Origin of the sequence: Nocardia sp. NPDC049737 (assembly GCF_040674755.1) — a bacterium.
GTDB lineage: Bacteria > Actinomycetota > Actinomycetes > Mycobacteriales > Mycobacteriaceae > Nocardia.
Window position 1 is genome coordinate 1 of the sequence record NZ_JBFANH010000034.1, and the last position, 56,522, is coordinate 56,522.

At 66.0% G+C, this 56,522-nt stretch carries 59 protein-coding genes and 1 pseudogene (1 of these 60 running past the window's edge); 17 read left to right on the top strand and 43 right to left on the bottom strand.

Annotated features, from left to right (window positions below):
- Positions 1-111: 111 nt before the first annotated feature.
- Together AB0J47_RS34700 and AB0J47_RS34705 are read right to left on the bottom strand one after the other, a co-directional pair.
- Complete coding sequence (locus AB0J47_RS34700) at positions 112-555, bottom strand: hypothetical protein (protein WP_364356128.1); 444 nt, start codon at positions 553-555, stop codon at positions 112-114.
- A gap of 120 nt (positions 556-675) precedes the next feature.
- Entirely contained in the window at positions 676-1,410 is a 735-nt protein-coding gene (locus tag AB0J47_RS34705) for a PaaI family thioesterase (RefSeq protein WP_364356131.1), read from the bottom strand.
- A 125-nt stretch (positions 1,411-1,535) separates the two neighbouring features.
- Here AB0J47_RS34705 and AB0J47_RS34710 point away from each other — a divergent pair, with 125 nt between their 5' ends.
- The 5 genes from AB0J47_RS34710 to AB0J47_RS34730 all read left to right on the top strand — a co-directional run bounded on the left by AB0J47_RS34710 (position 1,536) and on the right by AB0J47_RS34730 (position 6,527).
- Positions 1,536-2,429, top strand: coding sequence for a 1,4-dihydroxy-2-naphthoyl-CoA synthase (locus AB0J47_RS34710; RefSeq protein ID WP_364356134.1), 894 nt, complete (start codon positions 1,536-1,538; stop codon positions 2,427-2,429).
- Positions 2,429-2,821, top strand: coding sequence for a VOC family protein (locus AB0J47_RS34715; protein ID WP_364356137.1), 393 nt, complete (start codon positions 2,429-2,431; stop codon positions 2,819-2,821). Before AB0J47_RS34710 ends, AB0J47_RS34715 begins: the two co-directional genes overlap by 1 nt.
- 435 nt (positions 2,822-3,256) lie before the next feature.
- On the top strand, positions 3,257-4,417 hold the full coding sequence (menE, locus tag AB0J47_RS34720; RefSeq protein ID WP_364356140.1) for an o-succinylbenzoate--CoA ligase: 1,161 nt from the start codon (positions 3,257-3,259) through the stop codon (positions 4,415-4,417).
- A gap of 287 nt (positions 4,418-4,704) precedes the next feature.
- A complete protein-coding gene (locus AB0J47_RS34725) occupies positions 4,705-5,691 on the top strand; it encodes an ATP-binding cassette domain-containing protein (protein WP_364356143.1) in 987 nt (328 codons plus the stop codon).
- Positions 5,688-6,527, top strand: coding sequence for an ABC transporter permease (locus AB0J47_RS34730; RefSeq protein WP_364356146.1), 840 nt, complete (start codon positions 5,688-5,690; stop codon positions 6,525-6,527). Before AB0J47_RS34725 ends, AB0J47_RS34730 begins: the two co-directional genes overlap by 4 nt.
- A gap of 24 nt (positions 6,528-6,551) precedes the next feature.
- On the opposite strand, the gene AB0J47_RS34735 is transcribed toward AB0J47_RS34730, so the two are convergent.
- Entirely contained in the window at positions 6,552-10,109 is a 3,558-nt protein-coding gene (locus AB0J47_RS34735) for a BTAD domain-containing putative transcriptional regulator (RefSeq protein ID WP_364356149.1), read from the bottom strand.
- Between the two features lie 218 nt (positions 10,110-10,327).
- Here AB0J47_RS34735 and AB0J47_RS34740 point away from each other — a divergent pair, with 218 nt between their 5' ends.
- Positions 10,328-10,804 carry an SRPBCC family protein gene (locus AB0J47_RS34740; protein ID WP_364356152.1) on the top strand — a complete coding sequence of 159 codons (477 nt, stop codon included), beginning with the start codon at positions 10,328-10,330 and terminating at the stop codon, positions 10,802-10,804.
- Between the two features lie 45 nt (positions 10,805-10,849).
- A complete protein-coding gene (locus AB0J47_RS34745; protein ID WP_364356155.1) occupies positions 10,850-11,722 on the top strand; it encodes a 1,4-dihydroxy-2-naphthoate polyprenyltransferase in 873 nt (290 codons plus the stop codon).
- Between the two features lie 149 nt (positions 11,723-11,871).
- Here AB0J47_RS34745 and AB0J47_RS34750 read toward each other — a convergent pair whose 3' ends face one another.
- The 5 genes from AB0J47_RS34750 to AB0J47_RS34770 all read right to left on the bottom strand — a co-directional run bounded on the left by AB0J47_RS34750 (position 11,872) and on the right by AB0J47_RS34770 (position 14,673).
- On the bottom strand, positions 11,872-12,258 hold the full coding sequence (locus AB0J47_RS34750; protein ID WP_040696159.1) for a phage holin family protein: 387 nt from the start codon (positions 12,256-12,258) through the stop codon (positions 11,872-11,874).
- Positions 12,259-12,335: 77 nt separating this feature from the next.
- Positions 12,336-12,917, bottom strand: a complete 582-nt coding sequence (locus tag AB0J47_RS34755) for a Clp protease N-terminal domain-containing protein (RefSeq protein WP_364356159.1) — start codon at positions 12,915-12,917, stop codon at positions 12,336-12,338.
- The gene (locus tag AB0J47_RS34760; protein WP_040696163.1) at positions 12,917-13,138 is read right to left on the bottom strand and encodes a hypothetical protein; all 222 of its coding nucleotides are present in this window, start codon (positions 13,136-13,138) and stop codon (positions 12,917-12,919) included. Before AB0J47_RS34760 ends, AB0J47_RS34755 begins: the two co-directional genes overlap by 1 nt.
- A 102-nt stretch (positions 13,139-13,240) precedes the next feature.
- A complete protein-coding gene (locus AB0J47_RS34765; RefSeq protein ID WP_364356163.1) occupies positions 13,241-14,326 on the bottom strand; it encodes a PLP-dependent cysteine synthase family protein in 1,086 nt (361 codons plus the stop codon).
- Positions 14,323-14,673 carry a DUF4229 domain-containing protein gene (locus AB0J47_RS34770; RefSeq protein WP_364356166.1) on the bottom strand — a complete coding sequence of 117 codons (351 nt, stop codon included), beginning with the start codon at positions 14,671-14,673 and terminating at the stop codon, positions 14,323-14,325. The genes AB0J47_RS34765 and AB0J47_RS34770 overlap by 4 nt, the downstream gene beginning before the upstream one ends.
- A 183-nt stretch (positions 14,674-14,856) precedes the next feature.
- Between AB0J47_RS34770 and AB0J47_RS34775 the strand changes: the two genes are divergently transcribed.
- Positions 14,857-15,066, top strand: a complete 210-nt coding sequence (locus tag AB0J47_RS34775) for a BldC family transcriptional regulator (RefSeq protein ID WP_364356169.1) — start codon at positions 14,857-14,859, stop codon at positions 15,064-15,066.
- 127 nt (positions 15,067-15,193) lie between these two features.
- Positions 15,194-15,391, top strand: a complete 198-nt coding sequence (locus AB0J47_RS34780) for a hypothetical protein (protein WP_040696246.1) — start codon at positions 15,194-15,196, stop codon at positions 15,389-15,391.
- A gap of 446 nt (positions 15,392-15,837) precedes the next feature.
- On the opposite strand, the gene AB0J47_RS34785 is transcribed toward AB0J47_RS34780, so the two are convergent.
- Positions 15,838-16,458: a hypothetical protein gene (locus AB0J47_RS34785; protein ID WP_364356173.1), complete on the bottom strand. Its 621-nt coding sequence runs from the start codon at positions 16,456-16,458 to the stop codon at positions 15,838-15,840.
- Between the two features lie 372 nt (positions 16,459-16,830).
- On the opposite strand from AB0J47_RS34785, the gene AB0J47_RS34790 reads away from it, so the two are divergent.
- Positions 16,831-17,412, top strand: coding sequence for a hypothetical protein (locus AB0J47_RS34790; protein ID WP_364356176.1), 582 nt, complete (start codon positions 16,831-16,833; stop codon positions 17,410-17,412).
- 1,135 nt (positions 17,413-18,547) lie between these two features.
- On the opposite strand, the gene ccsB is transcribed toward AB0J47_RS34790, so the two are convergent.
- From ccsB to hemL, 6 genes are all read right to left on the bottom strand, one after another.
- On the bottom strand, positions 18,548-19,516 hold the full coding sequence (ccsB, locus tag AB0J47_RS34795; protein WP_364356179.1) for a c-type cytochrome biogenesis protein CcsB: 969 nt from the start codon (positions 19,514-19,516) through the stop codon (positions 18,548-18,550).
- Between the two features lie 2 nt (positions 19,517-19,518).
- A complete protein-coding gene (locus AB0J47_RS34800; protein WP_364356182.1) occupies positions 19,519-21,156 on the bottom strand; it encodes a cytochrome c biogenesis protein ResB in 1,638 nt (545 codons plus the stop codon).
- A complete protein-coding gene (locus AB0J47_RS34805) occupies positions 21,153-21,989 on the bottom strand; it encodes a cytochrome c biogenesis CcdA family protein (RefSeq protein WP_364356185.1) in 837 nt (278 codons plus the stop codon). The genes AB0J47_RS34800 and AB0J47_RS34805 overlap by 4 nt, the downstream gene beginning before the upstream one ends.
- A 270-nt stretch (positions 21,990-22,259) precedes the next feature.
- Complete coding sequence (locus AB0J47_RS34810; RefSeq protein ID WP_364356391.1) at positions 22,260-22,817, bottom strand: TlpA disulfide reductase family protein; 558 nt, start codon at positions 22,815-22,817, stop codon at positions 22,260-22,262.
- A gap of 62 nt (positions 22,818-22,879) precedes the next feature.
- Positions 22,880-23,497, bottom strand: a complete 618-nt coding sequence (locus tag AB0J47_RS34815) for a histidine phosphatase family protein (protein ID WP_364356394.1) — start codon at positions 23,495-23,497, stop codon at positions 22,880-22,882.
- Between the two features lie 302 nt (positions 23,498-23,799).
- A complete protein-coding gene (gene hemL / locus AB0J47_RS34820; RefSeq protein ID WP_364356188.1) occupies positions 23,800-25,137 on the bottom strand; it encodes a glutamate-1-semialdehyde 2,1-aminomutase in 1,338 nt (445 codons plus the stop codon).
- A 190-nt stretch (positions 25,138-25,327) separates the two neighbouring features.
- Between hemL and AB0J47_RS34825 the strand changes: the two genes are divergently transcribed.
- A complete protein-coding gene (locus AB0J47_RS34825) occupies positions 25,328-25,705 on the top strand; it encodes a hypothetical protein (RefSeq protein WP_364356191.1) in 378 nt (125 codons plus the stop codon).
- Here the strand turns inward: AB0J47_RS34825 and AB0J47_RS34830 are convergent.
- The 6 genes from AB0J47_RS34830 to AB0J47_RS34855 form a co-directional block, all read right to left on the bottom strand.
- Complete coding sequence (locus AB0J47_RS34830) at positions 25,702-25,947, bottom strand: hypothetical protein (RefSeq protein ID WP_364356194.1); 246 nt, start codon at positions 25,945-25,947, stop codon at positions 25,702-25,704. The genes AB0J47_RS34825 and AB0J47_RS34830 overlap by 4 nt on opposite strands.
- Before the next feature lie 351 nt (positions 25,948-26,298).
- Positions 26,299-26,565, bottom strand: coding sequence for a hypothetical protein (locus AB0J47_RS34835; protein WP_364356196.1), 267 nt, complete (start codon positions 26,563-26,565; stop codon positions 26,299-26,301).
- On the bottom strand, positions 26,562-27,095 hold the full coding sequence (locus AB0J47_RS34840) for a hypothetical protein (protein WP_364356199.1): 534 nt from the start codon (positions 27,093-27,095) through the stop codon (positions 26,562-26,564). The genes AB0J47_RS34835 and AB0J47_RS34840 overlap by 4 nt, the downstream gene beginning before the upstream one ends.
- A gap of 331 nt (positions 27,096-27,426) precedes the next feature.
- A complete protein-coding gene (locus AB0J47_RS34845; RefSeq protein ID WP_364356202.1) occupies positions 27,427-27,837 on the bottom strand; it encodes a hypothetical protein in 411 nt (136 codons plus the stop codon).
- Positions 27,838-28,328: 491 nt separating this feature from the next.
- Complete coding sequence (hemB, locus tag AB0J47_RS34850; protein ID WP_364356205.1) at positions 28,329-29,306, bottom strand: porphobilinogen synthase; 978 nt, start codon at positions 29,304-29,306, stop codon at positions 28,329-28,331.
- Positions 29,307-29,364: 58 nt separating this feature from the next.
- On the bottom strand, positions 29,365-30,327 hold the full coding sequence (locus AB0J47_RS34855; protein WP_364356208.1) for an SDR family oxidoreductase: 963 nt from the start codon (positions 30,325-30,327) through the stop codon (positions 29,365-29,367).
- 150 nt (positions 30,328-30,477) lie between these two features.
- On the opposite strand from AB0J47_RS34855, the pseudogene AB0J47_RS34860 reads away from it, so the two are divergent.
- A pseudogene (locus AB0J47_RS34860) lies at positions 30,478-30,630 on the top strand (amidase family protein); the annotation flags it as partial.
- Between the two features lie 226 nt (positions 30,631-30,856).
- Entirely contained in the window at positions 30,857-31,186 is a 330-nt protein-coding gene (locus AB0J47_RS34865) for a hypothetical protein (RefSeq protein ID WP_364356211.1), read from the top strand.
- A gap of 157 nt (positions 31,187-31,343) precedes the next feature.
- Here AB0J47_RS34865 and AB0J47_RS34870 read toward each other — a convergent pair whose 3' ends face one another.
- The 5 genes from AB0J47_RS34870 to AB0J47_RS34890 form a co-directional block, all read right to left on the bottom strand.
- On the bottom strand, positions 31,344-32,906 hold the full coding sequence (locus AB0J47_RS34870; protein WP_364356214.1) for a bifunctional uroporphyrinogen-III C-methyltransferase/uroporphyrinogen-III synthase: 1,563 nt from the start codon (positions 32,904-32,906) through the stop codon (positions 31,344-31,346).
- A 73-nt stretch (positions 32,907-32,979) separates the two neighbouring features.
- On the bottom strand, positions 32,980-34,014 hold the full coding sequence (gene hemC, locus AB0J47_RS34875) for a hydroxymethylbilane synthase (protein ID WP_364356217.1): 1,035 nt from the start codon (positions 34,012-34,014) through the stop codon (positions 32,980-32,982).
- Positions 34,011-35,480, bottom strand: coding sequence for a glutamyl-tRNA reductase (locus AB0J47_RS34880; RefSeq protein WP_364356220.1), 1,470 nt, complete (start codon positions 35,478-35,480; stop codon positions 34,011-34,013). The genes hemC and AB0J47_RS34880 overlap by 4 nt, the downstream gene beginning before the upstream one ends.
- A 73-nt stretch (positions 35,481-35,553) precedes the next feature.
- Positions 35,554-36,375, bottom strand: a complete 822-nt coding sequence (locus AB0J47_RS34885) for a redox-sensing transcriptional repressor Rex (RefSeq protein WP_364356223.1) — start codon at positions 36,373-36,375, stop codon at positions 35,554-35,556.
- 251 nt (positions 36,376-36,626) lie between these two features.
- Positions 36,627-36,887 (bottom strand): glutaredoxin family protein, encoded by a 261-nt coding sequence (locus AB0J47_RS34890; protein ID WP_364356226.1) that lies wholly within the window; start codon positions 36,885-36,887, stop codon positions 36,627-36,629.
- Positions 36,888-37,016: 129 nt separating this feature from the next.
- Between AB0J47_RS34890 and AB0J47_RS34895 the strand changes: the two genes are divergently transcribed.
- Complete coding sequence (locus tag AB0J47_RS34895; protein WP_040696263.1) at positions 37,017-38,027, top strand: HAD-IB family hydrolase; 1,011 nt, start codon at positions 37,017-37,019, stop codon at positions 38,025-38,027.
- Here the strand turns inward: AB0J47_RS34895 and AB0J47_RS34900 are convergent.
- The 9 genes from AB0J47_RS34900 to AB0J47_RS34940 all read right to left on the bottom strand — a co-directional run bounded on the left by AB0J47_RS34900 (position 38,024) and on the right by AB0J47_RS34940 (position 46,747).
- A complete protein-coding gene (locus AB0J47_RS34900; RefSeq protein WP_364356229.1) occupies positions 38,024-39,055 on the bottom strand; it encodes a lysophospholipid acyltransferase family protein in 1,032 nt (343 codons plus the stop codon). The two genes, AB0J47_RS34895 and AB0J47_RS34900, sit on opposite strands and share 4 nt — an antisense overlap.
- Positions 39,052-40,083: an NAD-dependent epimerase/dehydratase family protein gene (locus AB0J47_RS34905; RefSeq protein WP_364356398.1), complete on the bottom strand. Its 1,032-nt coding sequence runs from the start codon at positions 40,081-40,083 to the stop codon at positions 39,052-39,054. The genes AB0J47_RS34900 and AB0J47_RS34905 overlap by 4 nt, the downstream gene beginning before the upstream one ends.
- A gap of 248 nt (positions 40,084-40,331) precedes the next feature.
- A complete protein-coding gene (locus AB0J47_RS34910) occupies positions 40,332-40,433 on the bottom strand; it encodes an AURKAIP1/COX24 domain-containing protein (RefSeq protein WP_003402602.1) in 102 nt (33 codons plus the stop codon).
- 168 nt (positions 40,434-40,601) lie between these two features.
- Positions 40,602-40,892 (bottom strand): helix-turn-helix domain-containing protein, encoded by a 291-nt coding sequence (locus AB0J47_RS34915; protein ID WP_364356232.1) that lies wholly within the window; start codon positions 40,890-40,892, stop codon positions 40,602-40,604.
- Between the two features lie 207 nt (positions 40,893-41,099).
- On the bottom strand, positions 41,100-41,936 hold the full coding sequence (gene proC / locus AB0J47_RS34920) for a pyrroline-5-carboxylate reductase (RefSeq protein WP_364356235.1): 837 nt from the start codon (positions 41,934-41,936) through the stop codon (positions 41,100-41,102).
- Positions 41,937-41,988: 52 nt separating this feature from the next.
- The gene (locus AB0J47_RS34925; RefSeq protein ID WP_364356238.1) at positions 41,989-42,873 is read right to left on the bottom strand and encodes a thioesterase family protein; all 885 of its coding nucleotides are present in this window, start codon (positions 42,871-42,873) and stop codon (positions 41,989-41,991) included.
- 109 nt (positions 42,874-42,982) lie between these two features.
- Entirely contained in the window at positions 42,983-43,846 is an 864-nt protein-coding gene (locus tag AB0J47_RS34930; protein ID WP_364356401.1) for a sugar phosphate isomerase/epimerase family protein, read from the bottom strand.
- 142 nt (positions 43,847-43,988) lie between these two features.
- On the bottom strand, positions 43,989-45,719 hold the full coding sequence (locus AB0J47_RS34935; protein ID WP_364356241.1) for a hypothetical protein: 1,731 nt from the start codon (positions 45,717-45,719) through the stop codon (positions 43,989-43,991).
- The gene (locus tag AB0J47_RS34940; RefSeq protein ID WP_364356244.1) at positions 45,716-46,747 is read right to left on the bottom strand and encodes a Ppx/GppA phosphatase family protein; all 1,032 of its coding nucleotides are present in this window, start codon (positions 46,745-46,747) and stop codon (positions 45,716-45,718) included. Before AB0J47_RS34940 ends, AB0J47_RS34935 begins: the two co-directional genes overlap by 4 nt.
- Positions 46,748-46,866: 119 nt before the next feature.
- Between AB0J47_RS34940 and AB0J47_RS34945 the strand changes: the two genes are divergently transcribed.
- Both AB0J47_RS34945 and AB0J47_RS34950 read left to right on the top strand, forming a co-directional pair.
- Complete coding sequence (locus AB0J47_RS34945) at positions 46,867-47,694, top strand: hypothetical protein (RefSeq protein ID WP_364356404.1); 828 nt, start codon at positions 46,867-46,869, stop codon at positions 47,692-47,694.
- Between the two features lie 93 nt (positions 47,695-47,787).
- Entirely contained in the window at positions 47,788-48,120 is a 333-nt protein-coding gene (locus tag AB0J47_RS34950; protein ID WP_364356247.1) for a hypothetical protein, read from the top strand.
- 69 nt (positions 48,121-48,189) lie between these two features.
- Here AB0J47_RS34950 and AB0J47_RS34955 read toward each other — a convergent pair whose 3' ends face one another.
- The 3 genes from AB0J47_RS34955 to AB0J47_RS34965 form a co-directional block, all read right to left on the bottom strand.
- Entirely contained in the window at positions 48,190-48,879 is a 690-nt protein-coding gene (locus AB0J47_RS34955; RefSeq protein WP_364356250.1) for a response regulator transcription factor, read from the bottom strand.
- Entirely contained in the window at positions 48,876-50,111 is a 1,236-nt protein-coding gene (locus tag AB0J47_RS34960; protein WP_364356253.1) for an ATP-binding protein, read from the bottom strand. The genes AB0J47_RS34955 and AB0J47_RS34960 overlap by 4 nt, the downstream gene beginning before the upstream one ends.
- A 130-nt stretch (positions 50,112-50,241) precedes the next feature.
- On the bottom strand, positions 50,242-50,625 hold the full coding sequence (locus AB0J47_RS34965) for a helix-turn-helix domain-containing protein (RefSeq protein ID WP_364356256.1): 384 nt from the start codon (positions 50,623-50,625) through the stop codon (positions 50,242-50,244).
- Between the two features lie 91 nt (positions 50,626-50,716).
- Between AB0J47_RS34965 and AB0J47_RS34970 the strand changes: the two genes are divergently transcribed.
- Positions 50,717-51,376: an NAD(P)-binding domain-containing protein gene (locus AB0J47_RS34970; protein ID WP_364356259.1), complete on the top strand. Its 660-nt coding sequence runs from the start codon at positions 50,717-50,719 to the stop codon at positions 51,374-51,376.
- Between the two features lie 207 nt (positions 51,377-51,583).
- Here AB0J47_RS34970 and AB0J47_RS34975 read toward each other — a convergent pair whose 3' ends face one another.
- The 5 genes from AB0J47_RS34975 to mshA all read right to left on the bottom strand — a co-directional run.
- A complete protein-coding gene (locus AB0J47_RS34975; RefSeq protein ID WP_364356262.1) occupies positions 51,584-53,635 on the bottom strand; it encodes a CocE/NonD family hydrolase in 2,052 nt (683 codons plus the stop codon).
- 319 nt (positions 53,636-53,954) lie between these two features.
- Positions 53,955-54,692, bottom strand: coding sequence for a phosphoglyceromutase (locus AB0J47_RS34980; protein WP_364356265.1), 738 nt, complete (start codon positions 54,690-54,692; stop codon positions 53,955-53,957).
- Positions 54,693-54,743: 51 nt separating this feature from the next.
- Positions 54,744-55,649, bottom strand: coding sequence for an ROK family protein (locus tag AB0J47_RS34985; protein ID WP_364356268.1), 906 nt, complete (start codon positions 55,647-55,649; stop codon positions 54,744-54,746).
- Positions 55,650-55,844: 195 nt separating this feature from the next.
- Positions 55,845-56,348 carry a YbjN domain-containing protein gene (locus AB0J47_RS34990; RefSeq protein ID WP_364356271.1) on the bottom strand — a complete coding sequence of 168 codons (504 nt, stop codon included), beginning with the start codon at positions 56,346-56,348 and terminating at the stop codon, positions 55,845-55,847.
- A protein-coding gene (mshA, locus tag AB0J47_RS34995; RefSeq protein WP_364356274.1) for a D-inositol-3-phosphate glycosyltransferase crosses the window boundary here: on the bottom strand, positions 56,345-56,522 show its final stretch. Its footprint extends 1,259 nt past the window's final position; 178 of the gene's 1,437 nt are visible here — the last part of the coding sequence; the start codon falls outside the window, past its right edge; it ends in the stop codon at positions 56,345-56,347. Before mshA ends, AB0J47_RS34990 begins: the two co-directional genes overlap by 4 nt.

Consider the following 56,522-nt stretch of genomic DNA (forward strand, 5'->3'; position numbering starts at 1 on the left):
GTCCGAGTCGTCGAAGCGCATGCGCCGCAGGCGCGAGTCTCGACGACTCGGACGCGAGACACCAGGGGGCCGCGAACACGCCGCGCCGAAGGCGCGGCCATCAGACACAGCTCAGGCGTGCCGCTGTACGAGGTCGCCCAGCCGCGGCAGGGCCTCGATGACGTTCTTCTTGGCCGAGGAACGCATGGAGGAGTAGACCTTCTGCAGCGCCGGGCGCGTGGAGGCCGCGGCGCGCGCGTCGGTCACCGAGAGCAGAGCCTCGGCGACCTCATCCGACTTGGCGACCAGCAGGTCGGCGAACTTGCCGGACCCGCTCGCCGTGTATTCCTGCCAGAACGGCTCCAGTTGCGCTACGAGCTTGGGGGCCAAGGACTCCAGCGCGTCCGGCACGATGGACGGGCTGATCTTCTTGACCGCCGCGTAGCCACCCTTGACGGCCAGGCCCGACGCACCACCCTTGTCCGACACCTCGGCATCCAGAACCTCCTTGGCATCGGCAAGGAAGGCCGTGCGCTTTGCGTCGTCGAGCAGGGATTCAGACAGTGCTGCAACCACTTTCAGGTTCCTCCGGGATCAATGTCGATGAACGAGCGCACGTCACTATACGCACTGGTGCGCGGAGTCACACGGTACTCATCCGCTAATGAGGCGCAGCCGGACGAAGTCCGCCCTCGCCTACGGCTGCCACGGCAGCAACTGGACCATCAGTCCTTCACAATCCGCGAGGAAATTGCCCTGCTCATCGACCAATTCGGCGGTGATGAAGGTTTTGCGCCCTTCGATGCGATCGACGCGACCCCGCACGGTCAGCGGCGTCTGCAACGGGGTGATCTTGCGGTAGTTCACGTGCAGATAGGCGGTGCGGCTGATCGGTCGCCCCGCGTAGTGCACGATCATGCCGAGCAGATCGTCGAACAGCAGCGGGAGCACGCCACCGTGTGCGGCGCCGTTGCCGCCGAGATGGAAGCGACGGAATTCACCGGTCATCACGATGCCGTCTGGTCCCGCTTCGACCACTTGCCACGGCAGCAGCAAAAGGCTGCCGCGCCCGGGCAATTCGACCGCGCGGCCCGCCGGGCCCTGGAGTTCGGGTGCGCGATGCGGCTCGAGCAGATCGATGAGTTCGCGGGTGCGGTCGAGCGCCTCGCCGTAGATCTCGTCGGGGGCGTCCACGCAGACGGCCAGATCCTGCAGCGTGCGCAGGGCCTCGACGAGCGGGCCGAAGTTGGCGCCGACTCGCGCGCGGGAGACCTTGGGGAAGCCGCCGTGGCTTTCGTACCGGGATTCGTCCACCGCGCTGTCGTCGATGCGCGGACCGGACCGCCCGCCGGCGCGCTCTGGAACTGCCGGACGCCCTCCCGTCGCCCGACCGCCGCCCCTCATCGAATCGCTCCGCGATGCTGAAGTCATGCTTGCACGGTATCGCGTTGTTATACACCGTCAAGTCGTACCGCCGAGTAATGGAATCGACACCATAGAAGTTCGCATGGAAGTCGCTGGCATCCGAAACATCGGTGGGGGCAATAATCACAGGGGTGACGTTCAATCCGAAGCTGTGGCGGCCCGTTCCGGGATTCGAGAACCTAACCGACATCACCTATCACCGGCATATCGAGCAGGGCACCGTCCGGGTGGCCTTCGATCGGCCGGAGGTTCGCAATGCGTTCCGCCCCCATACGGTCGATGAGCTCTACCGCGCGCTCGATCACGCCAGGATGACCCCGGACGTCGGCGCCGTGCTGATCACCGGCAACGGCCCCAGCCCCAAGGACGGCGGCTGGGCCTTCTGCTCGGGTGGTGACCAGCGCATTCGCGGCCGCAGCGGCTACCAGTACGCCGAGGGCGAGACCGCGGACACCGTCGACCAGGCGCGTGCGGGCCGCCTGCACATCCTCGAGGTGCAGCGGCTGATCCGGTTCATGCCGAAGGTGGTCATCGCGCTGGTCAACGGCTGGGCCGCGGGCGGCGGGCACAGTCTGCACGTGGTCTGCGATCTGACCCTGGCCAGCCGCGAGCACGCCAGGTTCAAGCAGACCGACGCCGATGTCGGCAGCTTCGACGGCGGTTACGGCAGCGCGTATCTGGCGAAAATGGTGGGCCAGAAATTCGCGCGGGAAATCTTCTTCCTCGGTCGTCCCTATACCGCCGAGGAAATGCATCAGATGGGCGCGGTGAACAAGGTCGTCGATCACGCCGAACTGGAAAACGTCGCGCTGGAGTGGAGCGCCGATATCAACGGCAAATCCCCACAGGCCCAGCGCATGTTGAAGTACGCGTTCAATCTGCTCGACGACGGTCTGGTGGGTCAGCAGCTCTTCGCGGGCGAGGCCACCCGGATGGCCTATATGACCGATGAGGCGATCGAGGGTCGCGACGCCTTCCTGGAAAAGCGCGAGCCGGACTGGACCCCCTACCCCTGGTACTTCTGATGGACATCCTCAGCAGCCGGGTCATTCTGCGGCCCGCCGACTACCAGGCGACCCTCGCGTTCTACCGCGACGGACTCGGATTGGCGATCGCACGCGAGTATCCGGGCGGCACGGTTTTCTTCGCTGGACAGTCGCTGATCGAGGTCGCCGCGCACGGCGGATCCGGCAAATCGACCACCTTCGAAGGTGCGCTCTGGCTGCAGGTTCGCGACATTTCGGACGCGGCGGCAGAGCTCGCGCTGAAGGGGATTCGCATCGAGCGGGAGCCGGTGCAGGAGCCGTGGGGACTGATCGAAATGTGGGTGCGCGATCCGGACGGGGTGCCGATCGTTTTGGTCGAAGTTCCCGCCGAGCATCCGATCCGACGTGATTCGCGCTGGTCACCGGACTGATCACGACGGCAACGGTGGCACGGGCGGGGCGGCTCGAGTTGCCAATGCCGACACCGACGAGGACGATAACCCACACATGGCCGCTCGACCGCCGACGTCCGGGCGACCACCGCTGAGTACCGTCCTCCGAGTGAATCGCAGTCTCGATGTCCGGCGTACCTGCCTTCTCCTCCCCTGACGCGGCCGAACCTCCAGCGCGCCGCCCCAGCAAACCGACCCCTGCCGCGTGCGGTCACGTTGACATGACACGATCAGACTCGTGAGGGAGCGCAGCGAGCGAACCATGAACACAGCGCGCCTGCGCACGACGGCGCCGAGCACCAGCGAGGTGCGGTCGCGCATGACGGGGGCGAAATCCATGAGCGAGCCCAGCGAGCGAATCAACAGCGCAGCGCCTTCGGGCATGACCGTGCCGAGCGCTAGCGAGGCGCGGGCATGAGCCGCACCCTGCGGACGCTGCCGATGCCGACCGGATCGGGACTGGGCGATGTCATGCCGCATCTGCGAGAAGTGTTGGAGGGCAACGGCCCCGCGTGGTTGCCGATACCGACCAGCGACCGTCGGGAGGCCCGGCGACTGAGCGACGCACTCACACCCGGCGAACTGATCGATGACGAGGTCGCGCTGGTGGTGACCACCTCCGGCACCACCGGCGTGCCGAAGGGCGCCATGCTCAGTTCAGCCGCGCTGCGGGCCAGCGGGACCGCGACACACGATCGACTCGGTGGTCCCGGCACCTGGCTGCTCGCCCTGCCGACCCATCACATCGCGGGCATTCAGGTACTGCTGCGCAGCATTCTGGCCGGTACCGAACCCAGTGTGCTGGACGTTTCCGGTGGCTTCCTACCCGAGGCGCTGGCCGGCGCGATTTCCGGTATGCGCGGTGAACGCCGCTACACCGCGTTGGTACCGACCCAGCTCATCAAGTCGCTGGAGGCGCCCACCGCCGCGGCGGCACTTGCCCAGTTGGACGGCGTGCTGGTCGGCGGCGCGGCCACCCCTGCACCGGTCTACGAGCGCGCGAAAGCCGCCGGTATCAACGTCGTTCGCACCTACGGCATGAGCGAAACCTGCGGCGGCTGTGTGTACGACGGAGTTCCGCTGGAGGGCACCGAGATTCGCATCGAGGACGGCCGCGTGCTGCTCGGCGGCGCGATGATCGCCAAAGGCTATCGCGGCCATCCGGACCATCCGGCGTTCGCCGAACCCGGCTGGTTCCGCACCGAAGACGCGGGCACTTATGAGAACGGCGTGCTCAGCATCACCGGACGTCTCGACGAGGCGATCATGACCGGTGGACTGCTCGTCGTCCCGCAGGTCGTCGAGGCCGTGCTGATCACCCATCCCGGCATCAGCGAATGCGTGGTGCTCGGCCTACCAGACGATCGGCTCGGCCAGCGGGTCGCGGTCGCGGTGGTTCCCGCCCCCGGCGCCAGCCCGACTCTCGAGGAACTGCGCGATCACGTCGTGCGCGAACTCGATTCCATCGCCGCACCGCGCGAGCTGGCAATCCTCGACGAGCTCCCGCTGCGCGGACCGGGCAAGCCGGACCGAGCCAGGCTCCGTGAGCATCTCCTCGCGGAATCGGCGCACTGAGGCCGGGGCCCGCGGCCGAATCCGTAGCGACCGCTGCTGTCGACGATCGACATCAACGGCTCGAGTCGGGCACCGTACAAGGCTGACGAGCGCGGAAACGCCCAACAGACTCGCAGCCGCGCGACGCACACGGCCAGGATGGCCCGCGTGCGGCCGGTACCTCGTCCGAGCAGGCTCGCGATAGGTCCTCGATGTTGTTGGGGCGCGCGAACATGCAAGCGGGTGCAAGAGTGCGGTGACACCGCGGTGCAAGGACAGTGCAAGACACGGGCCGCAAAGTCTTGGGCATGACTTCTTACACACCCACTTCAGCGCTCGCCGTCGAGGCGGACAGCCTGGTCAAGGTGTTCGGGGAACAGCGCGCCGTCGACGGTGTGAGCCTGGCGGTTCCGCAGGGCTCGGTCTACGGCGTGCTCGGACCGAACGGCGCGGGCAAGACCACGACCATCCGCATGTTGGCCACCCTGCTGCGCCCTGACGGCGGCAGCGCCCGCATCTTCGGCCGTGACGTCGTCGCGGAACCGACGGCCGTCCGGTCCCTGGTCGGCGTCACCGGGCAGTACGCCTCGGTCGACGAGGATCTCAGCGCCACCGAAAATCTGATCATCTTCTCCCGCCTGCTCGGCCTCAGCCGCGTCGATGCCAGGCGCAAGTCGGTCGAACTGCTGGAGGAGTTCGACCTCACCGAGGCGGCGAATAAGCCGCTGAAGAACTTCTCCGGCGGCATGCGACGCCGTCTCGATCTGGCCGCCAGCCTGATCGCGACACCACCGCTGCTGTTCCTGGACGAGCCGACCACCGGACTCGATCCGCGCACCCGCGCCCAGATGTGGGAGACCATCCGCCGCTTGGTCCGGGAGGGCGCGACGGTGTTGCTCACCACGCAATACCTGGACGAGGCCGATCAGCTCGCCGACCGGATCGCCGTCATCGACCACGGCAAGGTGATCGCCGATGGCACCGCCGACGAACTCAAATCCTCGGTCGGCGGCTCTTCACTGCATCTGACGCTGGTCGACCGGGCCCAGCTCGAGGAAGCCCGCCGGGTTGTCGGTGACTTCCTCGGCGTCGACGCCCAGATCACGCCGGAGGCCGGACGGCTCACCGCGCCGCTCGCGGACGCGGGCATGACCGCCGACCTGCTGATCCGCCTGCGCGAGTGGGAGATCGAGATCGACGAGATCACCGTCACCAAACCCAGCCTCGACGAGGTCTTCCTCACCATCACCGGCCACCCGGCCGACGACAACGATTCGGAACGGAGCGCGGCATGACGACCATCACCGCCGAAAGCACCACCGCGCGGCATGCGGCAGCGACCTCGATTCCCGAGGTCAGCAATAAGATCAGCCTGCAACAGACCATGTCGACCTCGCTCACCATGGCCTATCGGGGCATCTTGAAAATCAAGCACAATCCCGAGCAACTGTTCGATGTGACGATTCAGCCGATCCTGTTCACCGCGCTGTTCGCCTACATCTTCGGCGGGGCGATCGGCGGGAGCGTTTCGAACTATCTGCCGGTCCTGATTCCCGGCATTCTGGTGCAGACCGTGATCCTGACCTCGGTCGTCACCGGCACCCAGTTGCGCGAGGATATGGACAAGGGCGTCTTCGACCGGTTCAAATCCCTGCCCATCGCCCGCATTTCGGTGCTGGCGGGTGCGTTGATCGCCGATATGGTGCGCTACGCGCTGGCGACGACGCTGACCATCGTGGTCGGCCTGGCCATCGGCTACCGGCCCGAGGGCGGTGTCGCCGGTGTCGTGGTGGCCGGTCTGGTCATCGTGGTCTGCTCGTTCGCGGTGAGCTGGATCTGGGCGCTGGTCGGTGTCACCGGTAAGAGTGCCGCAGGCGTGCAGGGCATTTCGATGATGGTGATGTTCCCGCTGACCTTCATGTCCGGCGCGTTCGCTCAGGTGAGCACCATGCCGGGATGGATGCAGGGGCTCAATCACGTGAATCCCGTGTACTACATGGTGAACGCGGCCCGAGCGCTGATGAACGGCAATGTCTACGGCAGCGATCTGGCCTGGTCGCTGATCGGCTCGGTGATCGTGATCGCGATCTTCGCACCGCTGAGCATCAAGGCGTACATGCGCCGAGCATGATTCCCGGAAGTCGCGGTGGGTGAGTCACCCACCGCGATTTTCGTTGTCGCACGACAGTTCCTGTAGGAGGTCGAGGATCCTGGCCGCCGCTTGCCGCCGACGCATGCCGGCGGCCCGGGTCAGTGCTTCGTCGAAGCGCCCGTCCCCCACCGTTGTTCGGTGCAGTGCCGCGTGATGTCGCAATTGGGCCGACGGATTGTCCTGTCGCGCCGTCACCTTGGTGGCCAGCGAAAGCAACTCCAAGCCGATCTTCGAATCGCGTCCGACCGCGAGATAAAATGTTCCGACCGCGTTGCCGACCGCACCGATCTGTGGCAGGTCGTAGAACTGCCCGAGTCGGCCCGTCGCGAGGCGAATCAGCGTGCGCGCGATATCGTCGGCCTCCGCCGCCCGCCCGTGCAGCACGTATGCGTCCACGGCGCCGCTCGCGGTCATCAGGATGCCCGGGCCGGGCATCGGTTCGTCATCGGGCCAGCCGTACAGGTCCAGTGCCCGCCGATAATGGCGCAGCCCGGCGTCGGTATCGCCCTCGGCAAGTTCGAGTTCCGCCATTCCGATGACAACCGGCGCCAGGCGGTGGTTGCGTCGGATGTGCGGATCGTCGATCGCGGTACCGTGCGCCGGATCACCATCTGCGGCGCCGAGCGCGAAGCCCAATTCCCGCCGCGCCTCGTCGAGCCGACCCGCGCCGATCAACGACACCGCGAGATAGCTGCGCATCTCCACGGCTTCCTCGTGTGCGCGCAACTCCCGCAACAGTTCCGCGGCCCGGCGGTAGTACACCACCGCATCGGCATAGTGTGCGGTCTGTCCGGCGAGCTGCCCGAGATGCTGGGTGACCATGGCCGTCCCCCAGACATCGCTTCCCTCGATCAGCTGCAGGGCGGCTTTCGCGTCCCGGGTGGAACCGTAGACATGGCCGGAGTTTTCCCGGACATTCGCGCGCATGAACACCGCTGCGGCGCGCACCAGCGGGTCCGGCGACCGGGCGCCGTCCGCGAACAGCCTCGGCGAATCCGAGCCCGAGATATCCCCGCAGGCCATGACGCCGAGAAAACGCGCTCCACTATTGAGATCTATTGCAGTGCTGAGCAATCGACGGATCCGTGCCCGCGTGGTCGCCACCTGACGCAGACCGCTGTTCAGGTACAACATGTGCATACCGATCTGCAAGTGCGCGAGCATCTGCAGATCCGCGACCGTACCGCGCACCGGACCGGGTTCAGGTGCCAGGGGGAGAATCCGGCGCGCCCAACTGCTCAGCTCCATGTGCGCGCCGCGCATTACCCATAGCGTGCCGGCGATCGGGAACACTCGGTACACCGTGCGGGCGTCCCTGCGCTCCAACGCATATCGCAGCACCGTGACAAGGTTGTCGAGCTCCGCACCGGCCGAGAGCACCGTGGCCACCTGCTCGTCGGAGAGATAACGGTGCACCGTGGCGATCGAATAGTCACGGGCCCAGCGCGACATGCGATCCATCACCACCGGACGCTCGTCGACCGCATCCGAAATGCCTGCCGCAGCATCGGACCCGGTCAGTGCGAGCTGTTCCTCACCGAATTCGCGCACCGTTTCCAGCATTCGGTAGCGGGTTCCGATCAGGCCCTCGTCGTCGTCCAGGACGGTGAGCAGCGATTGGCTGACCAGTCCGTCCACGGCCGTGGTCACATCGTCGACATCCGGGCCACCCGCCACCACTTCGGCTGCATCGAGGGTGAATCCGGCCGGAAAGCGGCACAGCCTGCGCAAGGCGATCTGTTGCGGCGCTTCGAGCAGATTCCAGCTCCACGCGATGACGGCGTGCAAGGTGCGGTGCCGTTCCGGCGAGGAGCGATCTCCGCTGCGCAGCAAGGCGAATCGGTGTTCCAGGCGGGTCTCGATTTCCTCGACGCTCATGGTCCGCACACGGGCGGCCGCGAGTTCGATGGCCAGCGGCAGGCCGTCCAGCGTGCCGCACAGCCGGGCCACCACTTCGGGATCCAGGCGCACGGTCGGCCGCACCGCACGCGCTCTGGCCATGAACAGGTCGGTGGCCGGTGATCCGGCCGCGTCGATTGCCAAGGGCGCCAGCGGATAGACCGTTTCCGCGGTGATCGCCAGTGGTGCTCGGCTTGTGGTAAGGACACTGAGCTGGTCGCAGCTGCCGACCAGATCGGCGACCACTTCGGCGACCGCGTCGATCAGATGCTCACAGTTATCCAATATCAACAGCGTCGGACGGGCCGCGAGCGCATCTCGCAATCGCCGACCGGCATCGCTGTAGCCGGTGGAGCGCCGCCATGCCGTCTCCCGGACGATCTCGCCGAGGCCGAGGGTCGTGCTGATCGCGGCTTCGATATCGGCGCGTGGGTCGGCGTCGGCGGCCGTATCGGCCCGTACCGACGCCAGCTCCACCAGCACCACGGATTCGCTGCGCGCGACCCGAGCACCCAATTCGTTGGCCACCCTGGTCTTTCCGGTGCCGCCGGGGCCGAGGACGGTCGTCACTCGGGAGCGGTGCAGCAGTTGCTCGAGTGCGTCCAGATCGGCGGCACGTCCGAGCAGCGCATTGGGGGCCGCGCGCAGTCCGATCGCGGCGAGGGTACTCGGCGGTGCGGCAACGGCCGAATCGGAGACTCGTCCAATCGAATCCAGTGACACCGAGTCCCGCCCGGCGGAATACCGCGCGACCGAATCACCTACCGCGACCGATATCGTCGGATCACCCGATGTGGCCGAATTCGTAGCGGGCGTCGGCTTCGGCACGGCCCCACCATGATCGGCCCGCGATGCGAATCCGGGCACCGGATCACCGCGCAGGATCGCGGTATTGAGTTCCACCAGCACCGGGCCCGGATCCGCGCCGAGTTCTTCGACCAGCCGCCCGCGCATCGATGCGAAGACATCGAGGGCTTCGTTCGGCCGCCCGGCCGCGGCGAGCAGCCGCATCAAGGTGGCGTGCGCGGCCTCGTCGAGTGGCTTTGCGACCGCGGTGCGGCGGGTGATGGCCACCGCGCCGTCGAGATCACCGGTGGCGACCCGGGCGGCGACCTCGATCGCCTCCAGTTCGGACCACCGGCGCGCGGCCGCTGTGCGCAGTTCGTCGGCGAGGTCGCCCGCGGGTAAGTCGGCACCGGGCTCGCCGCGCCAGAGCGATCTGGCCTGGGGCAGCACCTCGAGACATCCGGCGTGGTCACCGTCGGCTTGTTTGACGCGGGCCGCGTGCACCAAGTCGTCCACGAGGGTCAAATCGACCTGATCGGCGGTCAGCCTCAGGCGGTAGCCCGCCGGGCCGATCTCCAGGGCCGCATCCGGTAGCGCCGAGCGCAGCCGCGACACCTGGGTGTGCAGCGCGTTCATCGGCGCGCGCGGCGGCTGCTCACCCCACACCTCATCGATCAGCGCCTGGGCGCTGCGGCTGCGGCCGGGACGCAGGGCCAGCGCGGCGAGCAGCAGTCGCGACCGTGCGCCGGGGAGCGCTGCGAGCGTGCCGTCTCGGCGTAGCGCGATTTCGCCCAGCAGGGCCACTACGACCGATTCGCCTGCGGGCGTCGTCAGGGTTTGACTTCGGCCGTTCGGGCCGCTCTGATCGGGAAACATTCCGTGGTTATCGTATGCGAGCCCCGGCGCGAGCGACGGGCCCGGAGGCGGTAGCGCAACGGCAAGAACAGTCGGCCGCCAGGCCGTCCGTCGAGGGTGGCGGTGGGAGACGGGCGGGCCCATGAAGGGACCCGGGAGTGCCGAAATCGAATACTGTCTGCCAGGCTGACATGGTTTTTCGCCCCTGTTCGGACCGGTAAGGCGCTTACGCTGTGCGCATGGCTGAGTTCGAAATCGTTCGGCAGGCTGTGATCACGGCCGAGCCCGCGCGCATTCATGGGCTGATCGATAACTTCCACGAGTGGACCAAGTGGTCGCCGTGGGAGGACGTCGATCCGCAACTGCAGCGGAAGTACTCCGGGCCGGACGCTGGAGTCGGCGCCCAGTACGCCTGGGACGGCAACCGCAAGGCCGGTCGCGGCAGCATGGAGATCACCTCCAGCGACGACCGGGAAATAGATATCCGGCTGGCCTTCGAGAAGCCGTTCAAGGCCACCAACAAGACGACCTTCGAGCTGAACCCGGTCTCGGCCCTCGAAGGAGGAGAACCCCGCACCGAGGTGGTCTGGCGGATGAGAGGCCAGCACAAGGGCCTGATGGGCGTGATCGGAAAGGTGTTCCCGATCGACAATATGATCGGCAAGGACTTCGAGAAGGGCCTCGACCGACTGAAGACCGCCGCCGAAGCCAACTGAACCGCCCGAGCGGACCGAACCGCGGCCGCGCATTAGGCTGCGAATATGGCTACTGCAGCGCAATGGATCGAGGGCGCACGGCCCCGTACCCTGCCGAACGCGATCGCCCCTGTTCTTGCCGGAACCGGCGCCGCCGCCTCCATCGAAGGCGCGGTGTGGTGGAAAGCCGTTCTCGCGCTGCTGGTTTCGCTGGCCCTGATCATCGGGGTGAATTACGCCAACGACTATTCCGACGGTATCCGCGGAACAGATGACGTGCGGGTCGGTCCGCTGCGGCTGGTCGGGCAGAAGCTCGCCTCGCCCGCCGCGGTCAAGAATGCCGCGATCATCAGCCTGGCCATCGGCGCGATCTTCGGGCTGGTGCTGGTCATCGCGACGGCGTGGTGGTTGCTGCTGGTCGGCGCGGCATGCCTGGCCGGTGCCTGGTTCTACACCGGCGGCAGCAAGCCGTATGGCTACAGCGGGTTCGGTGAGTTGGCGGTCTTCGTCTTCTTCGGTCTGATCGGTGTGCTCGGTACCGAATTCGTCCAGGCCGAGCGGATCGAATGGGCGGGCCTGGTGCTCGCGATCGGCGTCGGGGCATTCTCCAGCGCGGTGCTGGTCGCCAATAATCTGCGTGACATTCCGACCGATACCGAATCCGGGAAAGTCACCCTCGCGGTCAAACTCGGCGATCCGCGGACTCGCACGCTGCACTTGGCGCTGCTCGCGGTGCCGTTCATCGCGACGCTGCTGTTGGTCGTCCGCACGCCGTGGGCACTGGTCGGACTGGTCGCCGTGCCGCTGGCAGTGCGCGCCAACGCACCGGTGCGCTCCGGTAAGGGCGGGCTGGAATTGATTCCGGCGCTGCGCGATTCGGGGTTGGCGCTGTTGGTGTGGTCGGCGGTTAGCGCGTTGGCGCTGGGTATCGTGGGTTAGGGACCGCGAAGCGCGGCACCCGGTTGGCGCCGGCGGAGCCGAGCATGCACTTTCCGGCCGAATTCGGCGATTTCCGCCTAGTTCGCGCAAAGAATGCACGCTCGGACCCATTCCGCCTTCGAGCGAGCCGTGAGCGCGCCAGGAAGCTACTAGTCGTCGCCGTCCGGAACCAGGACGCCGAGGATCCAGTTGACCACCGCGACAATGATGCCGCCCCACACCGCTGCCCAGAAGCCGTCGATACGTAGGCCGTAGTCGGTGGTCTCGGTGATCTTCGCGGTGAGCCACAACATCAGCGCGTTGATCACCAGCAGAAACAGGCCGAGGGTGACGATGACCAGCGGTAGCGATAGAAGTTTCACGATCGGCTTGACCAGGGCATTCACCACGGTGAAGACCACGGCGACGGCCAGGATGACAATGACTTTGCCGCCATTGCCCTTGTCCTCGGGACTCCAAATCTCGATCTTGTCGACCCAGGCTGCCGCCAGCCAGATGGCAACGGCGTTGATAATCAAGCGAATCAGAAGCTGCATGGCTTGATGCTAGGCCCGACCGGCGGGCATGTGCTGCCCCAAAGCGCGAATGGGGTGGCGCGCACATGCCCGACCTCTCACGCCGCACGGTCGAGCAGCGCGTGCACCTTCGGTCGGAGGGCGTCGATCACCTTCGGACCGCCCAGGATGCGGGTTGTGGTCGCATTGGGCGCGCGCAGAATGCCTAGCAGCAGATGCCCGGATTCGATGGACCTGTCCTTGCGGGCCAAGGCTTCGCGCAGTCCCAACTCCAATACCTTCTTGGCGTCCCTGGTAAACGGAATGTGCCCCCAGTTCCGATCGCGGCCGCGGCCGAATCGGGACCGCTCCTCGGGCACTGCCCGTTCCAGCGCATCCTCGCCGAAGGTGGCCTCCAAACTCTCGCGCACCGCATCCAGATCGATGCCGATCGAGCGCAGCGCCTCGGCGTCCTCCGCACCGAGCGGCTGGCCTTTGGCCTGTTGGCCGAGGCTTTCCAGCACGTCTCGGTGGGTGAGCCCGGCCGCCTCCTCGAGCAGTGTCTTCAATTCCGGCTCGCCCTGTGACAACAGACCGAGTAGCACATGCTCCACCTCGATCCTGGGTGCGCGCAGTTCGCGCGCGTCTTCCTGGGCGATAACGATCACCGTCCGCGCCGACCTGCTGAACCGTTCGAACATCAGCGGTTCCCGCCTCTCCGGTTGTATTTCTGGTGGACCGCCTGCTTACTGACCTCGAGCGCCTCCGCGATCGCCTGCCAGGACCAGCCCTGTTCGCGGGCATTGGTCACCTGAATCGCTTCGAGCCGTTCGAGCAGCCGACGCAGTGCGAGCACCGCGCGCAGCCCGACCTTGGGGTCGGGACTGCCTGCGGCGGCCGCCAGTGTGGTCGCTTCAGTCATGTCGTCAATTTTGATTGACGAACTCCGGAGTTGTCAACGAAAATTGACGATGTTCGCCGAAAGAAAACCCCGGCACTGCGGCCGGGGTTGCGGTATCGCTTGCTAGCCGGACCAGATTCCGGTCGCGGCGAACTTGTCCAGGATCGCGGCGGGTTCGGTGAGGTTCATGTCCTGCGCCTGGACCCATGCGTCATCGAAATATGTTCCGGCATAACGATCTCCGCCGTCACAGAGCAGGGTGACCACACTGCCCGAACGACCGGCGGAGATCATTTCGGCGATGAGTGCGAACGCACCCCACAGATTGGTTCCGGTGGAACCGCCTACGCGGCGGCCGATTACCCGACTCGCGAGCCGGGCAGTGGCGACCGATGCGGCATCGGGCACCTCGATCATCCGATCCACCACCTGACCGATGAACGACGGCTCGACCCGCGGGCGGCCGATTCCCTCTATGCGCGAGGGCATTCCGGTCTGATAACCGGCGTCAGCGGTTTCGTAGCCGCCGTAGAACGCGGAGTTCTCCGGGTCGACCACGGCCAGTTTCGACGGGTAGCGGTGATAGCGAATGTAGCGACCGATGGTGGCGCTGGTGCCGCCGGTACCCGCACCGACCACGATCCAGTCCGGCACCGGATGCGCCTCCAATTCCATTTGCTGGAAGATGGATTCGGCGATGTTGTTATTGCCGCGCCAGTCGGTGGCGCGCTCGGCATGGGTGAACTGATCCATGAAGTGGCCACCGCATTCAGCGGCAAGACGCGCGGCCTCGGTGTACATATCCGGTGGTCGCTGTACGAAATGACAACGGCCGCCTTGGGCTTCGATCAACTCGATCTTCTGCGGCGAGGTGCTCGCGGGCATCACCGCGACGAAATCCAGGCCGAGCAATTTGGCGAAATACGCCTCGCTGACCGCGGTCGAACCGGAGGACGCCTCGACCACCGTGGTGCCCTCGGTGACCCAGCCGTTGCAGATCGCGTACAGGAACAGCGACCGCGCCAGCCGGTGCTTGAGGCTGCCGGTGATGTGGGTCGACTCGTCCTTCAGATACAGCTGGACGCGCCATGAGGCGGGCAGCGGGTACCGGATCAGGTGGGTGTCGGCGCTGCGCTGCGTATCGGCCTCGATGAGCCGCACGGCATTGTCGACCCAGGCGCGTGGCGCACTGCGATCGCAGTACTTCACGAGTCCGTCCCGGGCGGGTCGTCGTCACCCCGAAGCCGGGCGCGCAGCTGCGCCTTATCCTGGCGGCGCTTCGCATCGACGACCGCGATGTCCTCGTTGACCCGTGCGCGCAACTTCTTGAACAGCGTCAGCGACAGCGGCATCGCGATGATCAACGCGAACAGGGCGGCGACCACCAGTGGGATCTCCACCGAGACGAGCCTGGCGACGCCGACGATCGCGGCGGTGATGACCACGACCAGACCGAGCCTGGCAAGCGTGTACAGCGCCAGGTTGCGGGCCAGCCGCGCGCTGATGCCAGTGGTTTGCTGTTCGGGTTCACCCTTCGGTGGAGTTGCCTCACTCACGCCGTCCAGCCTATGCGAAGCTATGGCCCACCCTCGGCGCTACCTGCCGTCGAGGCCAGGGCGCGTATCCGTTTTGTCTATTACTTCCCCTTTACCAACTGTAGGTGGTTCGAGTACCTAGGGGTTGCAGTGCAACGATGGCGCCATCTGATGAGGGAACTGTCGAGAACGGAGAGGTTTGCTATGACTGCGATCACCGTCGGCGGCCAGGACACCCTGCTGACACCGGGCCAAGTGGCCGCCATGTTCCACGTCGATCCGAAGACCGTCACCCGCTGGGCGCACGCCGGGCGCCTGGGATCGCTGCGCACACCGGGTGGGCACCGTCGGTTCCGCGAATCCGAAGTACTCCAGCTGCTCGAGTCGCTGACCACCGAGGCCACCGCGCGCTGATCATGGTCCGCGGGCCCGTAGCTGTGAGTTCGATATCCCTGTCTAGGGGCCCGCACCCACCAATTTCGTGTCTGCGGTGTTCGAAGGCTACGCACGCGACTACCCTCGTTAGCAGGAGGTGAGCGACGTGACGTACCTGTTGGCACTCATCGCAGTTGTGGCAGTCGCGGTGTTGTGCTGGAAGGCGTTCGGCCCCGAGAAGACAGCCGGACCGCCCACGCGTTCGCCGCAGCGCAAGCGCATCATGGGGCCCGATGACGACCCCGAATTCCTCTGGCGCATTTCGCGCCAGCATCGTGATGGTGACGGGTCTGCCGAGCGCTGAGTAGGGTACGCCCGGTTCGCCGGGCGTTTCCGGCAGGCAGACGCGAATCCTTCAGTCGCGCAACGCATATTGCCCGCGCGGTTTGTTTTTCTGCGCCAATGCTGAATCGCGCCCATGCGCCGCAAATCGGTTTCTACCGTTTCGCAACCAGCCACCAGCGGGCTGGTATCGCAAATGATCACTCACGACCACCGCGGTCGCGCCAACGCACTTCCTGGCACCTGGACGCGAAGTCGGGTTCGGCCTCGACAGCCCACGCGAATGAGAGATGCCTCCGAGGCTCGGGTGTTTTTTCTCGATCCGCGGCCGACCGACGCGGCCGGCAACCAAGCGAAGTACGACCGGCCGCAGATCCTCCTCGGTCAATAGGCCGCGAGGTCGCCGAAACTCGAGTCAGCGAAGGCCGCCGTCGTATTCCTCAGCGTGCCGTTCGACTGCTCAAACGATCACGGCTCGCCGTTGATGACGGCCATCAGGGCGTCCATGAACGACTGCCCGCCCATGATGTAGCCGCCGGCGATCGCGCCGATTACGGCGCCGATCGGGCCGGTGATGATGCTGAAGAAGAAGACGCCGACGATGGCGCCGATGACGAGGCCGAGGACGCCGCCGAGGACCACGCCGACGATGTTCTTGTTGATTTCGTCGGTCAGGCGGGCCATGGAATTGACCGGCTGCATCTCGCCGATGTTCTTGGCGGTCAATTTCGGCGTGAGAGCGAGGGTTCGGCCGTTATCGGAGATCGCCTGGTCGACCGCGACCTTGGTGCCGGAGAGCTCGTAGGTCAAGGGGACTTCCGTCACCACAGCGCCGGCATCGGACTTCAGCAGGACCTTGGTGCCGTTGTCGGCGAGTTCGAACTTGCCGCTGTCGACCTCGGTGGTGAGGACGCGGTCCCGGTGCCCATCCGAGATTTCGGAAGCCACCGTGTGGTAACCGATTCCCTGCTCGACGCCGGAGGCCGACACCTCTTTGGCAACTTCCGCTGGCTTCGCATTCGCGGTTCCCGCTGCGATTCCCACGGCGGCGATGGACACGAGGGTGACGGCGAACGTGCCGAACTTCATCAAGGTTTCCTTCTGACAAGCACCGGCCCCGGTAGCCGGTTGACGCGTCTAGCGCCACGTAGCTTGTTGCCCCGCACGGCATTTGGGAACCCCTGACAGCCATCGTTATTCGATTGTTACTCCGACATCCGACCTATGATCATTTCACACAAGTATCCTTTTTATCCTCAAAAATGGGTGACTCGACGCGCACGCATCTGATGGTGTAGGCATGACGTGATCTCTCACCATTGCAACTTTCAACTTCGTATCTCGGCGCGCGAGTTCGAACAGCCCTGGAGGACGTCACAGGTGTCGCGTCAACGTGTCCGTGCGGGTCTCACCTTGACGGTCTTCATAGCTGTAACCGCGCTGGCCGCGGCCGTAGTGGCCGTGGCGGCGATGTCGCTGAGCAACGACAAGTCCACCGCGAGCAGCCCGTCGCCCGCAGCTCAGAACGACCTCGCGCCGACCACCTCGCCGGAACCGTTCCCCGAGCTACCGCTGACCACTCCCGAGGCCCCGCCGACCACCTCCGCCATCCGCAGCACCTTCGACAAGATCGCGGGCGGCCTGAAGATCGACGTCGGTGACTGCATCGAGATCGGCGGCAGCGGCGACAACCCGACGCTCGGCAAGTCCGCCTGCGGCAGCGCGACCTCCAACTACAAGGTCATCGACAAGGCGGCCGAAAACGCCGCTTGCCCCACCGACGCCGACCGCGCCCTCAACGACACCCTGCGCGGCGTCAACCGCGCCGCCCTCTGCCTGGACATCGACTGGGTAATCGGCGGCTGCATGGACCCGAACAAAGACAACCCGAAGCGCCTCGAGTGCAACACCAAAGGCGTCCCCAACGCCGTCCGCGTCATGGACATCAAACAAAACACCACAAACGTGAACGTCTGCTCCTCCAGCGACCGCGGAATCGTGTACCAACAACGCCAATTCGTAGTCTGCGTCCACCGCTTGTAGCTATCGCCGGGCGCACGACAACACCGGAAGCCCCTGCACCCCACGGATTCCCGATTTCTTGCCGCTCCCGGCGGTTACCTCCCGACCGCGAGCCGGGGATGCTCGAGTAACGCGCGCGCCAAGCCCCTTACACTCGACCACCACGAAGCCATCGTCTACATCGCCATGATCGCCGTCATGTCACGCCGGCCCGCCCACACCTGACACAGTTCTCAGACGCTGACTCAAACAGAAAAGTTAGCTTCTAAATGTTCTCGTGCGGCCGAATCGTCTGGTAGCCAGCGGTAAGCTGTTGTTGACGCGTTCCGCGGTACCGAATGACGTCTCGGGTTCGGTCGATGCTGTAGCTGCCAGCCTGACGTCCCTATCGGGAATGCATCATGTACGTCACCAAGTAGCGAATCGCGTGTCGCAAAGTCGATTCGGCACGTATCGCACTCGCAGCCCCAGTCCGGGTAGCTCGGCAGCGCGGCCCACTACGCGGACATCATAAAGCTCGTTGTAAGGAAGCAAAATGTCTAGCAAAATCGTCAAAACCCTAGCCGCGACTGTTATGGCCGCGCCCCTGCTCGTCCTCGCGGCGCCCGCAGCCACTGCCGATTCGACCGCGGCGCCTCCATCGTCCACCATAGCTCCGGTCGACGGATCATTCGGATCAGCGACGTGGTGTATCCCCCTCGGCAGTGCCGTCTGGTGCTTCTGAGTGAGGGTCTGAGAACTCCGGTATTGGCTGTGTGACGCTCGAGATTTGAGCGAACTCCTGGTAGAGCAGTGATTGCTGAGATCAATTGCTGTACCAGGGGGTTCATTCGTCATCATCGCGTATTGCCGTGCGTTCGTCGCGCCCGACTGGTAGATCGCATGGGCGATGCTGCCCTCAGAGTTTCGCGAGCGCCTCCGGCAATCCTGCGATATCCCGTGTATGACTCCGTGCTGGCGCGTGTCCGTCACGGAAGTGCAGTTGCCACGCTGCGGCACTACGTCCATCTATAGCCCGATGCCGATCAGTCGACGCGTACCGCTGTCGGTGGCGTACTCCGAGCTCGGCTCGAAGCTACTCCCGTACCGGCGTGCCGAGTGTGAAATTACCGGTACGGAAGTACCGGAATGACACGCATTTCCGCTGGTAAAGTCCTTAATTAAGCCCTGCGTACGAATGCAACCCACTGATCACGATGTTGATGATGAAAAGGTTGAACAGCATCGCGACGAAACCCGCGATATTGATGTACGCGGCCTTGGTGTCGCGCCAACCTGATGTGGCGCGGGCGTGGAGGTAGGCGGCGTACAACACCCAGGCTATGAAGGAGCAGGTTTCCTTGGGGTCCCAGCCCCAGAAGCGGCCCCAGGCGGCTTCGGCCCAGATGGCGCCGAGGATTACGCCGGCGCCGAAGAGGGGGAAGCCGATGATGGTGGTTTTGTAGGCGAGGCGGTCGAGGGTGCGGGCGTCGGGGAGGCGGCGGGCGATGGTGCCCAGGATGTTGTCGGATTCGGCGCCTTCGGGCTGACGCAGGCGATAGAGGAACAGCAGGCTGGCGATGCCGGAGACCAGGAAGACGCCGCTGCCGATGCTGACGATGGTGACATGCACGGGCAGCCAGAACGACTTCAGTGCGGGCACAACGGGTGCCGCGTCGGCGTAGAGCACAGTGCCGGCCAGGAACAGCAGGATCAGGATCGGGACGAGCAGGAATACCCACATCGAGCGGTAACGCTGTTCGCGCAGGAACACCATGCCGACCACGGCGGCCGCAGCGGTCGCCATGGTGACGAATTCGTACATATTGCCGAGCGGGAAGCGGTGGGTCGCGAAGCCGCGCAACACGATCGAGGTCACATGCAGGGCGATCGCGACGAACAGTACCGAGAACGCCATATTGCCAGCGCGTTCGGCGAACGGCTTGGCTTGCGGCGTCTCGACCCGGCCGGGTCCGGCGGGACGATCGGAGCCGCCGCCCGCGGTCACCAGTTCACGCGCGACGACCTTCTGCGTGCGCGCCGCCGCGTACTGCACGATCAGTAGCACCAGCACCAGCGCGTACACGACGATCGCCGATTTGAAGGCGAGATCGCTGTACTGGGCGATGGTCTCGTCGATCGGCATGGTCACTCTCCTGTGGCGGATCGGTCACCGAGCAGGCGCTTGCGCAGGCGATCGAATTCGCTGCCCCAGCCCGCCTGATCGGTTCTGGCGAGCCCGCCCATCTCTACTACGGTGCGTCGTTGGTCCACGGTACCTGCTTCGTCCTCGGCCGGGTAGCCGCGGATCCAAATGCGCCGCCGCTTCACCAGCAGCGACACCAGCAGCCCGGCCATCATGGCCAGTGCGCTCACCAGCACCCACTGCTGCGCCGGATCGTGCGATACCTGCAGATTCACGTATTCCTGCGCGCCGTTGAAGGTGACCTTGGTGCCATTGGGCAGCGTCGCCGACTCGCCGGGACGCAGGTTGACCCTCGCCTCCTTGGTCAGTCGCCCCTGCTTGACCTGCTCCGGATCCAGCGCGAACAGCGACTGCGGCTTACCGGTATCGAGACCGGTATCGCCGCGATAGATGTCCACCGCGACGGCCGGATCGTCCATGGTCGGGAACGACGAGGTGAGCAGGCTGCCGTGCAGTAGCGCGGTCGGCGCGAACAGGCCCTCGATTGCGATCTGGTTCTTGCGGCGCTCTTCGTCGGTCGCGTACATGCCGCCGGGCGGATCGATCCGCAGCACACCACTGGACAGGAAGGTCTGCGCATTGTCGGGCCGCCATTGCACGGATTCGGTGCGGGTTTGCCCGTTCGGGAAGGTGACCGTGAATGTCGGCGCGAAACCGTGGCCCTGCAGATACAACCGGTCCCCCGCGACGCGCAGCGGATGATTCACCTGGATCTGCGCATCACGCCAGGTATCGCTCTGCAGATCGCCCCCGGCCTGATATTCGATATGCGAGGTGAACATCTCGGCCTGCCCGTTCTGCAGGTAGTCGGCCTTGAAGTCCTTGACCCGCACGCACAGCGGCGCCATACCGGTGCCGTCGTTGATATTGCCCGCCTTGAACGAGTCGAAGACGGCGGGCGAAGTGGTACAGAAGCCGGGCCCGTTGTTCGCGATGACGATCACGCTGCCCTCATAACCGAACAGCTTGCCGACCGCGATGGCGACGAGTAGCCCGACCAGGGCCAGGTGGAAGACCAGGTTGCCGAGTTCGCGGGTGTACCCCTTCTCCGCGGAGAGGGTGATCTCGCCTTCTCGAGTACCTTCGCGCACCTCGGTCCGCCAGCCGCGCAGTCCCTTTCGCGCATGCTCGAGCACGACGTCCGGGGTGCCATCGATCGTCTCGGAGTAGTGATGCGGCAGCCGAGACAGGTTGCGCGGCACCCGAACCGGCGGGGTGCGCAGTGCGCGATAGTGGTCCAGGCAGCGCGGCAGAATACAGCCGACGAGCGAAATGAACAGCAGCGCATAGATTGCCGTGAACCAAAAGCTGGAGAACACGTCGAACAGCTGGAACCGGTCCATCCACGGCCCGAGCGTCGGCCGGTCGGCGATGTATTGATCGACCTTGCCCTCGTTGAGATTTCGCTGCGGCAGCAGGGCACCCGGAATCGCACCCAAGGCCAGCAGGAACAGCAATACCAGCGCGGTGCGCATACTGGTGAGCCCACGCCAGCCATTGCGCACGAGCGCCCACGCGCGACCCGGTAGCGACTGACGCGGCGGCGTCACCGGCGCCTCGGGTTTGTCGAGCACGGTCATATCGGCAGCGTCACCTCGGAAACGAATGCGTCGCGCACCCAGGCGACGAATTGGTCCCACGCCCCGGTGACCAGCGCGATCCCGACCGCGACGAGCAATATGCCCCCGATGATCTGAATGGTGCGCGAATTGCGCCGCAGCCAACCGACGCCGCGCAACGCGCTCGCCGACCCGAAGGCCAGGATCACGAACGGCAGTCCGAGGCCGAGACAGTAGGCGACGATCAGCGCAACCCCGCGCACGGCCGTCGTGCCCTCGGTCCCGGCCGAAACCGCCATCACTCCGGACAGCGTCGGCCCGAGACACGGTGTCCAACCGAGCGCGAAAACCGCGCCGAGCAGCGGAGCGCCCAGAATGCTCGTGAGCCTGCGCGGCTCCATCCGGGTATCGCGCTGCAACGCGGGGACCAGGCCGATGAACACCAGACCCATCAGGATGGTGACCACACCACCGACCCGTTGCAGCAGTTCACGATTCACGTTCAAGGTCTGGATGACACCGAAAACCGTTGCGGTGGCGAGCACGAACACCACGGTGAAGCCCGCCACGAACAGTCCGGCCGCACCGGCCACTCGGATTCGATCCGTACGTGCCGCAGCCCGATCCACCGAAACCGCTTTGCCGCCAAGACCTTTGGTCTGCGCAGCGGTGGCGGGCGGCGCTTCGGCGCCGACCAGCCCGGCCAGATAGGACAGGTAACCCGGTACCAGCGGCACCACACACGGCGAGGCGAACGAGACCAGTCCGGCCAGTACGCACGCACCGAGCGCCAATAACAGCGGCCCCGTCGCCGCCGTCTGCTGGAACGAATCACCTACTGCGGCAAGCACCATCAGTCGGACTCCACCGGGGGTCGATCAGCTCGCTCGGGCACCGGCGCGGGTTCCGGTGCGAAGTCCATCATGGAATCGGCTGCGGCGCTGCGCGGTACGGCGGAAACGCCGACCCACCGGTCATCGACCGTCCAGACACCGCGGACGAGACGGGCGGCCTGCCGCGGGCGACAGGCACGCGGGCTACGAGTACGGCGATCGCGATTCACGATTGCACCTTCCTACCGCTCGCTACCGAGCGGGACGTAATTACGGCGTGGGCCGAACGAATCACTGCGAACCTTCCGCCGCAATGCGTTCGACAATTGGTTGGAGGTCTTCCGCCAAGAGCGAGCGGAGGAAGACAGCGGCGACCCGATGTTGCCGGTCCAGCACCAACGTGGTGGGAATGACACTGGTCGGGAAGTTACCGCCGAGCGCGAGCAGGGTGCGCATGGACGGGTCGTAGACGGACGGATAACCGACCTTGTTGTCGACGACGAAGTCCTGCGCCTTGTCCTGCTGGAAATCACGGACATTGATGCCGAGGAAAACGACGCCCCTGTCCTTGGTTGCCTCGTAGACCTTGTCGAGCGCGGGCGCCTCGGCACGGCACGGCCCGCACCACTGCCCCCACAGATTGAGCACGACCACCTTGTCCGGGAAGTCGGCGACCGAGGTGGTCTTACCCGAGGTCATCAGATCCGGCCCGGCGAGCTTGCCGATGGTGCCACGCGCGGCGGGCGGATCGTAGAAAATATCGGTTCTGCCGCCGGGCGAGACGAATTCGAACGTACCGCCGGAGGCCACCGCATCCTTCCCGGTCGAACACCCCGCGAGCGCGGCCATCAGGGCCACGCACGCGAGCAGGACCGGCGCCGAACGCCGGGCCGACGGCCGGGAAGAAGTTCTCATGCGCCGTGCACCGTGGGATCCGAACCGCCAGCGGGCTCGGAGTAGACGATGTCGACGAGGGTGTCGCCCTGGTAGACCAGCGAGGTCAGCGAGGCGAGCGAGCACTGCCGGTGCCGCGGATCGTGCCAGAGCCGCTGGCCCTGCAGGAACCGCCGCAGCGTCCAGACCGGCAGCTGATGCGAAACCAGCACCGCCTCGTGTCCAGCCGCCTCGACCCTGGCCTTATTGACCGCGGCCAGCATGCGGTGCGCGATCTGCAGATACGGCTCGCCCCAGGACGGGGTGAACGGATCGCGCAGCTTCCACCAGTGCCTCGGCTTGCGCAGCGCACCATCGCCGACCGAAACCCGCAGGCCCTCGAAGGTATTACCGGCCTCGATCAGATTCTCGTCGGTGCGAACCAGTAGCCCGTGCTGACGCGCGATCGGCTCGGCGGTCTCTTGCGCACGCTGCAGCGGCGAGGCGATCACCAGCGCGATGTCGTGATCGGCCAGCGACCGCGCGACCGCACCGGCCTGCGACCGACCGGTGACCGACAGACTGAACCCGGGCAGGCGACCGTAGAGAATGCCCTTCGGGTTGTGCACCTCGCCGTGCCGCAGCACATGCACGATGGTCTCGACCGAATCGTCATCGACCGACTCCTCGCCGCGCGGACGGGTGACGGTGCCGGAGGTACGCGGCGACGCGACGGCGACAGACTCCTCGGTCTCGTCGGAATCAGGCTGGCCGACGGCCTCGGCGGTGACACCGGATGCGGCAGCGTCGCCGGGCTGCGCGACAATGCCCGATTCGTCAATGGCGCTGGACTGCTCGGGCGCAGCGGCATCGGACTCGTCGGCGACAACGGCGGCTTCCGCGCTGTCGACAGAGGTATCTGGTAGTTCGCGCATTTCTGAATCTGGCTGGTCGGAACTCACGCGCGGGATCCTTCGGGGGTGGCGGCCGCGGCCGCATGTGCGGCGGCGGGCAGGGCGGCGGCGATACGGTCGAATGCGTCCTCGTCGAGCGCCGCGGAGACGAACCATGCCTCGAACGCGCTCGGCGGCGCGTACACACCGCCGTCGAGCAGTGCGTGGAAGAAGGCGGGGAAACGCCAGGTCTGGCTGGCTTTGGCAGTGGCGTAGTCGGTGACCGGACGGTCGGCGAAGAACACGCTCACCATATTGCCCGCGAACTGGACCTGATGCTCGACCCCTGCGGCACCGAGTGCCTCGGTGAACAAGCCGCCCAGTCGCTCGGCATTGCGATCGAGTGCCGCGTACACCGCGTCATCGGCCGCACGCAGCGAGGCGAGCCCAGCGGCGACCGCGACCGGGTTACCGGAGAGGGTGCCCGCCTGATACACCGGACCAAGCGGCGCAAGGTGATTCATGATCTCGGCGCGCCCGCCGAATGCGGCAGCAGGTAGACCACCGCTCATCACCTTGCCGAAGGTGTAGAGGTCACCGGCGACACCGTCGCGGCCGAACCAGCCGGACCGGCTCACCCGGAATCCGGTCATCACCTCGTCCATGATCAGCAGCGCGCCATCATCGGCGGTCAGCTTGCGCAGGCCCTCGTTGAAACCGGGCAGCGGCGCGACCGCACCCATATTGCCCGCCGCCGCCTCGGTGATCACGCAGGCGATTTCGCCCGGATGCGCGGCGAAGGCGGCGGCAACGGCCTCGATGTCGTTGTACGGCAGCACGATGGTGTCGCCCGCCTGCGCGCCGGTAACCCCGGGCGAGGTCGGCAGGCCGAGCGTTGCGACACCGGAGCCGGCATCGGCGAGCAGCGCGTCCACATGGCCGTGATAGCAACCCGAAAACTTGATGATCTTGGAGCGGCCGGTGTAGCCGCGGGCCAGCCGGACCGCGCTCATGGTCGCCTCGGTGCCAGAGTTGACCAAGCGGACCCGGTCCACCGGCGCCATCCGTTCGGCGATCAGCTCGGCGAGCTCGATCTCGGCTTCGGTCGGCGCACCGAAGGACAGTCCGCCGACGGCCGCACGCTGCACCGCCGCGACCACCTCGGGATGCGCGTGGCCGAGAATCATCGGCCCCCAAGAACACACCAGGTCGACGTATTCGTTGCCGTCGACATCGATGAGCGTGTAGCCCTTGGCCGATGCGATGAATCGCGGTGTGCCGCCGACGGACTTGAAGGCCCGCACCGGCGAATTCACACCACCCGGAATCACCGAAGCGGCCCGGTCGAAGAGCTGAGCCGAGACCGGCACCGATGCCCTGGTCACGCGCGGAGAAGAACTCACGACATCCAGTGTCTCAGCCCGATTGGAACGAGTCGACGACAGGGTGTAGTCGAGTGACGCAGACCGCACGCACCGCAGCCTCTTCGGCGCAACACGCCGATCATGGTTGCGACCGATATCGGTCACTGACCGATTACTGATGCGTAATCTCGGTGCGTCGTCGCACCATCTAGCCCATCGGGAGAGTCCAATGCGGTTCGCCGTCATCAGCGCCACGCTCTTCACCGCGCTCGCCACCGTCACCTTCGGCGCCGGGACCGCAGCCGCCGCGGATCCGGTCAGCCAGCCCGACCGGGTCGGGCTGCATCTGAATCACGCGGAGACCGCGGCCCTCAGCGACGGACCACTGCCCGCGCTGGTCACCATGGTGGTGCCGCTGAACCGGATCGGTGCCGGACTCAAGAGTGACACCGAGATCTACCGCGACGAGAACGGCGGAGTACACGCCTCATTGCGCCAGGTCATCATGGAGGCGGCCAGCCATCCGGACGGCACCGTCACCCTGTATGTCAACGCGCCGGGCACCAGGGACGGCCGCGCGCTGGACATTTATCAGAGCTGGGACTAGGTATACATGCACGGCGCCGAGGCCGAAATGGTGTGCAGCTGGCACATGAAGTTGTTGTACACACCCGCCGAACCCGAATCGGGCACGAAGATCGGCGCGGGTTGGGACACCTCGGTCTGAGTGTCGGTCTGGGCGGCGGGCTCCAGGGGCAGTCCCGGCGCGGCCCATGCGGGCGCCGCACCGATCGCGGCCGTCGCGACGACCGCAGCGCACACTTTCCCGGCAAAACGAATCACAAGCATTTCTCCCAGTCGACACAATTCGGATACCGGCCGAAAGCGTAACGGCCACAACAGTATTCACTGAATGCCGACCGTTGCACCTCGCGGCGCGGCACTTGCACGGTAGTGCAGTCGCGGCGGATGCGCCAGGGCACGTCCCGGATCGGCCGTTGCGCCCGAGCGTGATACGGCGCTACGCGGTGGCGCCGACGCAGAACAAGGCGAAGCCGGTTGTCAGCAGACAGGCCAACGGGACCGGAAGCAGGTTCAGCAGCGAAAACGACGGGATTGTGGGCATCATGCCTGCGATTTTCCCGCGAAATTCACGACCGAACTGGTGCGGCGATGTGGATCGCCGGTGATTGCCCTGGTTCAGCGCGAACGCGCGGCACGCACCGTGCGGGCGACGGCATCGATCGCGAGCACACCGGCCACCATTACCAGGAAAGCGGCCAGCACCAGCCACGGAGCGCCGTAGCGGGTGGAGTCGAAGCCGGGCACGTCCCCCGACGGCGCGAAGGTGGTGGTGATCAGCCCGTTGCGCCAGCTCACCACCGCGAGAACCGCACACCCGAGCGCGAGCGTCAATTCGACCAATGCCGCAAGCATCCGGTCACCGATCGCGATCAAGCGCGTCAACGATCCGCTCCGTTCTCGCTGTCTTCGACTTCCTCGGTCCGCGTGGACAGATCTTCGGTCCCGCCGAGCGCTTCGGTGAGCGCGGCCCGCAGACCGCGATGATCCTTCGCCCACGCCTGCACCAGTTCACCACCGACGAGCCGCAGCCCGATGCCCTTGCGCCGGCGCGGCACTCCGCTCAGCTCGCCGAGCGAACGCGCCGATTCCCAGTCCTCATCATCCCAGGAGTCCTCGTCCCGCTCGGGCAGCACCGCGTCGATGGTCGCCAGCGGTAGGGTCTCAGTGCCCTCGCGCAGCGTGCTGGGAGTCAGCTCGACGCTCACATGCCGCTGTCCCGCGATCACCTGCAGGACAACAAAACCCGCGATCAGCGCGGCACAGAAGATGAGGGCGAACCAATGCACCTGGTCAGCGGTCACCAATTCCAGAATCAGCACGATCAGGCACAACAACGGCCCGTAGGCCACCGAACGCCAGCGCGCGCCCGGTTCGGCGAACAAGATGGTCGCGCCATCCCCAGAAGCCGTCACACCATGCTCCCGGTCGCGCCGAGCACGGCGACGGAAATCGACACCCGACTCCTGATCAGCCGACCGCGCCGGGCAACAGCAGCACGGCGACGGTGACCAACGCGAACAAGATCAGCAGGCTCAGCACGAGCAGATCTCGTCGAATGCTCTGCGGCTGTTGGATCACCACTCGCATCGATGCCTCCGATCTCCCGGAGCCATCTGGTCGACGTACTTACAAAACGTAAGACAACGCGCAACAAGTGACTTCCGGTTCCCATGTCCTCTGTGACAACCCTCACGATACATGCTGCCGATTTCTTGACAAACTCGCGACCGCTCCAGCCGCGGGTCACCTGCGATTCAGCTGGAAGTAGGCAGTCGAGTCCGGACGGTGACTCAAATACACCGCACCCGCCGCCAGCACGCCCTGCACGATTGCCGCACCACCGGCCAGCAGCGAGGCCGCCCCGGTCACCGCTTCCAGCGCGAACAGCGTGCCCACCGCGACCAGTACGAGCCAGACGCCGACAGCGGTCAAAAGCGTGCGCGCCCACAGCTTTCCGCGCACGAACTGGTGCACGAACAGCAAAGCGAATGCGGCCAGGGCCAACCCGATCACCACAGCGACAACAAAGGCCAACGAGACCATTAGCTCGGCATTGGCCATCGTGAAATTCGGATCGCCGACGTGTACCTGGTCGTACATCTTCTGTGCGAAATCCTTGCGCTGCTGAAACGCCGCAACGACCGACCCGATCATCTGCAGAAGGCCGAATCCAATTACGCCCCACCACAATTGCCGCGCCGTCCGAATGTCCTCCGGCGGTTCGGGCCGCGGCCGCGGCGGTCCGACAATTGGTCCACGCGGGTGCGGCCCCGGTGGATACATCCCAAGCGGGTACGGCATCGGTGCATACTCCCCCGACGGAATCGCGCCCTGTGGAGGCAGTCCGGGCGGAATCGGGCCGGGCGGAATCGCGCCGGGCGGAATCGCGCCGGGCGGAATCGCGCCGGGCGGATGCGCCGCAGCTGGATGCACGCCCTCCGGCAGGGGCTCGGCAGGATTCGGTCCCTGAGTATCGGCTCCTCGCGGACTCGACCCGCGCGACTCCGCCCCGCCCGACTCGCGGTCCGGCGAATCGGATCCACCCGGCTCGGAGGATGACTGCGATGCCGACTCCGAACTCGACGACTCCAACGACTTCGGACTGCCGGACTCCGACTCCGGGGCCTCGGGTCTGGGCGGATTCGTCACGACAGCCAGTGCGCGGCCTCGGTCGCCCAGTAGGTGAGCACCATATCCGCGCCGGCCCGGCGGATGCCGATCAACGATTCCAGGATGGCGGCGCGGCGGTCGATCCAGCCGCGCTGGGCGGCGGCGGTGATCATCGCGTATTCGCCCGAGATTTGATACGCGGCCACCGGCACCGTCGATTGGTCGGCGACATCGCGCAGGATGTCCAGATACGACATCGCGGGCTTGACCATCACGATGTCCGCGCCTTCGGCCAGATCCAGTTGCAGCTCCCGGATAGCCTCGCGGCGGTTCGCCGGATCCTGCTGATAACTGCGCCGATCCCCTTCCAGCGAGGACGCGACCGCCTCGCGGAACGGACCGTAGAAGGCCGATGCGTACTTCGCCGCGTAGGCGAGGATGCCGGTATCGGTGCGCCCGACCGCGTCCAGTCCGCGCCGGATCGCGCCGACCTGACCGTCCATCATGCCGCTGGTACCGAGCAGATCCGCACCGGCTTCGGCCTGTGCGAGGGCCATCTCCACGTAGCGGTGCAGGGTGGCGTCGTTGTCGACGGCACCGTCCGCCGACAGCACGCCGCAGTGCCCGTGATCGGTGAATTCGTCCAGACAGGTATCGGCCATGACCACCGTCGAATCGCCGACCTCGTCCGCGAGCGCGCGCAGACCCCGGTTGAGAACGCCGTCGGGATCGCTGGCCTTGCTGCCGGTGGCGTCCTTGTCCTCGGGCAGCGGCACACCGAAGAGCATGAGCCCGCCCACACCGGCGGTGACCGCCTCGACCGCCGCCTTGCGCAGGGAATCCATCGAATGCTGCAGCACGCCGGGCATGGAGCCGATCTCGCGCGGCTCCTCCAGTCCGTCGGCGACGAACATCGGCAGCACCAATTGCCGTGGCTCGAGAGTTGTTTCGGCCACGAGACGACGCAGGGCGGGGGTACGGCGCAACCGCCGCGGGCGGTCCAATCCGGTCATAAACCGCACGATACGCCCGGTCCGAATGCGAGTCGCAGGCGGCGGGTGCGCCGACGGATCAGCGGGCCGGGAACCCCGGCGGCATCTGCATCTTTCCGCCGCCGAACGGACCGCCGCCGACCAATACGGTCGACCCCGCCATATATCCGAGGTCGTCGCCGCATAGTGCCAGGATCGCACGAGCGATCTCCGCAGGCTCGGCCATTCGGCCCAGCGCGGAGACATTCAGTGGACCCCACGCGTCCTTGAACACCGACCACATCGCATCCGGCAGGCCGGCCGGGCGGATCAACGCGGTATCGGTGGTACCCGGCGCGATCGCATTGACCCGGATACCGCGCGGGCCGTACTGCTGGGCCATCGAGCCGACCATCCCCTCGATCCCGGCCTTACTCGCCGAGTAGGCCGGCGCATCGGCCATCAATGATTTCGAGGTCGTGCACAGGATCACCCCGCCGCCCGAGCGCTCCAATAGCGGTACCTCGTATTTCACCGAGAGGAAGACTCCGCGCAGATTGGTGTCGAGGACGTCGTCCCACTGCTCGATCGGCAGTTCCTCGGCCGCGCCCTCGATTCTGATCCCCGCATTGTTCAATGCCACATCCAGGCGACCGAACCGGCGCTCCACCTCGGCGACCAGTTGTTCGATATCAGCCCGAACGCGAACGTCAGCGCGCACGTAGTGTGCTGCGCCGCCGATGGATTCGGCGACCTGTTTGCCGAGCTGTTCGCGGCGACCGCAGAACACCACGGACGCGCCCTCGGCGGCGAAGGCTCGCACCGCGGCCTCGCCGATACCGGATGTACCGCCGGTCACCAGCACCACCTTCCCGGCGAAGCGCCCACTCGAAGCCGCCGTCGGAAGCGGATCGGTCGGCGGATCGCGCAGGTACGGCGGCACCACAACGGCCGTCGCAACCGCGGCGGCACCCGCACCGGCGGCCGCGAGTCCCATGAACGCCCGGCGTGAACGACTCTGTCCCCCAGTGGATTCGGTATCCGGTGTCGATTCCGTATGCATGCACCGATCATCTCGGCGGGTGGCGCGGGCCACTTCCTCCTACCGGCCCGACCTTTCGGCCGATCGGAGGACACCACATCATCCCCGTGAAGGATGTCTCGAAGATTCGATAAGCCCGCTGCGCGACACCGCGAGCCCCCGGCGGTCGCCGGCCACATCACCCGGAACCTGTGGAATCCCGCGCCCAGCTCTGGTGGCTCGTCCGGCGGTTCGGCCGCGGCCGTTGCGGCCGGATCGGTAACGGTGGCGCACCGCAACGACGGTCTCGGATCGGTGCGCATTCCCGCGGCCTGCTGCGGGGTGATGTACCGGCGCTCGAAGAGTGCGGTGCGAGGGGCGGATGATGTCTGAACACGCACCCGCCAACAAATCACGCGCACCGAGCATCCCGTCTCACAGCCGGGCACCGCGTCCCCGGTTGTTCCGGCTGGAACGCGGGATTCGCGGATCACCGCACGGTTGGCTGTAGCGTGCGAAAGCCCTTGTGGGCGGGCGTTTTTTGTCGGTGGGCAGGAGTAAAATCGAAGGTGTGTTCGAGGGAATCGCTCCGGGTTCCCGATCGCGACGGGAGGACGCCACCGTGCCCAACACCGCACCGAAGTCGAAGGTTATCGATCGGCCCTATGTTCCGCTGCAGAAGCGGCCACTGCCCACCGGGCGGCCGCGCAAGTGGTACATCTCGCACAATCGGCGGCTCAAGGCCATGCGGCTGACCATCGCCCTGCTCGACTCCGGGATCTACCTGCCGAGCCAAGCCAGCAACGAAAGGATCCGGCGCACAGCCGAACTCATCGATATCCGCCCGCCGTCCGACACCACCTGCCGGTTGGTGCGGACCCTGATGCGCTACAGCCGCTGATCAACGGAGCTCAACGGTTGCGGCAGCTCCGGTTGTGCGGCGAAGGGCCACACCGCTAGCGATTGCTTGCAGGTCGCTCGAAACGGTCAGCTAGCGATTGCTTGCAGGTCGCTCGAAAGGCCTGCCTTCGCCGCACAACCGGGTAGGCAACGGATATTCAGCGGCTGCGGCGGCTCTTCTTGCGCGGCGGGGGCAGCAGCCCCTCGGCGCGCAGTCGAGCCGCATGCTCGGCCAACGCCTCGACCAGCGGACCGACCTGGGCGACCTCCGGCTGCACATCCACGCGCAAGCCGAATTCGATGGCCGTCTCGGCGGTCTTCGGGCCGATGCACGCAACGATGGTGCGCGCGTGGGGCTTACCCGCGATACCGACCAAATTGCGGACCGTGGAGGACGAGGTGAACAGCACCGCGTCGAAGCCACCGGTCTTGATCATCTCGCGGGTCTCGGCGGGCGGCGGCGAGGCGCGCACGGTGCGGTAGGCAGTTACGTCATCGATTTCCCAGCCGCGGTCGCGCAGACCTTCGGCCAGGGTTTCGGTGGCAATGTCCGCGCGCGGCAACAGGACTCGGTTCACCGGGTCGAAAACATCGTCGTAGGGTGGGAAGTCGGCGAGTAGCCCCTCGGAGGACTGTTCGCCGCTCGGCACCAGCTCCGGGTTGATGCCGAACGAGCGCACCTTGTCCGCGGTGGCTTCGCCGACGCAGGCGATCTTCACACCGGAGAAGGCCCGTGCGTCCAGACCGAATTCGGCGAACTTCTCCCAGACCGCGCGCACCGCATTGGTGGAGGTGAACACCACCCACTGGTAGCGGCCGTCGACCAAGCCCTTGACCGCGCGCTCCATCTGCGCCGGGCTGCGCGGCGGCTCGACCGCGATGGTCGGCACCTCCATCGGAATGGCGCCGTGGGTGACCAGCCGCTCGCTCATCTCGGCGGCCTGATCCTTGGTGCGCGGCACCAGCACGGTCCAGCCGTACAGCGCCCGCGACTCCCACCACGACATCTTCGACCGCTGCGCGACCACCTTGCCGATGGTCACCACCAGCGGGCCGACCAATTCGGAGGCCGCGCTGTTGAGCGTGGCCAGGGTGGCCTCGATGGTGCGCTGCTGGCGGGTGGTGCCACGCACCGTCACCGCGACCGGGGTCTGCGGCGCCATACCGTGTTCGACCAGCGCACTCGCGGTTTCGGCCAGATGACCCGAGGTCGCCGACAGCACCAGCGGGCCGGGCGCGGCGGCCAGTGCGGCCCAGTCGACCTCACCGCGTACATCGGCCTCGGTGTGTCCGGAGCCGAGCGCGATACCGGCGAAGCTGGGCACGGCGGAACCATTGGGCAGGCCCGGCAGCACCTCGAAAACCATATGCGAGCGCGTCACCGCATTGACCTCGGCGATCACCGAATCGGTCGTCAGCGGATCGCCCGCGACGACACGGACCACATCGTGCCCACTGCGGGCCTCGGCGATCAGCGTCTTGGCTACCTCGGCGGGGTCGCCGAGCGCGGGCCGCACGTCCACCGGACGCTCACCGTCCTCGCTCGGTTCGACCGCGATACCGATCAGGGCGAGCACGCCCTTGTCGACATCGGGATCGGTGAAGGCCAATGTCGCCCGCCCCAGCACCTCGCGCGCACGCACTGTCAGCAGTGCCGCGTCGCCGGGCCCCGACCCGACAAACAGGATCCGACCCGGATGCTTCTTGTGTGCTCGGTTCATGCCCGTACCTCGCTAGCGCTCGGCACGGACATCGCCGGGGGCGCTGTGCTGTTGATTCGCTCGCTGCGCTCGCTCATTGGTTGTTCTCCATTGGGCTGGAATTGGAAAAGTCAGTGGACGGACTAACCGCTGATTCCGGCGTGCTGAGCAACTCGCGAGCGCCCAGATCGAGCAGTTCCCGGGCCAACTCACGGCCGAGCTCCGCGGCGCGCTCCGGAGCGCCGACCACGGAGGCTCGCAATACATCGGAGCCGTCGACGGCCGCCGCGCAACCGCGCAACGAGAGTTCGTCGACAATTCTGCCGTCATCGTCGAGCGATTCGACGACCTCGGCGATCGCGCCGATCGGCGCGGTGCAACCGGCCTCCAGTTCGGCCAGCAGCGACCGTTCGGCAATGACAGACGCACGGGTCGCGGCGTCGTCGAGTTCAGTCAGCGCCTTGATCAGTCCGCTGTCATCGCTGCGGCATTCGACCGCCAACGCACCCTGTGCGGGCGCAGGCAACATCTGCACCGGCTCGAGCGCCTCGGTGACCACGTCGAGCCGACCGATTCTGGCCAGTCCGGCCCTGGCCACCACGACCGCGTCCAACTCCCCTTCGCTGACCTTGCGCAGCCGGGTGTCGAGATTGCCGCGCAGCGGCACGATGTCCAAGCCGAGTCCGAGGGCACGCAACTGGGCCACGCGGCGCGGCGCCGAGGTGCCGACCTGGGCACCGGCGGGGAGTTCGCCGAGCACTAGACCGTCGCGCGCGACCAGTGCGTCACGCGGATCCTCGCGCGGCGGGATGGCGGCGATGGTGAAACGCGGATCCTGGGCGGTCGGCAGGTCTTTGTACGAATGCACCGCGATATCGATATTCCCGGCGGCCAGTTCGTCGCGCAGTGCCGAGGTGAACACGCCGACACCGATTTGCTGCACCGGATCCGAGGACAGATCGCCCGGGGTCTTGACGACCACCAGCTCCGCATCGTGTCCGGCCGCGATCAGGTTGTCGCGGATGGTGCCCGCCTGGGTGAGGGCGAGCAAACTGCCTCTGGTGCCGATCCGCCACGGCACGCGAATGCTGCCTGCGGTCACGTTTGCCTCTTCCTGCACGACTGTCATGCCGTCTGCCCCTGTTCTTCGCCGCGGTGTCCGGCGGTGAAGTCGTCGGCCAATGCGATCTCGCTGCCGTCGACGATCGCTTGCGGGTCGACCGAAACATCGCCGAGGAAGCGAATCGCGGTGTGCTCGTCGCTGATCGAACTGAGCTCCATAGGAGCCGCAACCGCTTGCGCCGCACCGGGTTTGAGCTCGAACAGTTCCCGCAGCGCCTCGGCGTAGGTATCGCCGCCCGGGGTGGAGGCCAACTGTTTTACGCGCACCGTCGGCGCGTGGAGCAACTTGTCCACCACGCGACGCACGGTGCGCGCCACCTCGTCACGTTCCGGATCGGCCAGTCCGGGCAGTCGGGAATCCAGGCGCAGCAATTCGGCCTCGACCACCTCGGCCGCGCGCTGCCGCAAGGCGGCGACGGTCGGGGTGACCTCCGCCATGCGCTGGCCCGCAAGATATTTCGCGAGTTCGTCGGCGACGATCGAGCGGGCGGCGACGGTATCGTCGGCGGCCGCACCGGCCGCCGGATCGCGCTGCAACGTCTCGATATCGATGACTGTGACGCCAGGCAGTCCGGCGACGGCGTGTTCGACATCGCGCGGCAGACCGAGATCGCAGAACACCAACGGCCGTTCCACCTGGCTGGCGCGCTCACGTTCGGCGAGTGCGCGATGGGTGTCGGCCAGCGTCACCACCGCGCCGACCGCGCCGGTGCAGGTGATCACGACGTCCGCGGCCGCCATGGCCCCGGTCAGGCGCGACAGTTCCATCGAATGTGCCTCGACACCGTGACTGCGCGCGGTCGCTGCCAGCCGCTTGGCCCGGGCCGACGTGCGATTCACCACGATGATGCGCCCGATGCCCGCCCGCGACAGATGCGCGACGGCGAGTCCGCCCATTGCCCCGGCCCCGAGCACCACGGCGGTCTGCCCGGCGAGCGGGCCGAGCACCTGCTGCGATCGATCCAGGGCGACCGAAACCACCGAAGCGCCGGCCCGGTCGATACCGGTCTCCGAATGCACCCGCTTGCCGACGCGCAGCGCGTGCTGTGCGAGTTCGTGCATGGTTCGCCCGACCGCCTGCTGGGCATCGGCGGAAGCGTAGGCGCCGCGGATCTGGCTGAGCACCTGCTGCTCGCCGATCACCATCGAATCCAGGCCGCTGGCGACCGCGAACAGGTGTTCGGCGGCGGCCTCGCTGTAGCGGACGTAGGCGTGCTTGGTCAGATCCGGCAGCGGCAGGCCGGAATGTTTGGTCAGCAGTTCGCCGACCTCGGCGAGACCGCCGTGGAAGGCGTCCACCACGGCGTAGACCTCGACGCGGTTGCAGGTGGAGACGATCATCGCCTCGGAGACATGACTGGAGGCGAGCATTCGATCGATCAGTTTCGGCCGGTCCGCGTCGGTGATCGCGACCTTCTCCAGAATCGAGACGGGCGCGCTGCGATGCGAAATCCCGACTAAAAGAATGCTCATGACCGCGCCTCGCCGGCGCTCGGCTCCGTCATGCGCATGGCGCGCTGGCACAGGATTCGTTCGCTGCGCTCTCTCATGGTGTAACCACCGATCCCTTGCTGGATGGCTCCGTTGCCGAATGCGAGGTCGTCGAGTGCTTGAGTGCCGGATGTCCGGCAGCGGTGTGCGCGGGCGCGCGGTGGGCGATGCGACCGGAAACGGCGTGCGCGACCTCGGGCAGCGGCGGCGCATTGCGTGCGGTCTCGAAAGACAGCATCTGCAACTCGACCGCCAGATCGACCCGGCGCACCTCCACCGTCTCCGGTGCGGTCAGCTCACACGGGGCAAAGCTCAGAATCGATTGCAGCCCGGAGGCGACCAGCAGATCGCAGACATCCTGTGCCGCGGCGTCGGGCACCGTGAGCACGCCGATGGTCGGCTTCAACGCATCGATGGCCGGGGCCAGATCGGCGACATCGCGCACCACCAGACCAGCGACAGAGCGGCCGATCACCTCGGGATGGTTGTCGAACATGCCGACCACGGTGAAACCGCGGCGCCGGAATCCGCCGTAGCCCACCAGGGCGCGGCCCAGATTTCCGGCGCCGACCAGTACCACCCGATGTCCCTGTGACAGCCCGAGCACATCTTCGATCCTGGTGCGCAACTTGGCGACGTCATAGCCGACACCCCGAACACCGTTGGGGCCGAGGAAGGAAAGGTCCTTGCGCAATTTGGCCGAATTGACACCCGCCGCGACAGCCAGTTCCTCACTCGATACGATGGCAACACCGTCGTCGGCCAACATGGCCAAGACCCGGAGATAGGTGGCCAACCGCGCCACGGTGGCCTGGGGGATGTCCTTCTGCAGAGCCCTGCCGGAGACGCCACTCGGCGCCTCATGCTGCTCTGTCACGTCGTCGGCTCCTCGTTCCGGCCTCCGGCGAGGTCCGGTTCGTCGTTCGACCTCGGGCTCGGGGCGGTCCGGTGCCATGGTCGAAGTATTCGGAATGCTGGGTTCATTACGCGGTGGATCCGCAGCCTCGGCGAGCGGGTCGCGTGCCACCACCGTAACCGCTTGTGCAGCCCTTCACAAAGTCGGTGAATTTGGCCTCATTTTCCGCCGCGACCAGCATCGCGGCGGAATCGGGCCGGATCAGCAATCCCTCAGCGAGTCAAGTCGGCCCGCAATCGGGGCTCGTCGACATCGAAATAGCTGTGCTCACGGCCGTCCAAAAGCACCACGGGAAGCCGGTCGCCGTACTCCGCGCGCAGGCCAGGGACGGTTGCGGCGGCTTCGTCGACATCGACGGTGGACGGCTCGATATCGAAATCGGCGCAGATCGCCCGGAGTTGCTCGAGCGCGGTGACGCAGAGCCCGCAGCCCGATCTCGTCAACAGCGTCACCGAATGTGTGGGATTGGTCATGGCCGATATTAAATCCCCTCGCCACGCCCCGATCGGAGCGCGCGGTAGTGCCTTAACTGTCACCGCGGCCAGCTAATGTGGTTGTGGTTCGCGCGACGGGCGGAGGTACTGGTGCCGGAACGATCGAAGGTGGCAAGGGCAGGTTTCATCGCGGGACGATTCGGTGAGTTTCCGGTGCGGTGGAATCAGGGTCGGCTCGGCCAGGGTCTGCAGGACCAGCTCGCGCGCATCTCTCGCAGCCCGTTCGGCCCGAGCGAGGAAGAGCTGCGGGCCAATCTGGCCGGTGAGGCCAGTGCCGAGGCGGCGCTGTCGCTGCACGATGCCGAACTCGCCGAAGCCGATATCGAGGCCACCGGGCCCGAGGTGCCGCGGGATCTGACCGCGGCGGCATTCTTCGATGTCGACAACACCATGGTGCAGGGCGCGTCGATCGTGCATTTCGCCCGCGGCTTGGCCGCGCGCAAATACTTCAAGACCTCCGATCTGGTGGACGTCGCCTGGAAGCAGGTGAAATTCCGGGTCACCGGCAAGGAGAACAGCACCGATATGGCCGCGGGCCGGGAGAAGGCGCTGGCATTCATCGCGGGCCGTCCCACCGCCGAGCTCGCCGCCCTCGGCGAGGAGATCTACGACGAGATCATCGCCGACAAGATCTGGCCCGGCACAAGGGCTTTGGCACAGATGCATCTGGACGCCGGACAGCAGGTCTGGCTGGTAACCGCGACGCCGGTCGAGCTGGCGCAGGTCATCGCGAAGCGACTCGGGCTGACCGGTGCGCTCGGTACGGTCGCCGAGAGCGTGGACGGAAAGTTCACCGGGCGACTGGTCGGCGACATCCTGCACGGACTCGGTAAGGCGCATGCGGTGCGTACGCTGGCGATCCGAGAAGGCTTGAACCTCAAGCGTTGTACGGCCTACTCCGACAGCCACAACGATGTGCCGATGCTGTCGCTGGTCGGCACCGCGGTGGCGATCAATCCGGATTCGGACCTACGCGAGGTAGCCAAGAATCGCGGCTGGGAGATCCGCGATTTCCGTACCGGACGCAAGGCAGCCAAGATCGGCGTGCCGACCGCGCTGGCACTCGGCGCCGCCGGCGGTGCGGTCGCCGCGGCGGTCACCCGGCGCCGCGAGCACTAGCCCGTGAACGGGTTGCGGCGCTTGGTGAGCAGCTTGTAGAGGGTCTGCTGAATGGTTTCGCGGACCTGGTCGGTGACCTCGAACATGGTCATCGGATCGTCCGCGTCCTCGGCCTCATAGCCGGTGGTCGCGATCGGCTCGCCGAATTCGATGTACCACTTCGACGGCAGCGGCAGCGCACCGAGCGGACCCAGATGCGGGAACAGCGGCGTCACCGGGAAGTAGGGCAGATTGAGCAGCCGGGCCAGCGGCTTGATATCGGCCAGCTTCGGATAGATCTCCTCCGAACCGACGATCGAGCACGGAATGATCGGCGTGCCGGTGCGCACCGCCGCCGCGACGAATCCGCCACGACCGAAGCGCTGCAGCTTATAGCGATCGGTGAACTGCTTACCGACGCCCTTGAAGCCCTCGGGAAATACCCCGGTCAATTCCCCTGCGCGCAGAAGCCTTTCGGCGTCCGGATGGCAGGCCAGGGTGTGTCCGGCCTTGCGGGCGAGCACGCCGAGCACCGGCGTCTCGAAGACGAGATCGGCGGCTAGCAGGCGCAGCGCGCGTTCCTTCGGATGCCGGTCATGGATCGCCAGTTGCAGCATCAGCCCGTCGAGCGGGATGGTGCCCGCGTGGTTGGCGACGATCAGCGCACCACCGGCTTCCGGAATATTCTCGATCCCGTTGACCTGCACCCGGAACCAGTAATCCGAGAGCGGCCGCAGCGCGGGCAGGATCAACGATTCGAGCAGATGTTCGTCGAATCCGAATTCGTCGATCTGATAGTCGCCGGTGAGCCGACGGCGCGCGAAATCCGCAGTGCTGCGGATCTGCTTGCCGATGGCGCCGCGCAGCATATCCGACACCGAACGCGGCGGCGGGGGTTCTGCGGCCGCGAGACGTTCGGTCAGCGACGTCACCACCGGGCTGGGCGTGACCTCGCCGGTCAGCGGCTCCGGCCAGCGCCGCGGCGTGGTCCGCTGGCGCGTTTCGATATTCAGATCGTGGAGTTGGATGACTTTCGCTACGTCATTCATGTATGTGCTCCCGTACCGGCCCCGAGCAGGCCGAGCAGTTTATGTTCTGCGGCATCGATCCACGCTGGATCGATGACGGGCCGCGACGCTGCGCCCCCAATGAAGTCGTCGAATGCCTGCACCGTCGTCCAGCGCGGGACGAACTCGAGTTCGGTGCGCATGCGGGTGGTGTCGAGGCCACAGCCGAAATGGAAATAGTCGATCTGCTCACTCGTGAAATCACGCATGATCGGGCCCATGATCGCGCGGCCCGCGGTGCGGAAGACCGACCACGGGATCGGCAGCTCGATCCGCCCCGCACGCCGGATCGCCTGCGATAGCACCAGTGCGCCGTCCCCGGCGATGTTGTAGGTGCCGCCGGGCGCCTGCCGCGCCGCATGGGCCATCGCGGCGATGGCGTCCTCCTCATGCAGCAACTGCAGCCTGGCATCGCGGCCGAGGACCGTCGGCGCGACCGGTGAACGCAGATACTGCACACCGCGGCGGGCCAATCGCGGGCCGACAATGGGCGCCAAACGCAAAATGGAAGCGGCTATATCGGGACGGCGCCGAGCGAGTCCGCGGACGAATCCTTCGATTTCGATCATGTCGCGAGCAAACCAACCACTCGGTGGGGTTCGCGCGCTCATTTCTTCGGTGAATTTGGCGGGATCCTTCGCACTGCATCCGTAGACCGCGGACGTCGAGCGCACCACCACGCGCCGCACCGAAGGCGATTTCTGACAGACCGCGAGTAGCTGCATCGCGCCGAGGACGTTGAGATCCTTCATCACCGCCCGGCCGCCGCCGGCCGGCGGATGCGTGAGCATCGCGACGTGTACAACGGTGTCGACCTCATTGCCGCCGATTACCTTGCGAATCAAAGGATTTCGAATATCGGCGCGGACGAATTCGGCGCGGCCCATGCGCCGTTGCAGCTCACGACTCGGGGTCATGGTGTCGACGGCCAGGATGCGTTCGATGTTCTGATCCTGGGTCAAACGGGCGACCACGTTGCCGCCGAAGAATCGGCTGGCACCGGTCACCATAACCACTTTGGGTGTATGTCCATCCCGTATCTCAGAACCCACCGCACCGGATCCCAACTGTGACAGCCCCCAATTCTGTTTACTGCGGTACCAGAGTAACCGGTCGACTGCGATGCGCAGAGGGTATTAACCAGCTTCTAACGATGACTTCAGTCACCTGATACATGAGCAAATTTCAAAATTCGCTGTTTCAAAAAGAAAAGCCCGCCACCAATCGGTGACGGGCCTCTCAGCTAATGCGCAGCTACTCACTTGCCGAGTTTGCGCCGCTGAACACGCGTGCGGCGAAGCAGCTTGCGGTGCTTCTTCTTCGACATGCGCTTGCGGCGCTTCTTGATCACAGAACCCATAGGGTTGTCCTCGCGTTCTCTCTACTCGGCGCGCACGCCAATCACGTACGCCTATTTCAGCGTCCGCGCCGCCAGCTGGCACCGGACACCACAAAGCGGTGCCGCCGGCAGGCGCACACGAACCGAGGATTCATCCTACCGGGACACCGTCAAGCTGATGAAACCGCCTCATCCAGCGTCGAAGTAGGACGTCTCCAAATAGTCGTGCACCGCCTTGGCATGCACCCGGAACGAGCGACCGACCCGCACGGCGGGCAACTCACCCGAGTGCACCAGCCGATAGACCGTCATCTTGGATACCCGCATGAGATTGGCAACCTCGGCGACGGTGAGGAACTGAGTACCTCCTCCGAGCACTGACTGCGACGGATTCGCCGAACCGCCTTGGGTCCGGGAACCAGCCCGGCCACTCGATGGTCCGGAACTTCCTGGCGACGTCCCTGAACTATTTGCAGACATCTTGTTAGACATCATCGCACCACTGACCTCCGGCACGTCCGCGCCGCCAGCTTCCCCACCGGCGGAACAGACACGCACGTGCTCCTTGAAGCTTAGCGGGACCAGTGGGATTACTGCGACGGGTGTGAGAAATCCGGTTTACACGCTGGGAACCGACCGGTCACCCTGTAGACGCACGATGTTTGATGAACGCCCGTCCAAGATCGCTCAGGAAGCGCTGCCGCCAGCCCCGTCATTGGCACCCTGTTCCGCGGATCGGTGCTTCGCCGCATGCAATGCCTCGAGGAAGGCCGAGCGCACCCCGCCACGCTCCAATTCACGCACCGCGGCGGCGGTCGTACCCGCCGGCGAAGTCACCGCGGCACGCAGCTCGGCGGCGGTCTGTCCGGAGCTCTCGAGCAGGGCGGCCGAGCCGAGCATGGTCTGCACGACGAGCTCGGTGGCGACGTCGCGGGTCAGGCCGAGTCCGACAGCGGCGTCGATCATGGCCTCGACCACCAGGAAGAAGTACGCGGGTCCGGAACCCGAGACCGCGGTCACCGCATCCATCTGCGCCTCGGTCACAGTCGCCACCTTGCCGACCGCGGCCAGCAGCTCGGTCACCTGGGCCAGCTGTTCCGAGCGAGCGTAGCGGCCCGGTGCGAGCACACTCATGCCCTGGCCGACCAGCATCGGGGTATTCGGCATCACCCGCACCACCGGGAAGCCGGCGGGCAGCTTGTTCTCCAGTCGCGCCGTCGGCACACCCGCCGCCAGCGACACCAGGATCTGATCGCGGTCGGCGTCGAGTTCGGCCTTGCCGAGCTGGGTCAGGACCGTATCCACATCACCCGGCTTGACGGCGATGACCAGAACATCCGCACCGACGATCGCGTCCGCGATCGAATCGGTGACCCGCACGCCGAAGCGATCGCCGATGAGTTCGGCCCGATCGGCATGTGTCTCGACGACGACCAAATCCTTCGCCGCCCGTCCGGATTCGAGCAATCCGGCGATCAACGCCTCCCCGATGCGACCGCCACCGATCACCGCAACTCTCGTCATAGCGCTAAGGCTAATCGCGCGGCAATATCGGCACGGCGCTGGGGAACCGGTCCTAGCGCTGCTGCGGCACCAGCGCGAGCTGGCGGCTCTGTGCGACAACCGCGCCGGTCGAGTCGAGAATCAGCTGGTCCTCGTCGAACATGCGCGCGCCGACCTCGTGGCTGGTCGCGATGATCCGCAGCCAGCCGGGGGCCGGGCGGCGGCGCAGGTAGGTGGTCATCTGAACCGTCGGGGCCCAACCGAATTGGCCGAGGTTCTGCGGGACCGGCGGGCTCATATCGGCGGACATGATCGCGAAGTACATGGCGATGTCCGCATCCCGCTGGTCGCCCTCGAACGGACGCATCCAAAGACGCAGGCGCGGTTCACCTTTCGCGCCGTCGAGGAATCGGGCCCACTCCCGATCGATGAACAGTTCGGCACCGCGCGCCACATGGACGATCTTGCCCATCGACGAATCCCGGTAACCGATGGCGTCGGCGGGCGGTTCGATCGGCATATCAGCGTGCTGCTGCGCGTAGATCGGGTCGGCATCGTCGAGATGGCCGAAGGTGAACGCGGTACGCACCAGCGTGCGCCCACTCTGGACCAGGTTCACATCGACCAGGCAGATCTGACGACCGACCTTGCGGATGTGCACCTCGTACTCGACCTCTCCCGGCTCGGGCGCGCCGAGGAAATCGGAGCTCGCCGCGATGGGCGCCATGCCAACCAGGGCCGGATCGGAGGCGCGCAGCCAGCGGGTGGCCGCGGCGGCGCTGGCCGCGACCATGGTGCCGCCGTGCACCTTCGGCCCGATGGTCCAGATTTTGTCGATGATGCCCAGGTAGCGGCCGCTATCCGGGTTGGCCGACAGCAGTTCGGTCAGTGTGCACACCCGGCTGAAGGGTGCGTCCGTCGTGATGGCCTGCTCGAGTTCGGCGGTCAGCTCCGGCATCGTCACTCCTGTCGTCGGTCGGCCGCATCGGCGAGACGCGGCGTTCGTACAGCGTAGAACGAAGCGATTCGCGGTCGGAATTCCCCTCTGCCGGTAGATAGGTGCGGCATCACACCTGGTTGGCGTGCGTGGGAGCCGGAGCGGATGCGTTGAGGTGCGTCCTGGCGAACTCCAGCGTGCGGTTCAGCATGTCCGTACGGCCCTGGGTGGTGCGCGCGTTCTGGGTATTGATCTCGGCGACCGCATGACCGGCGAAACCCGACCGCAGCAGTGCCGCGCACAGTTCGACACAGGGCTGGGTGCCCTCGCCCGGCACCAGATGCTCGTCGTGCGCCGCGCCGCAGCCGTCGGCGAGATGCAGGTGCGCGAGGCCCTGGCCCATCCGCGCGGCCAGCGCCAGCGGATCGGCGCCCGCGGTCGCGGTATGTGAGATATCGAGGGTGTAGTGCCGGAATCCGGTATCGGTCGGATCGTAGGACGGACTGAACGCGGTCAGGCCGGGACCGGGTCCGCCACGGCGCTCCAGCCGCTTCGCCGAGCCGGTTTTGCGGCCGAAGAGAGTGTCCGCGCGCATGGGGAACATATTCTCCACCGCGACGATGACGTGGCTGTGCTCCTCCAACTCGGCCACCTGATCGGCGAAGCCCTGCGAATATCTGCGCTGCCAGCGGAACGGCGGATGCACCACCACGGTGCCCGCACCGAGCGCCTCAGCGGTGCGCACACTGCGCTCGAGTTTGGCCACCGGATCCGAACCCCACACCCGCTGGGAGATCAGCAGGCACGGTGCGTGAATCGCCAGTACCGGCACACCGTATTTGCGGGAATAGGCCTGAACCGCGGCGATGCTCTGGCTGGCCGGTTCGGCCCAGACCATCAATTCGATACCGTCGTAACCGATTTCGGCCGCGTACTGGAAGGCCGACTCGGTGTTCTGCGGATATACCGAGGCCGTCGAGAGACCGACGAGGATCTGCTGACCGCCGGATCCACCGGCCGCTTCGACCGGCGAATGGGGTTCGGTGCGCACGTCGGGATCTGGAGCGCGCCCTGTGGCCGCGCTCGCCGTTCTGGTGTCGTCCGCCTGCCCGATGTTCCCCACAACCGCTCCCTGCTCAGTTCGTACTGAGTAGAAAGGCTAGCGGTCCCAGGGTGACGAAGATGCCGACAACGACGGCTATCACCGTGCTGAGAATGTCATCGGTGCGCCGCAGTATTCGCACCAGTGCCACCAAGCCCAAGATCACGATCATCGCCAAGCACAGCGCCACCCAGGGCAGCATTTCCCACATGCGCTCGAAGCCCTTGAACAGCAACATTCCGGCGACCGCCGCGCCGGTGCTCTGACCGCCCAGAATCATCCACTGTCGGCGATTGGCGTCGTACTCGGACTTGCGTGCGATCCGCGAGCGAGCGCGTCTCGGGGACAAGCGGGAGGCGAACGAATGTTCCGAATCGACATCGTCACCGTCGAAATCCTCGTCGTCGTCGAGGACATCGCCGGTCGGGAACGGTTCATACACATCGGTTAGACCGTCGTACACATCATCCGGCTCGACGGGCTTTGATCTGCCACGTCGGCCACGCCCGTTGCGCTCCGCGGCGCGCCCGTTCGCCCGCTGGGCCTCGGCGCGCTCGACCTCGTCGCGCAGCAGGTCGCCCGCCACGGTCTGGCCGGAGACGAGCTGCTGATCCTGACTGGCCAGTGACCACCCGGCAGTTGGGACGCTCTCTGATTCGGGCGCACTGTTATTGGGCGCTACGTTTCTTCGCGCCGACCAGGCGGGCAGAGCGCGGTCGGGCGGACCATCGCGCCGTGCGGATCTTCGCTGATCCGGCGGCTCGGGATGACCTCCGCGCGACGGACCGTCCGGCAGCGGGGATATCGGCAGCGGCGCGGATTCCGGTGTGAAGCCATTGGTGGACGGCGACCATGGAGCGGTCGATGGTCCGGCGTTGTTGGCCTCGGCTTCGGCTGCCTCCGCCGCGCGTCGCCGGGCGGCCCGACCGCCGGATCTCGATCCGTTCGGCGGGCTTTCGGGCGGGGCGCCCATGTTTCGGCCGAGATCGCGCAGCGGCCGTACATCGGTGGTCTCCTCCGCCGGTTCGGCGTGCCGATGTCGGCGGCCGGTGCTTCCCGAGCCGACCGCCCCATCGGCCAGCGGGTCCCGCGCGTACGGATCGGGAGCCGGGGTGTACGGATCGGGAGCCGGGGTGTACGGATCGGGAGCCGGAGCGTACAGATCCGATATCGGCGTGGACAGCGGCTCCGCGGGCGCGGCATGCCGCGACGACGAATCCGGCATCTCCCGTCCAGGCATGACTCGGCTCGAATATCCCGGCGGGGGCAGCGGATCGGCCGGTGCTTCCGCAGGGGCGTAGGCCGAGAGTGGGTCGTACCGGGTGATCGGCCCCGACATCGGCGAGTAGTTGGGCAAGTCGGGTGCGGCGTAGGGCGCCGGATCCGGCGCGGCATACGAAGTGGGTTCCTGCGCAGGCGTTTCGAAACCGGACGCGTACCCGCCCGACTGGAAGCCGGAAGGTTGGTAACCCGACGCGTCGTACCCGTTCGCCTCGTACCCGTTCGCCTCGTACCCATTGGCTTCGTACCCATTGGCTTCGTACGCGACTGGCTCGTACGCCGGTTCGTCGTCCTCGGGTGCGGCGTGCGCCGAATGGCCACCGCCACCGCCGGCCGGAATGGCGGGCAGATCACCGGTCAGCTCGGCCACCGAGATGCCGCGACCACTGCGCCGCCGCCGTCCGCCGCCACCGGCGGATGCGCCCTGCTGGCCATTGCGTGCCAGCAGCTCGGCAACCGAGAGCTGCTTGGAATCCTCACTCATGACGACACCGTTTCCATCGGGCCCGATAGACCACCGCCGGGCACCGGCTTACCGCTCGTTTCCACAACGACACCCGGCAAAGCCGTAGCTCTCGGTCCGCCGTTCATATCGGTATCCAGTTTGCGCAGGATCAGCCCCTCGCGCAGTGCCCACGGACAAATCTCGAGGGTATCCAGCGATAGTGCCCGCATACTCGCCTCCGCGACCAATGCGCCAGCCACCAATTGCTGTGACCGATCAGAACTTACGCCTTCCAATTCTGCACGGTCCGCCGCCGTCATTCTCGAGATGAAGGCAATCAGTTGGCGCAGACCTGAGCTGGTGAGTGTACGGCGCACCCGCAACCCGGCCGAAGAAGGTGCCGCTCCGGTCAACCGGGCAAGCGACCGAAACGTCTTCGAGGTACCGACCGCCAGATCCGGTTTTCCGGTCTCCAGCAGCTCTTTCGCCGGTGCGACGAGCTCCGCGTCGAGCCAATCGCGCAGCACCGCGACGCGGCGCTTACCCGGCGGATCCTCACGCAGCCACTCTCTGGTCAACCGTCCGGCACCGAGTTGCAGCGAGACCGCGAGATCGGGTTCCTCGTCGCCGCCGTTGGTCATTTCCAGTGAGCCGCCGCCGATATCGAGATTGAGGATCCGCCCCGCGCTCCAGCCGTACCAGCGGCGCACGGCGAGGAAGGTCAGCCGGGCCTCGTCGACACCGGAGAGCACCTGCAGTTCGACACCCGTTTCGGCGCGGACCCTGGCGAGTACCTCATCGGAGTTCGCGGCCTCACGCAGCGCGGAGGTCGCGAACGGCATCAGCTCCACGCAGCGGGAAGTCTCGGCGATGCTGGCGAATTCGGCCACCGTCGCGATCAGCCGTTCGGCCCCCTGGACGGTGATGCAGCCGTCGGAATCGATATTCTCCGATAGCCGGAGGGTGGCCTTTGTCGAGCTCATCGGCATCGGGTGACCACCGCGATGGGCGTCCACCACTAGCAGGTGGACGGTATTGCTTCCGACATCGAGTACCCCAAGCCGCACATGAATACGGTACTGGGTGATCCGGCCCTTTAGCCCAGGCGACTGAACTGTTAGCGTCCTGAAGTGTGACGGTAGGCGCAACGAACAGCGGCTCCAAGAGGCCCCGACCAGCGGGAAAGATCGATCCGGCACCGGAGGTCGATCTCGACTTTCCCCGTGAATGGATCGAGTTCGTGGATCCAGCAAACGACGAGCATGTGATCGTCGCGGATTTGACCTGGTTGCTGTCGCGCTGGACGTGCGTTTTCGGAACTCCGGCGTGTCAGGGAATTCTGAGCGACCGCCCCGATGACGGCTGCTGCTCGCACGGCGCGTTCCTCTCCGACAAGGACGACCGCAAACGATTGACCAATGCTGTGAAAATGCTCACACCGAGCGACTGGCAGCTGATGGATGAGGCGACCGACGCCGACGGCAAGATCACCAAGAAGGGCTATCTCGAGCTCGACGAACTGGAGGACGAGCCCGCGCTGCGCACCCGCCGCTTCGACGGCGCCTGCATTTTCCTCAACCGCCCAGGCTTCGAGGGCGGCGTCGGCTGCGCACTGCACACCATGGCGCTGCGCAAGGGCATCGAGCCGCTCGAGGTGAAGCCGGACGTGTGCTGGCAGCTGCCGATCCGGCGCACCCAGGACTGGGTGGAACGCCCGGACGGCGCGCAAATCCTGAAGACCACCATCACCGAATACGACCGGCGCGGCTGGGGACCCGGCGGCGAGGACCTGGATTGGTACTGCTCAGGCTCCCCCGACGCCCACGTCGGCACCCGTCCGGTGTGGCAGTCCTACGCTCCCGAACTGAAGGAATTACTCGGCGCACCCGCCTACGAAGAGCTGGCCAGACACTGCAAACGCCGCGAGGGACTCGGCCTCATCGCGATCCATCCCGCGACCGTGCATGCAAATCGAATGAGATCCGACGACCACGTCACAGACCAGTCGGCGTGACCTATCTGGGGTGACCTATCTGGGGTGACCTATCTGGGGTGATTCACCTGCCCGCCATGCAGGCTTTACTCGGATGCGGTTGGATGTGCGGTCATGTTGAAAAAAGCCCTGACCCTGACCGCCATCGCGCTCGGCGCCACCGCCGCGCTGACCGGTGCCGCGCATGCCGAGCCCAATGGCGACCCGGCCAAATACGCCGATTTCACCGCCGACTTCCTGCCCGCCAATACCCCCGAGGCGATCAACGCCCAGGCGAACGGCAAGAACCTGATCATGAGCCCCTACGGCGTCACCCGCACCATCGCCTGCCGCGGCACCAGCGCGGGCGACGTCTACGACTGCATGCAGGAAGACGACCTCGGCTGGATCACCCTGCACAAGAACGACCTCCCCGGCCTCGGCCCCACCTGGGTCTACCTGCCCTGATTCTCGGACGCACGCAGCAGACGCCGAGGTTGTCGGGGCCTCGGCGTCTGCGAATATTCGGGGAGGCGGTCAGGCCTCGAGCTTGTAGCCGAGGCCGCGGACGGTGACCAGATGCTCCGGCTTGGCCGGATCGCCCTCGATCTTCGAGCGCAATCGCTTGACGTGCACGTCGAGGGTCTTGGTGTCGCCGACATAGTCGGCGCCCCAGACCCGGTCGATCAGCTGGCCCCGGGTGAGCACTCGCCCGGAATTGCGCAGCAGATATTCGAGCAGATCGAATTCCTTCAATGGCAGGGTGACCTGCCTGCCGTTGACGTGCACGGTGTGGCGGTCGACATCCATCCGGACCGGACCGGCCTCGAGCACACCGCTCTCATTGCCGCCGTCCAGTTCATCGCCCGCGCCGCGGCGCAGCACGGCACGGATGCGGGCGATCAGTTCGCGCGCCGAGTACGGCTTGGTGACGTAGTCGTCGGCGCCGAGCTCCAGGCCCACCACCTTGTCGATCTCGCTGTCACGCGCGGTGACCATGATCACCGGGACGCCGCTGCGGGTGCGCAGCTGTTTGCACACATCGGTGCCGCTCATACCGGGCAGCATCAGGTCGAGCAGCACGATATCGGCGCCGGAGCGGTCGAATTCGGCGAGCGCGGATGGTCCGTCACCGACGACCGTGACGTCGAAGCCCTCCTTGCGCAGCAGGAACGCAAGCGGATCGGCCAGCGACTCCTCATCTTCGACGATCAGAACACTCGTCATCTGCGTGCCTCCACACCATTGGGTCTGCCCGGCCCCGAGGGGCGCGGGTGTGTTTCTCTCATGCTCACCGCGGGACCGTCGACTTCTTCTTCGCCGCCGGTTTCATGGTGGGCAGGTATTCGCAGGGTGAACGTCGATCCGGTGCCGAGCTTGCTCCACAGGGTGATCTCACCGTTGTGGTTGGCCGCCACATGCTTGACGATAGCCAGGCCGAGGCCGGTACCACCGGTGGCGCGCGAGCGCGCCTTATCGGATCGGAAGAACCGTTCGAAGACCCGCTCCTGGTCTTCCTTGGCGATGCCGATGCCGCGATCGGTCACCGCCATCGCGACGTGATCGCCGCGCAGTGAGCGGCTCACCGAGACGTGGGAACCGGCGGGTGAGTACGCGATGGCGTTCTCCACCAGGTTGGACAATGCGGTGACGAGCAGGGTTTCATCGCCGAGCACCTCGAGTCCGCTCGGGCGATCGGTGCTGACGGTGATGCCCGCGGCCTCGGCGGCGGTGCGGGAGCGGTCGACCGCCTGCATGACCACGGTGTCGACGTCGACCACCTCTAGCTCGGGTAGCTTTTCCGCGCCCTGTAGTCGCGACAGCGCGATCAATTCGGTGACCATCTTGCCCAGGCGCCGGGATTCACCGAGTACGCGCTGACCGAAGTGCCGGACGGCCTCGGGGTCCTCGGCGGATTCCAGCATGGCCTCGGCCAGCAGGCTCATCGCGCCGACGGGGGTCTTGAGTTCGTGGCTGACATTGGCGACGAAGTCCCGGCGGGTCGCCTCCATGCGAGCCTGTTCGGAATCGTCGTCGGCGAACAGCACGGTGAAACTGGTCTCTTCGCGCGATAACTGTCTGGCTACCCCCCGCACCGCGATCCGGCTGCGGCCGGGCATCGGGTTCTTGGCGGTGAGATCGAATTCGGTGGATTCGCCGGTGGCGAGCACTTTCTCCACTGCGGCCCAGGCGCGTTCGTCGAGCAGCCGGTTGCGGACCAGGCCTAGTTCCTCGGCGCGCGGATTGACCAGCACCACATCGCGGTATTCGTCGACGACCGCGATTCCGCTCTCGGAGGCGAGCACGATCAGGTCGAGCACCTGCGACATGGTGAGACCGGAATCTGCCTGCCTGCGGGCGGCCTGCCTGGCGTTCATGAACGGGATCAGTAGCCCGCCGACTGCCAGGCCGACGACAGCCGCGAGAACTGCCAGCAGTACGGCCTGCGGAACACTCACACTTGAATCGTACGGTCGCCAACCGACAACCCAACTCGGGGTACGCGAAGTTTCACGCAGGTCATGGGCACTTCCAGGCCCGTTAGCCGCTTGTTTACGCGTTGTTCGCGCGATGGCGTCCGGATCGTTTTCACTCGTCGGAATCCGACATTGCCGAGCGCACCGAGTCGCCGTGGCGGTCGGCCCATTCGCCGAGGGAATAGATCGTAATGAGCAGATCGCGTCCGGCTTCGGTCAGTTCGTATTCGACGCGCGGCGGCGCCTCGGCGTAGCGGTGGCGCTCGATGAGCGTCATGGTTTCCATCCGGCGCAGCGTTTGCGTGAGCATCTTCTGGCTGATGCCGCCGATGGCGGTGCGCAGGTCACCGGGGCGCATCGGGCCCTCGCGCAACATGTAGACGATGACCGCGAGCCAGCGGTTACCGAACAGGTCGACGCCGAGGCGGGCCGGACAGTCGGCCTCGTAGTCGCCATAGGGCGCGAATTCCACTGGTTCGGCATGTTCGACCGTCATGAGACCAGCCTGCCATCGTCATTGCGCACCTTCGGGTGCCTATCGAAATCTCTAGCGTCAGTGCCGTATACATCCCGAATCAGGAGTTGATATGCGAATCGGAATCATCGGGGCGGGCGCGATGGCGAAGGCACTCGGCGGCGGCTGGGCCGCAGCCGGGCACGAGGTCCTCATCGGCGCTCGTTCCCGCGCGGACGCGCTGGCGGCAACCATCGGGCACGGAGCGCGAGCCGGAAGCGTCGGCGCGGCCGCCGAATTCGGGGCGGTCGTGCTGCTGGCGCTACCGGTAAGCGCCCTTGACGAAGTACTGGGTGAGATCGGCGGAAAACTCGCCGGGCGGACTGTGATCGACTGCACCAATGCGTTCCTGCCGGACGAGGCCGCGCCGGCAGGAGTTCCGGCATTCGTGCTGTCCGAGGACGCGGTCGCCGCTCGCATCGCGGCGACGGTTCCCGAGGCGCATGTGGTGAAAGCGTTCAACGTCTGCGCGGCCGAGGTCTGGGAATCGGAAACTCGTGTCTTCGAGGACCGCAGGCTGGCGGTACCGATCTGCGGTGACGATGCTTCCGCCGTCGAACAGGTCGCGGCGCTGGCGGAAGATCTGGCACTCCAACCGATTTCGGCGGGCGGCCTGCATCGGGCCAAATACCTGGAGGCCACCTCGGTATTCACCGTCGGTCTCTGGTTCTCCGGCGCGGACGCCCGCGCGATCTTCCCGCCATTGGACGCGGCGTTCGCCGTGGCCGACTAGCCCGTGAGAACGGTCCGAGCGTGCACCAATCGCCCATACCCCGCGGATTCGAGCATGAATGCGCGAGAGGTGCACGCTCGGGCCGGATTCGGCTTATCAGCCCGCGTTCGTCCGCACTGGTTATTCGCGAAACTCGGGCGCATTCGGATAAAGCCGAAGAGGCGCCGCTACCCGAGCGGATAGCTCAACTCTGTTGTCAGGTCAGTTTCACCATCCCGGCCTGCCCTGCACCGGAACGTTGACGAAGCTCGCCCGGTCCGGATCCAACTGGATGTGCTGCGGTTTCAGACCCGTATCGATCAGCATCGGCAGTACCGGCAGGCCCTTGGGGAAGTTGCCCGCGAAGACATCCACGCGCAGGCGATGGCCCGGCTGCAGAATCGCCTCGGTGGCGGGCAGAGCGATATCGAGGGTCGTCTCCTCCCCCGGCACGGTCGGCTGACGCAGGTCGAGCGATGTGTAGGCACGCGGGTCGGTGTAATCGCCGCTGGCGGAACGGGTGCTGTTCGGCTCGTCGACCTGACGCAGCGACGCCATCAACTGGCCCGAGGACAGCACGGTGGACTGACCGTCCGGAGCGACATCGTTCACCGTGACCACCCAGTAGCCGTCAGTCGCATCCTGAACAGTATTGAGGTGCGCGGCGATTCGGCCGGAGATGATTGTCGGCTCGACGACCGGGTCGCTGGTGAAGGTCAGCCCGTTCAGCTCCGCGATCCGGGAGTCCTTGGCACAGCCATCGATGATCGAGAGGAAACCCGCGCTACCCTGCGCTGCGTCGTTGGAGCACAGGGTAGTCAGGCCTGGCGCGACCGTGAGCCGCGCCGGGTCCGGGCTCGCCGCGGCGAGCAACGATCCGTCGTACCGGCTGTTCGCGGTGCCACTTCGGTTGGCGGACAGATACATCCGGCGATATTCGGCATCTCGGGATCCGGTCTGCGGATCGGCGAACGAGTCGGTGGTGATCCAGCCGCCGCCCTGCTGGCGCAGCGTGATCGGGCCGTACTGATCGATACCGTTGTCGATTCCCTTGAGCCACTTGTCGAACCAGGCACGCTGCAGCACGTCCAGACGCGGCGGCAGGCCGGGCTTGCCGTATTCATTGCCGGAGCTGACGTGGTAGGTATTGCCCATCAGCAGCTGTTTCTGGCCCGCGGGCAGCGGAATTTCGTTGTAGATCTTGGATTCCGAGTAGGTGAACAGATCGTGCCAGCCACCGGTGACGAAGGTGGGCACCTGAATCTTGCTCGGATCGCCGAGCCAAGCCGCGCGCGATGTCGACGAACCGGTCAGCAGTTCCTTGGCACGCGGGTCCAGGTCCTCGATCCGGGTGGTGCTGTAGACGTTGAGCAGCACATCCATGAAGGTGAACGGATCCTTCGCGCGATCCGCGAGCCACTTCATATCGAACTGTCCGTTGAGTATCGATGCGACATCCGGTACGAGCTTGAGGCCGTTGATGGCGGTCAGCCACAGCGGAATGAAGTTGAAGCCGAATCCGCCGCCAGGTGCGAGCACATCGTTGACCAGGTCGCTGCCCGGCACGACAGGGAAGATCGCCTTCAGGGCGGGCGGTCGCATCGCGGCCACCTGGAGCTGGTTGATGCCCGAATACGACAGGCCGTTCATGCCGATGCGGCCGTTGGACCACGGCTGACTCGCGACCCAGTCGATCACCTCGTAGGTGTCCTGCTGTTCGCGCTGGCGCAACATGTCCCAGGTGCCCTGGGAGAAACCGGTGCCACGCACATCGACGACGACCTGGGTGTAACCGCTCTTGATGAGCTGACGGTCGACCGCGAAGTTGCGCAGTTCGCCGCCGCCGAAGGATTTGGTCAGATCGGTGACGCCGGATAGTGGGGTGCCGCTGAGGTCGATCTGTCGGAACAGTTCGATCAGAGCGTCGGACAGGCCAGGGATGGACATGGCGCTGTCGGCGATATTCGAGACCAGTTTGGTGTACGGAGTCAGATTGACCACGGTGGGCGTCGAGGTGTCGATCGGACGCCCCGCAGAATCCGCCGGGCGGTACACGTTGCCCTGGAGGACGGTGCCGTCGCTCATGGTGATCGGGACATCCCACTGGATATTCACATTCGGGTACTGCTGGGGACCGTCCTCGGCCGCGACCCAGGCGGCGCCGGCCGCGCCCCCGTCGGGACCGGACGGCTCCGGCGCGGCGATCGCGCTCTGGGTGACGAATGGAATGAGCACCGCCGTGGCGACTGCCGCCACTGTGGCACGCAACATTGTCTGCATCAGGGGTGATCCGCCTCTCGGACTGGTCGAACGACCAGAGCTTACATACCGACGAGTAGGTTCGAACTCGGGGTTACCCGAATTATGAGTCGAATGTCGGTTCACATATAGCAACCAACACCGCATAACGCCTGCACAAGCCTGAAAAAATTCAGGCCCACCTGCAGAATTCACACTAACCCAGACAGGCGCAGCTAACCGATCACGACTCGCGCCCCAGTTCCATTTCCAATCGGGGCAAACCGCGTGTCACCGTCGAAACAGCAACGCGCCGCGACCGAAACCCGGTCGCGGCGCGTGATCCTATCGATCTGAGTGCTTATTTACCGCCCTGGCTGGCGACGGCCGCGGCACCCGCCGCGGCGGCTTCAGGGTCGAGATATTCGCGCGGACGAACCGGGCGCAGGTTCTCGTCCAACTCGTAGCGCAGCGGGATACCGGTGGGGATATTCAGCCCGGCGATATCGTCATCGGAGATCCGATCCAGGTGCTTGACCAAAGCACGCAGCGAATTGCCGTGTGCCGCAACGAGAACGGTCTTGCCCGAGAGCAGGTCCTTGGAGATGGTCGACTCCCAGTACGGGACCATCCGGTTCACCACATCGAGCAGACATTCGGTCTTGGGGACGTCGATGCCGTCGTAGCGCGGGTCGCTCTCCTGGCTGTACTCATTGGCCGGGTCGATGGGCGGCGGCGGGGTGTCGTAGCTGCGCCGCCACAGCATGAACTGCTCGTCGCCGTACTGGTCGCGGACCTGCGCCTTGTTCTTGCCCTGCAGATCACCGTAGTGGCGCTCGTTGAGGCGCCAGTCGCGCACGACCGGGATCCAGTGCCGGTCGGCGGCGTCCAGTGCGATATTCGCGGTGCTGATCGCGCGACGCAGCACCGAGGTGTAGACGATATCCGGCAGGATGCCGTGTTCGGCCAGCAGTTCCCCGGCGCGCTTGCCCTCGGCGATGCCCTTATCGGTCAGGTGCACATCCACCCAGCCGGTGAAAAGGTTCATGGCATTCCATTCGCTCTCGCCGTGGCGCAGCAACACGAGGGTGTACGTCATGCAGGCCATTCTGGCATGTACGCGAACCGGGCTCGCATCCGTTCCCACTGCTCAGGAGATGGCATCGGCCGTATCGTGGCCCGCGGCGAGCACGCCCGCGCCAACCAGGGTGGCGCCATTGGTGATTCGCGACGGCACCACCCGCAGCTCGCGCAGGAAGTCCAAGCCGACGTGCCGGGTCACGGCCGCACGCAGCGGTTGCCACAGTGGTTCGCCCGATTGCGCGAAGCCGCCGCCGATCACCACCCGATCTATATCGAGCGTCGAGGCTGCGGAGGCGATGGCCGTGCCGAGTGCGGTTCCGGCCCGATGCAGCGCGGCGAGTGCGATCTCATTGCCGGTGTGTGCTGCCTTCGCCAGCGCGGCACCGGTCTCGCCACGCCAACCCTGTTCGCGTGCCCAGCGCACCGATGACATGCCGCTGGCAATCGCCTCGACGCAGCCGACGCCGCCGCATTCACACGGCACATCCCAACCCGGCACCACGATGTGGCCGACGTGTCCGGCATTGCCGGTGCGCCCGAGCACCACCCGACCGTCTGCGATGATGCCGCCGCCGATGCCCGAGGAAACCGTCATGGCCAGGCCGTTCGGAATGCCGCGCAGCGCGCCGAGGTGATGTTCGGCCAGCGCAAGGCAGGCACCGTCGATGGCGAACCGCACTGCGGCGGAAGGGAACAGCCGCTGCACCTCGGCGACGATCGGAAAGCCCGGCTTCCATTCCGGAATGTTCAGCGGCCTGGTGACACCGGTCCGCACATCGACCGGCCCGGCCGAGCCGATCCCGATCGCCGAAACCGTCGCGTCACCGGCCACTTCCAGCAGCAGGGCGCGGCACCCGGCCCACACCGATTCGCGTGGCACATCGACCCGCCGCACATCGCGCACCTTCCGGCCCCCGTAGACCACCCCGGCAGCGAATTTCGTCGCACCGATATCCAGAGCAAGAACCATCATCGCCGTGCGACCTTCCGTGCTATGCGGCCCACACGAGCGTATGCGCCACAGCGCGATTGTCGCCCACCGCGCCCACACCGGCGCGGTATTCCCGGGACTGCGCGGACCATGAGCACGCGACATATCGACGGTAGTCAGGTGTGGCGGCTCGAATGGCACTCGACAGCACCCATATGACTACCGTCGCGGTCGGATTCAGGGCTGGTCGGCGGCCTCGACCAGATGCTCGAAGGCGCGCAGGTTCTGCAGGGATTCCCCGCGCGATACGCGCCACTTCCATTCCCGACGAATGGATTCGGCGAAGCCGAGTTCCAGCAGGACGTTGAAGTCGGCCTCGACGGCCTCGAGGATCTGGCCGAAGATCCGATCCAGTTCGTCGGAGGTGACGGCATGGGTGGCCAAGCGGCCGACCAGGTAGATATCGCCGACCCGGTCCAGGGTGTAGGCCACGGCGTAGAGGCGGCGGTTGCGGCGCAGCAGGAATTTGTAGACGCCCTCGAAGTTCTCGTCGGGCTTGCGGCAGACGAACGATTCGATCCGCAGTCCGTGCTTGCCGACGGTGAGCATCACGGTGGTCTTCAGTTTGCGCTCACCGGGCAGGATGACGACGAAGGTCTCCTGGCTTGGATGGGTGTACTCGATCTCGCGCTCGCGCAGCGTTTCGTCGATCAGCTGTGCGGTCGCGGCTTCCGTGCTCATCGGTGCGCTCCCGTCCGGCGCCGCCACAGCGCCCGCGATCTGGCCTGACTGATCTCGCCGAGGAGAACAGCACTGAGTTCTCCCGGGAGGCTAGCGCGTTCGCCCGGCAGTTCCGCCCGCGCGGCCTCGAAGACCTTGCGCCGGCCCGCACCGAGACCGGCGCGCAGCGCACGA

Bases quoted from the DNA above. Each gene is read 5' to 3' on its own strand.
- AB0J47_RS34705 (WP_364356131.1), bottom strand. From the start codon at position 1,410: ATGACTTCAGCATCGCGGAGCGATTCGATGAGGGGCGGCGGTCGGGCG.
- AB0J47_RS34715 (WP_364356137.1), top strand. From the start codon at position 2,429: ATGGACATCCTCAGCAGCCGGGTCATTCTGCGGCCCGCCGACTACCAG.
- menE (WP_364356140.1), top strand. From the start codon at position 3,257: ATGAGCCGCACCCTGCGGACGCTGCCGATGCCGACCGGATCGGGACTG.
- AB0J47_RS34725 (WP_364356143.1), top strand. From the start codon at position 4,705: ATGACTTCTTACACACCCACTTCAGCGCTCGCCGTCGAGGCGGACAGC.
- AB0J47_RS34730 (WP_364356146.1), top strand. From the start codon at position 5,688: ATGACGACCATCACCGCCGAAAGCACCACCGCGCGGCATGCGGCAGCG.
- AB0J47_RS34735 (WP_364356149.1), bottom strand. From the start codon at position 10,109: ATGTTTCCCGATCAGAGCGGCCCGAACGGCCGAAGTCAAACCCTGACG.
- AB0J47_RS34740 (WP_364356152.1), top strand. From the start codon at position 10,328: ATGGCTGAGTTCGAAATCGTTCGGCAGGCTGTGATCACGGCCGAGCCC.
- AB0J47_RS34745 (WP_364356155.1), top strand. From the start codon at position 10,850: ATGGCTACTGCAGCGCAATGGATCGAGGGCGCACGGCCCCGTACCCTG.
- AB0J47_RS34750 (WP_040696159.1), bottom strand. From the start codon at position 12,258: ATGCAGCTTCTGATTCGCTTGATTATCAACGCCGTTGCCATCTGGCTG.
- AB0J47_RS34755 (WP_364356159.1), bottom strand. From the start codon at position 12,917: ATGTTCGAACGGTTCAGCAGGTCGGCGCGGACGGTGATCGTTATCGCC.
- AB0J47_RS34760 (WP_040696163.1), bottom strand. From the start codon at position 13,138: ATGACTGAAGCGACCACACTGGCGGCCGCCGCAGGCAGTCCCGACCCC.
- AB0J47_RS34775 (WP_364356169.1), top strand. From the start codon at position 14,857: ATGACTGCGATCACCGTCGGCGGCCAGGACACCCTGCTGACACCGGGC.
- AB0J47_RS34785 (WP_364356173.1), bottom strand. From the start codon at position 16,458: ATGAAGTTCGGCACGTTCGCCGTCACCCTCGTGTCCATCGCCGCCGTG.
- ccsB (WP_364356179.1), bottom strand. From the start codon at position 19,516: ATGCCGATCGACGAGACCATCGCCCAGTACAGCGATCTCGCCTTCAAA.
- AB0J47_RS34800 (WP_364356182.1), bottom strand. From the start codon at position 21,156: ATGACCGTGCTCGACAAACCCGAGGCGCCGGTGACGCCGCCGCGTCAG.
- AB0J47_RS34805 (WP_364356185.1), bottom strand. From the start codon at position 21,989: ATGGTGCTTGCCGCAGTAGGTGATTCGTTCCAGCAGACGGCGGCGACG.
- AB0J47_RS34810 (WP_364356391.1), bottom strand. From the start codon at position 22,817: ATGGCCGCGCTCGCGGGGTGTTCGACCGGGAAGGATGCGGTGGCCTCC.
- AB0J47_RS34825 (WP_364356191.1), top strand. From the start codon at position 25,328: ATGCGGTTCGCCGTCATCAGCGCCACGCTCTTCACCGCGCTCGCCACC.
- AB0J47_RS34830 (WP_364356194.1), bottom strand. From the start codon at position 25,947: ATGCTTGTGATTCGTTTTGCCGGGAAAGTGTGCGCTGCGGTCGTCGCG.
- AB0J47_RS34845 (WP_364356202.1), bottom strand. From the start codon at position 27,837: ATGATCGGGTCGGTCGTTGCGGCGTTTCAGCAGCGCAAGGATTTCGCA.
- hemB (WP_364356205.1), bottom strand. From the start codon at position 29,306: ATGACCGGATTGGACCGCCCGCGGCGGTTGCGCCGTACCCCCGCCCTG.
- AB0J47_RS34855 (WP_364356208.1), bottom strand. From the start codon at position 30,327: ATGCATACGGAATCGACACCGGATACCGAATCCACTGGGGGACAGAGT.
- AB0J47_RS34870 (WP_364356214.1), bottom strand. From the start codon at position 32,906: ATGAACCGAGCACACAAGAAGCATCCGGGTCGGATCCTGTTTGTCGGG.
- hemC (WP_364356217.1), bottom strand. From the start codon at position 34,014: ATGACAGTCGTGCAGGAAGAGGCAAACGTGACCGCAGGCAGCATTCGC.
- AB0J47_RS34880 (WP_364356220.1), bottom strand. From the start codon at position 35,480: ATGAGCATTCTTTTAGTCGGGATTTCGCATCGCAGCGCGCCCGTCTCG.
- AB0J47_RS34890 (WP_364356226.1), bottom strand. From the start codon at position 36,887: ATGACCAATCCCACACATTCGGTGACGCTGTTGACGAGATCGGGCTGC.
- AB0J47_RS34900 (WP_364356229.1), bottom strand. From the start codon at position 39,055: ATGAATGACGTAGCGAAAGTCATCCAACTCCACGATCTGAATATCGAA.
- AB0J47_RS34905 (WP_364356398.1), bottom strand. From the start codon at position 40,083: ATGGTGACCGGTGCCAGCCGATTCTTCGGCGGCAACGTGGTCGCCCGT.
- AB0J47_RS34910 (WP_003402602.1), bottom strand. From the start codon at position 40,433: ATGGGTTCTGTGATCAAGAAGCGCCGCAAGCGCATGTCGAAGAAGAAG.
- AB0J47_RS34915 (WP_364356232.1), bottom strand. From the start codon at position 40,892: ATGTCTGCAAATAGTTCAGGGACGTCGCCAGGAAGTTCCGGACCATCG.
- proC (WP_364356235.1), bottom strand. From the start codon at position 41,936: ATGACGAGAGTTGCGGTGATCGGTGGCGGTCGCATCGGGGAGGCGTTG.
- AB0J47_RS34925 (WP_364356238.1), bottom strand. From the start codon at position 42,873: ATGCCGGAGCTGACCGCCGAACTCGAGCAGGCCATCACGACGGACGCA.
- AB0J47_RS34935 (WP_364356241.1), bottom strand. From the start codon at position 45,719: ATGAGTGAGGATTCCAAGCAGCTCTCGGTTGCCGAGCTGCTGGCACGC.
- AB0J47_RS34950 (WP_364356247.1), top strand. From the start codon at position 47,788: ATGTTGAAAAAAGCCCTGACCCTGACCGCCATCGCGCTCGGCGCCACC.
- AB0J47_RS34955 (WP_364356250.1), bottom strand. From the start codon at position 48,879: ATGACGAGTGTTCTGATCGTCGAAGATGAGGAGTCGCTGGCCGATCCG.
- AB0J47_RS34965 (WP_364356256.1), bottom strand. From the start codon at position 50,625: ATGACGGTCGAACATGCCGAACCAGTGGAATTCGCGCCCTATGGCGAC.
- AB0J47_RS34970 (WP_364356259.1), top strand. From the start codon at position 50,717: ATGCGAATCGGAATCATCGGGGCGGGCGCGATGGCGAAGGCACTCGGC.
- AB0J47_RS34975 (WP_364356262.1), bottom strand. From the start codon at position 53,635: ATGCAGACAATGTTGCGTGCCACAGTGGCGGCAGTCGCCACGGCGGTG.
- AB0J47_RS34980 (WP_364356265.1), bottom strand. From the start codon at position 54,692: ATGACGTACACCCTCGTGTTGCTGCGCCACGGCGAGAGCGAATGGAAT.
- AB0J47_RS34985 (WP_364356268.1), bottom strand. From the start codon at position 55,649: ATGATGGTTCTTGCTCTGGATATCGGTGCGACGAAATTCGCTGCCGGG.
- AB0J47_RS34990 (WP_364356271.1), bottom strand. From the start codon at position 56,348: ATGAGCACGGAAGCCGCGACCGCACAGCTGATCGACGAAACGCTGCGC.